The following is a 54,333-nucleotide window of genomic DNA, read 5'->3' on the forward strand; positions in this document are numbered from 1 at the left end:
GACGTGCGGCGCTATGAGGGCATCATCGAAGGCGTGCTCAGCCGCGTCGCCGAGCTCGGCTTCGCGCTCGGACTGACGCATCATCCCGGCATCGCGCATGAAGTGGTGCACACCGGCGAGATGGTCTGCGTCCTGCCGCCGCAGCATCCGCTCGCAGGCAAGCCGGTGATCTCGGCCGCCGATCTCTCCGGCCTGCCCTTCATCGGGCTCGAACGCGGCACGCGGCTCGGCGAGGCCGTGCGCGACAGTTTTGCCCGGGCCGGCGCGCCGTTCCGGCCGACCGTCGAGGTGCGCTACTGCAACACGGCCTGCGTGCTCGCCGCGGCCGGCGTTGGCGCCGCGGTGGTCGATCCGTTCTCGCCAAGGCAGAACGGCGGCAGCGGGCTCGTCGTCCGGCCGTTCACGCCGACCACGCACGCAGTCGCCTACATGCTATGGTCGGAAGCTGAGCCGTTGTCGCGCCTCGCCAAGGCTTTCCTCAACGAGGTCCGCAAGGAGAGCGCGATGCTGGAGCGCACAGCGCCACACCAGCGACATGGGGCAGAAAGCGACTGAGCTTCGCAACCTTTTGACATTGGGGGGCACATGGCACGCATCACCATCATCGAGACCGGACAGGTCCCGCAAAAGTACCGCGAGCAGCATGGCTCGTTCCCGGACATGTTCGAACGCATGGTCCGCGCCGAGGACCCGACCGCCACGGTGGACGTGGTCAGCATCCCCAATGGCGACGCGCTGCCCGATCCGGGCAAGCTCGAGGCCGTGCTCATCACCGGTGCGGCCGCCGGCGTCTATGACGGGCTCGACTGGATTGCGCCGCTGGAAGATTTCGTGCGCACCGCCTACGCCAACAAGACGCCCATGGTCGGCATTTGCTTTGGCCATCAGCTGATCGCGCAGGCGCTCGGCGGCACCGTGCGCAAATCCGACAAGGGCTGGGGCATCGGCCGGCATGTTTATCAAGTGCTGCCGGAGAACGGCGTCGTCGACGGCGAAGCCGTCGCGATCGCCTGCTCGCATCAGGACCAGGTGATCGAGGCGCCGAACGATGCGCTGACGATCCTCTCGTCCGAGTTCACCCCGCATGCCGGCCTGCTCTACGCCAACGGCACCACGCTGACCGTGCAACCGCATCCGGAGTTCGACGTGGAGTTTGCGGAAGTGTGCTGCGAGCTGCGCGACGGCAAGGCGCCGGAGGATGTCGTGGCCACGGCGCGCGCATCGCTGGCGGAGCCGATGGACAGCGCGAAGCTCGGTGGTGCGATCACGCGGTTTTTGGCGAAGCGGACGGCCCCTTAGCCGCAGCGCTCGCGGCATAGACTCTTCCCTTCTCCCCTTGTGGGAGAAGGTGGCGCGAAGCGCCGGATGAGGGGTGTCTATCGACGAACTCAAATGAGAGTGAACTCGCGGAGAGAACCCCTCACCCGTCTCGCCGCTACGCGGCGAGCCACCCTCTCCCACAAGGGGAGAGGGTAAAGTGCGCTCGCCGCTTCATCTCTCACTGCAACTCAAAACGGATCCGTTCCCAGTCCCGGCACATCGGCCGGCCGCGGCCCCGGCGCCGCCCAGTGAAACCGGCGATCCTTCTCGGCAATCGCAATGTCGTTGATCGACGCCTCGCGACGCTTCATCAGCCCGTGCTCGTCGAACTCCCACTGCTCGTTGCCGTAGGAGCGATACCACTGCCCGCTCGCATCGTGCCATTCGTACTGAAAGCGCACCGCGATGCGGTTCTCGTCGAAGGCCCAAAGATCCTTGATCAGACGGTAGTCCTGCTCCTTCTCCCATTTGCGGGTGAGGAACGCCACGATGGCTTCACGGCCCTGGAACACTTCCGAGCGATTGCGCCAGCGGCTGTCCTCGGTATAGGCGAGCGACACTTTCACCGGATCGCGAGAATTCCAGGCGTCCTCGGCCATGCGGGCTTTTTGCGCGGCGGTCTCACGGGTGAAGGGCGGAAGCGGCGGGCGCGACATGGTGGCCTCATCGGTTGATCGGGGCCGCAAATCTATCGTCGCGGGCGATGGAGTCGAGAGGCCATCACAAATCGGTCGATCACTTATCGGGCGATCACGAAATCAAATCGGCCTTCATCAGTGTGCGGATCGATTTCGGGATCGGCTGCGCGCGGCCGCCGCTGATGAAGGCGACGCGCACTTCGGCCTTCACCAGCACGTCCTCACCGCGCCGCACCTCCTGTGCCAGCATGATGGATGCGCCCTTCACGGCGACCGGCCAGGTCACGACGTCGAGCACGTCATCCATCCGCGCGGGCCTGAGGAAATCCAGATGCATCGAACGCACCACGAAGGCGAAGCCCGCACCTTCCGTCTCGGGCTGGTCGAACAGCGCCTGCTGCTCGGCCCCCATCAACCGCAGATGATTGGTCCGCCCGCGCTCCATGTAGCGCAGATAATTGGCGTGGTAGACGATGCCTGAAAAATCCGTGTCCTCGTAGTAGACGCGGACCTGCATGTGGTGGCGGCCGTCGCGGATCTCGCCGTCGAGATGGGCTGTCATTTCGAAAACTCTCGCTTTATGTCCCGACGCCCATCCAAGATCCGCACGATGACAATGCGATCAGTCTAAACGAGGTAAAAGGCAATATATCCATCGATCGACAATCCGCGAAGCGACGCCCCTAGCTCGCTCCGATCTGGTCCCAAAAACGGGAATTGTCGCAACTCATCGAACCGCTCCGAGAATCTCGCAGCCAATCGATCCGCTGCCGTTAGGCTACGCTCGGCGAGATGTGAATGGATATCAAAAAGGTCTGTGCGAGCGCGCAAGGACAGAACGACCTGCACGCCCCCCTACCGCTTTGCTCGAGTTTGCTTGAGAAACTCGTCGAGGTCCCACGGGACCACACGATCAGCGTCTACGTCCGCCATCCCTTCGTCGATCGCGTCCTTGAGCGCTCGAAACTTCTTGGCTTGGGACAACAGATAATCTGCCGCTGATTCCTGCATTTCCTCAGGCAGCAGCTCAAGAGCTTCGACAGCTTTCTCGATGGCAGAACTCATCCGATGAATATAGCGCAACCCCGGACCCGTGCCCAGATGCTGGCCCGAAATTTGACGGCTACACGACCAAGGGTCCCTGTCCCAGCGTCACCTCGACGATCTCCGGCGGCACGCCGAAGCGCACGGGCACGAGGCTGCAGCCGAGGCCGCCGGACACGATGAGGTCGCATTTCAGCCGGAAGTGACCATAGGCGAGCCGGATGCCGTGCTTGGTCGACACGGCCGGCGACCAGCCGAGCAGGCGGACCTGGCCGCCATGAGTGTGGCCGGACAGCTGCAGCGCGACCCGCCCGGGCACGCGCAGTGCGATGTCGGGCTCGTGGGCGAGCAGGATGACGGGCGCGTCGTCGGTAACCTTCGCCAGCGTACCCGCAAGATCGTCGGCACCGAAGCGCACCATGCGGCGATAGCGTTGCGCCGGAAAATAGGCGAGCTGATCGCCGAGGCCGGCGAGCCAGAACGGACGACCGTCCTTGGTCAGGCGCACCGCGTCGTTCTCGTAAACGGGAATGCCGGCCGCCTCCAGCGCGCGATGGGCCACCGTCGGCCCGTGCCCGATCTGCTGCACGGTCCTGTCGTCCCAATAATCATGGTTGCCCATCACGGCATGGACGCCGAGCGGCGCCTTGAGGCCGGCCAGCACCTTGGCCCATTCGCTCGACGGAATGATGCGCGTGACCCGGCGGACGCCGGCGACGTAATCGCCGAGCAGCACGATGATATCGGCCTTCAGCGCGTTGGTGCGATCGACGATGGCCTCGATCCGCTCCAGCGACATCCAGGGATCGCAGGCATGGATGTCGGCGATCACGGCGATCTTGAGCGGGAAATTCGCCGGCCATTGCCGGGGTGTTGGATGATAGCGGGTGACGCGAAGCCGCAGCACCGGCTCGACGCCAACGCCATAGGCCGCGGTCGAGACGCCGAAGGCGGACAGGGCGCCGATGGAACGGATAAGATGACGACGCGTGATCATGGAAGCCCGATGGTGATGCGGCCTCTTGATGCTGTCCGATTGGAGCGGAATTGGGGTGCGTTCGTGCAGACCGTCTGCAGCCGCGTGCAGAATTCCGCATAAAGGTTACCGGCGACGCTCGCCGACCAGCGCATCCAGCCGCGCCTTCAATTCGTCGGGCGCGCGGTAGTACAAGACGCCGCCGAGCAGATCGCGAAAACGTGCATCGGCGCGCGCCTCGCGCTCGATACGGTCGATCGTCCCGGTGCTGATCACATCTTCGAGCGGACCTGCGGCCAGTAGCGACAGCAGCACCGGATTGGACTCGATCTTCAGGATCTCGAGGATCAGGTCGATCATCCTGTCAGGATCGTCCTCGCGCAAATCGCGCTCGAAATCCATGATCATGAACAGATTGTCATCCTGATCGCGTTCGGACTTCGAATATTGCTCGACCCAGGCGCGCGCGAGTTCGGCGATCGGCATGCCGGCGCAATCGAGCGGCGCGCGCGGCGTACGCTGGGCCAGATGGTCGGCACGCCAGGCCTCGCTGTCGGCAAGCCCTGCGAGGCGCGACATCAGGGGATCGTCAGCGGCGACATGCACGCCGCCAAGCAGCCAGCGCAGCCGGTTATTGTGCGCGGCTTCCTGCTCGACGCGCGCCATCACGTCCTTGCCATGCGCATAGAACAGCGCCAGCAGGAATTTGTCGTTGAGCTGCATCACCGTCGGCTTGTCGGCCTCGGTCCTGAGCACTTCGAGCACGAGATCGAGCGCGGCTTGCGGCCGGCGATGCGGCAGATGCTCGAAATAGAGTTTGAGGGCCCAGAGGCTGCCGACCTGGTCGCGGCGGCTGACGCGCTGAAGCGCGCACCACATCGACGCCAATTCGGCGAGCGGCATCGGATCCAGAAACGCCTCGGTCTCGTCGGGCGTACGCAGTTGCGGCGCGGCCGCGATCGTCTCCAGCAGCGTCGCGTCAGTCTGCCCGATGTCTTGCTGCCCCATCTCTTCCCACTCCGGTCCATGTGCGTGAGCAGCAATCCCGATCGCTGCTCGTTCGCATTAGTGACGGGTGGAACTCGTGGGTTCACCAATTGTGACAGTCAGTCGTCGTCGGCCTGATCAGTGCCGAACAGGCCAAACTGTGCCGCCGCATCGCGTGAGGGCTCGGCGATGCCGAGATGACGGAAGGCGTGCGAGGTGAGCAGCCGGCCGCGCGGGGTGCGCTGAAGATAGCCGCACTGGATGAGATAGGGCTCGATGATGTCCTCGATCGCATCGCGCGGCTCGGAGAGCGCCGCGGCCATCGTCTCGACACCGACCGGGCCGCCGCCATAGTTGAGCGCGATGGTCGAGAGGTAGCGGCGGTCCATGGCGTCGAGGCCGGCGGCGTCGACCTCGAGCGCACTGAGTGCGTGGTCGGCGATCTTGCGATCGATCGTGTCGGCATTCGCCGCCGAGGCAAAATCGCGCACGCGCCTGAGCAGGCGCCCGGCGATGCGCGGCGTGCCGCGGGCGCGGCGCGCGATCTCGTTGGCGCCATCGGCGCTCATGCCGACCTTGAGCACGCGCGCGCCGCGGCTGACGATGCTCTCGAGCTCCTCGATGGTGTAGAAGTTGAGCCGCACCGGAATGCCGAAGCGGTCGCGCAAGGGATTGGTGAGGAGGCCGGCGCGCGTGGTGGCCCCGACGAGGGTGAACTTCGACAGCTCTATCTTCACCGAGCGCGCCGCCGGGCCTTCGCCGATGATGAGGTCGAGCTGGAAATCCTCCATCGCGGGATAGAGCACCTCTTCGACCGCGGGGTTGAGGCGATGGATCTCGTCGATGAAGAGCACGTCGCGCTCTTCGAGATTGGTCAGCAGCGCGGCGAGATCGCCGGCCTTGGCGATCACGGGACCCGACGTTGCGCGAAAACCGACGCCGAGCTCCTTGGCCACGATCTGCGCCAGCGTGGTCTTGCCGAGGCCGGGGGGACCGACGAACAGCACGTGATCCAGCGCCTCGCCACGCTTGCGCGCGGCTTCGATGAAGATCGAGAGATTCTTGCGTGCCTGCTGCTGGCCGACGAAGTCGGACAGCGATTGCGGGCGCAACGCGGTGTCGCCGACATCGTCGCTGCGGCGCTCGGGCGAGACCATGCGGTTGGCCTTGGGATCGCTCACTTGGCGAGCTCCTTCAGGCCGAGGCGGATGAGCTGCGCCGTTTCAGCACCTTCACCTGCGCTGCGCGATGCCGATGCAATGGCTGCGGCGGCCTGCGGCTGACCGTAACCGAGATTGACCAGCGCGGAGATCGCATCCGCCACGGGCCGCGGTGCGCGCTGATCGTCGACGGCGCCGGCGAGATGCACGACGGCGGGATCGACATTGGCGAAAGCTGGCGCCTTGTCCTTCAGCTCGGTGACGATGCGCTCGGCGACCTTGGGCCCGACGCCGGGCGTGCGCGACACCGCGGCCTTGTCACGCAGCGCAATGGCGTTGGCGAGATCGGAAGGCGCCAGCGTACCGAGCACCGCGAGCGCGACCTTGGCGCCGACGCCCTGCACGGTCTGGAGCAGGCGAAACCATTCCCGCTCCTGATCGGTGCGGAAGCCGAACAGCTTGATCTGGTCCTCACGGACATAGGTCTCGATCGACAGCACGGCCGCCCCGCCCGGAGACGGCAGATGCTGCAGCGTGCGCGTCGAGCAATGCACCTGGTAGCCGACGCCGCCGACGTCGAGGATGACAAAATCCTCGCCGTAGGAATCGATCAGGCCCTTGAGCTTGCCGATCATAGTCCGGCCACCTTCAGCCTGAGCGCCGTGCTCTGGCGGTGATGGGCATGGGTGATGGCGATGGCGAGCGCGTCGGCGGCGTCCGCGGACGGCGGTTCGGCCTTCGGCAGTAATATCTTCAGCATCATTCCGATCTGCTGCTTGTCGGCATGGCCGGCCCCGACCACGGTCTTCTTCACCTGGTTCGGCGCGTATTCGGCAACAGAGATGCCGAACATTGCGGGCGCCAGCATGGCGACGCCGCGGGCCTGGCCCAGCTTCAGCGTCGCGGCGCCGTCCTTGTTGATGAACGTCTGCTCGACCGCCGCTTCCATCGGCTTGTGATCGGACAGGACCGAAGCGAGCCCCTCGTGGATCGCGAGCAGCCGGCTCGACAGCGGCAGATCGTCCGGTGGTTCCACCGAACCGCAGGCGACGTAGATCAATCGGTTGCCGTCGGCCTCGATCACGCCCCAGCCGGTGCGGCGCAGGCCGGGGTCGATGCCGATGATGCGAACGGGGACGCGAATCGGGAGCGCGGTCATGGGCCAGTGATAGCGGCTGGCCGCCGCAGGGGAAACAGAAACAGAACGGAAGTAACAGGGGAAGTGGGGAGTGGCTGTGCCCCGGGCGCGACGCAGCACGAAGTGATGCGTCGCAGAACCGGGGCCCATATCGCCGCCTACATATGACGCACCATGGGTCCCGGCTCTGCGCAGCAGCGTTTCACGGTGCAGCGCGTCCGGGACACGAGAACCCCTATCCGCCCATCTTCGCGACCAGCGCGTCCGACACCTCGAAATTGGCGTAGACGTTCTGCACGTCGTCGTGCTCGTTAAGCAGATCCATCAGCTTGAGCAGCTTCTCGCCGGTCTCGTCGTCCACCGCCACCGTGTTCTGCGGCTTCCAGATCAGCGCGGCCTTGCGCGGCTCGCCGAACTTGGCTTCCAGCGCTTTGGCGACGTCGCGATAGCTTTCGGTCGAGGCGTAGATCTCGTGGCCGCTTTCGCTGGACACCACGTCGTCGGCGCCGGCCTCGATCGCGGCATCGAGCACGGCGTCGTCATCGGCGACGCTGCGATCGTATTCGATGATGCCGGTGCGGTCGAACATGAACGACACCGAGCCGGTTTCGCCGAGATTGCCGCCCGATTTGGTGAAGAAGGAGCGGATGTCGGAGGCGGCACGGTTGCGGTTGTCGGTCAGCGCCTCGACGATGACGGCGACACCGCCCGGGCCATAGCCCTCGTAGCGGATCTCGTCATAGTTCTCGCCCTCGTTGCCGAGCGCTTTCTTGACCGCGCGCTCGATATTGTCCTTCGGCATGTTCTCCTGCCGAGCCGCGATGATGGCCGCGCGCAGGCGGGGGTTCATGGCGGGGTCGGGCGTGCCCAGCTTGGCGGCGACGGTGATTTCCCGCGCCAGCTTTCCGAACAGTTTCGACTTCTGCGCATCCTGCCGCCCCTTGCGGTGCATGATGTTCTTGAATTGGGAATGTCCGGCCATGCGTGATCTTCTCTAGGGAATCGTGCGCCAAAAGTGAGCGAGGGAAGCGCGGCGTTATAGGCCGCCAACCCACCGGAATGAAAGAGGCTCTACGACTTTAAGGTAATAACGTAGTGGCCCGTGCCCAGAAGTCAGGCACCGTTAACCCTGATTTCATTCCGGCTTGCGAAAATAGCGTCCGCCCGTCTCCCGACAAGAGTTGACCTGATGGCGTTCGCATTATTTCGGAAGCGTCTGCCGGATACGCCTGCGCTTGCCGCAGTGCCGCAAGTCTCGCAGTCGCCGGTCGATGCCGCCCCCGCCCCGGCCACCGAGGGTGATTCCGCCAGGGAAATCCTGGAACTGCTGGAACTCGAGCTCGGGGCCATGATCCGCCAGCTCGAGCGCGCCGCCAATTCGGTCGCCGGCGGCGCCGAGGCGACTGCCGTAACGCTGGCCACGATCCGCGACCGCACCGACGCCCTGACCGGCCGCAGCAACGCCGCGCAATCGACTGCGTCCACCTTCGCCCACGCCGCCGACAAGTTCACCCAGTCCGCGCAGGGCATCGGGGCGCAGGTCCGCGCCGCCGGCAAGCTCGCCGACGAGGCCAGCGCCGCGGCGCAGGAAGCCCGCGCCAATGTCGACCGCTTGCGCGAATCCTCCGCGGCCATCGGCAACGTCGTCAATCTGATCGCGCAGATCGCACGGCAGACGACGCTGCTCGCGCTCAATTCGACCATCGAGGCCGCACGCGCCGGCGCCGCCGGTAAGGGCTTTGCGGTGGTCGCGACCGAGGTCAAGGCACTCGCGGTGCAGACGCAAGGCGCCACGGAAGAGATTTCCCGGAAGATCGACGCCTTGCAGCGCGACGCCGCCGGCTCGGCCGATGCCGTGCACCGCATCTCGCAGGCGATCGAGGCGATCCGCCCGGTGTTCGACACCGTCAACGGCGCCGTCGCCGAGCAGAACGCCACCACCAGCGAAGTCTCCGGCAATGCCGCCAGCGCCTCCGACTTCATCATCTCGGTCGGCGAGAGCGCGGCCGAGATCGATGCCGCGACCAAAGCCGCCGAGAGCCATGGCGAGAACGTCGCCAGCGCCGGCAAGGCTGTCACCACCTTCGCCCAGAAACTGAAATCGCGCTGCGCGGTGCTGCTGCGCCAGAGCGAGCACGACGACCGCCGCAAGACCGAGCGGCTGCCCTGCCACCTCAAATTCGAGACCACGCGCGGCGCGATGCCGGTCTATGAGATCTCGATGGACGGCGTGCTGATCGGTGGCGCAGAGGCGGGCCGGCTTGCGCCGCAGGCGATCGTCGAAGGCGCGCTCGAAGATGTCGGCGCCTGCCGCTTGCGCGTGACCGAGCAATCCAAGGCCGGCGCCCGCGCGCAGTTCGTCAGCCCCAAGCCTGATCTCAGCGAGAAGATCGAAGACAAGCTCTGGTCGATCCACGAGGAGAATACCGAGTTCGTCACCCGTGCCATGGAAGCGGGCAACGCACTGACCGCGATCTTCGAGCAGGCGGTTGCGCGCGGCGAGGTGAAGATCGACGATCTCTTCGACGCCGCTTATGCGGAGATCGCCGGGACCAATCCGCAGCAATATCGCACGAAATATCTTGCCTGGGCCGACCGCGCGCTGCCGCCGTTCCAGGAAGCCTTCCTCGCCAAGGACCCGCGCATGGCGTTCTGCGCCATGGTCGATCGCAACGGCTTCCTGCCGGTGCACAACAAGATCTATTCGCACCCGCAGCGGCCGGGCGATGTCGCCTGGAACACCGCCAATAGCCGCAACCGCCGGATCTTCAACGATCCGGCGGGGCTGGCCGCCGCGCACAACCAGCGCTCGTACCTGGTCCAGAGCTATGCGCGCGACATGGGCAATGGGAATACGGTGATGATGCGCGAGATCGACGTCCCGATCCGCGTGCAGGGCCGGCACTGGGGTGGATTCCGCACCGCTTATAAACTGTAGCGCACGCTCCAGTGCACTCTCGGGCAAGACGCCGGGCGCGAATCATCCTTTAAACTTGGAATTGGAATGGGAATGCCCGCGGTGAGCCGATGAACGGCTCCGCCTGGAGAACGCCCGTAAATGTCCCTCGCACAACTTGCAGTCATGGACACCGGCTCCAACCGGACGCTGGCCGAACGTCTGATCGACCAGCTCGCCGACCGCATCGGCGGTCTCGGCGTCGAGCTCGCCGACATCGCCGGCAATGTCCAGGAAGTCGCAAACCGCGTCGCCAACCAGTCGGAGCGGTTCCACCACCTGCAGAAGACCGCCGAGACGATGGTCACGGCCAACCACGACATCGCCAATGCCTCGCAGGCGGTGCAGACGACCACGTCGGCCGCGGTCGGCGAGATCGCCCAGTCACGCAGTGCGGTCGATAACGCCGTCAGCCACATCTCCGAGCTCGTCGCGGCCGTGGAGCGGATCGAAGCGCGCCTCAGTGCCGTCGGCTCGGCGCTGGCACAGGTGGCGAAGGTGTCCGGCTCGATCGAGGCGATCGCGAAGCAGACCAATCTGCTGGCGCTGAACGCCACCATCGAAGCGGCGCGTGCCGGCAATGCCGGGCGCGGTTTTGCGGTGGTCGCGAGCGAGGTGAAGAATCTCGCGGAAGCCACCCGCCAGGCCACGCATCAGATCTCCGACACCGTGCGCGATCTCGACGGCCAGATCGAAGGCCTGATCGGCGAGAGCAGCGATGCCTCGCAGCGCGCCAAGACTGCCGGCGAAGGCGCCCAGCAGATCTCCGGCATCATCTCGCGCGTCCAGCAGGGCTTTGCGTCGGTCGAGGCGGAGATCGACAGCGTCACACGGGCGGCGACCTCCAATCTCGGACACTGCGACACCGTCATCAACGAGCTCAACGAGCTCGCCAAGGGCGTCGATCTGTCCTCGCACGACCTTGGGAATGCCGACCGGCGGATCGCAAAGCTGCTCGACACCTCCGAGGGCCTGATCGCCATGATCGCCGACAGCGGCGTGGAGACGTCGGATGCGCCGCTGATCCGTGTCGTCGTCGAGACCGCCAGGCAGATCTCGGCCGAGTTCGAGGCCGCGATCGGGCGCGGCGAGATCACGCTCGACCAGCTCATGGACGAGAACTACCGCGAAATCCCCGGCACCGATCCGAAGCAGTACAGCACCGCTTATGTCGACTTCACCGACCGCGTATTGCCTGCCATCCAGGACCCGATCCAGAAGTCTGACCCCCGCATCGTGTTCTGCGTCGCTTGGGCCAAGGGCGGCTACCTGCCGACCCACAATCCGAACTACCGCCTGCCGCAGGGCAAGGACCCGGTCTGGAACAATGCCAATTGCCGCAACCGCCGCCTGTTCACCGATCGCGCGGTGAAGAAGGTCGCGGCCAACACGAAGCCGTTCCTGCTCCAGACCTACCGCCGCGACATGGGCGGCGGACAGTTCGTGCTGATGAAGGACCTGTCCTCCCCGATCGTGATTCGCGGCAGGCACTGGGGTGCGTTCCGGATGGGTTTTCGGCAGAGCTGACGGCCGTCGCTGCGGCCCTTGAATCAAAAACCTGAAAAACAACCCCATGCACAGTAGCCGGGGCGAGGGAAATCAATGGCTTGGGCGCCCGGGGATTGAGGCTCGTCGAGCGCCCCAGGGAATGGAGACAGCCGTTGGCCGAGCTCGAGCCGATTTCAACGCATCACGCCTCAGGCGCGGAACGGTGCCGTTGACCCGTCGGGCAAAACAGGGATATAATGCTAATATTCCGAAACTGCCGCATACGCCTCTCCCTTCTCCCCTTGCGGGAAGCTGTCCGGCCTAAAAGTCTATGGCAATTAAGGGGATAGCTTGTTGGTGTCCCCCGTTGTGTCCCAAAGAGATTTTGGAATGCCGGGACCCGGACTGGGCATGGCTGCGAGGCCTGCCTGACGCCCTTGTAGCCGCCGGCCGGGGCCGCTGGAAGGCTCTTCCCGTGCCCTTGGCGGGCGGCCTGATGCGCCGCCCGTTCGACGGTGCCCCCCGCCTGCGGTGCCCTGTTGCCTGCCATCGTGATTCAGGCCGCCGTTGCGCGCGCGACGCTGGCGCACTGCATGCGGCAGCGTTCAAGGGTGGTCCAGTTCTCGAAGGATTTAATCGCGGTGCGAAATGAACTGCGCTTGCGTGCAGAGGAATGTTTCCAAGAGTGCGCGGGCCAAAGCTGCGTCATAGCCACGATGTTCAAGGTAGTCGATGCATCGCGCCTGATCAGAGACGCTCTGTTCGCCACACAAGAGGTGGCGCTCGGCTTGCTCTAAATGCTGGAGTTGCCTTGACCGATCCATCTTGGCTCCTCGCTATAGGCGGAGCGCAATCGGTCTCTCTGCCACCGGCGCCTATGGACTGTGCCTCGGCCGGTGATGGGCGCAGCCTAACAGAAAGCGGGACTTCCGGCGCGCTCGTTTTACGGAAAAGTTTTGGTGGAACCAACCTGATCAGTCCGAGTTCGCCGTGATCATGCACACGCCGGTCAGACGAGGCGCCTTGCTCGATCAGGCGGACAACGCTATCGCGACGGCGCGCCGTCTTGAAAGCGAATTGACCGAAACCGTCGCTGCGGCTCACGCGCCATGCCGACGCATGGAGCACTGGCAAACTCCGCAATCGGGCTTGGCCCCGGCCATAGCTCTCTCGCTCAGGGTTCGCGCGTGTTGGCGATCAAGCGGCAGACCCGCCGTCGTCGTGACGCTGGCGCACAGCGACTGACCTGATGCAGCGCCTGTGATCGGAACGCTCAGCCCTCGAAGACGGGCGACGCAGCCGAATGAGAGCGGCCAACCAGCGACACGTCAAAGGCCATCATCGGCCTCTTCGATGGCTCTGATGATCAGTTCGCGGTGCTCACACATTACCTGCAGGTTGGCCTCGAAGATCCTCATGGTTTCCTCGGCGAGCTTGGTGTTCTGACCGTCGTAACGCAGGCTCTCGATCAAAGCCGCTTGCTCCCTGATCACGTGTTCAGCCTTCGCGACGTGTTCATTCGCAGCAGATAGATGTTTCCGCTCAAGAAATCGCCGCTCTCCGTTCGCCTTCCTCTTTCTATCGATGGCTGCCTGTATCCGAAAGCCGTCAGATGGTTGAGGTAATGGCCCCTTGATCTTGTGCTGCGCAATTTTTGGAATGTTGGGTCGAGGATTATCCGCAAGCACTTTGCGGCCGAGCGCAATGGCAGCCCGTCCTAACTCCAGACGATGAGCCTCCTGCTCTTTGTCGAGAGGTGACAGACGGAAAATGCGGAAAGCGGGCAACAACATTTCCGAAGCTCCCGGTCCTGCAGGCGGGAACCTGTCTTTGAGCATTCTACCGAAATTGATATCTGAATTACAGAGCCATCCGCCTTTCGACCCGGACCGCGCGACGGAACAGAAGCGCCCCCCGTTTATGAGGAGCGCAGGAAGGCGGCTTGAGCACGTGCGAACAGCGTCTCCAAGTCTTGTGCCATGGATCAGATCGCTGGCATCACCTCGCTGCCCTCTCCCGCATCCGCCTTCGCCAAGGCTTCGGCGGACATGAGGGGAGCGGGCACAGCAATGAGCCTTTGCAATCGATCGCACCAGAAGTGCCCGTGCTCGCCGCCCAACTTTCTCAATCGCACGACTTTCGTCATCGCATGATTTTGCGCATTCGCACGGCCATCTGCGATGGCAGATGCGCGCGTGACGAAAAAGCGTCAGAAAATGACGCTTATCATATCAAATAGCCCAAAACGCTTGCTGCGATCGCCGCACAAATTCGTGAACGTCATGGCCTGACGCGTCGGTCGTGCAAATATGCATCGCCAGAAATTTCGACGCTTCATCGTATCGCATCAGTATGATTATGGTCGCGCGGAAATTCGCCGACCCGATCGCCGTAAGCGATCCAGCGAGCAAGGGGATGCATATGGCAACAACACTCACCATCAACGGCGAAACGAAATCGTTCGACGCGCCACCCGAAATGCCCTTGCTGTGGGTGCTGCGCGACATCCTGGGAATGACGGGCACGAAGTTCGGCTGCGGCATCGCACAATGCGGCGCCTGCACCGTGCATGTCGACGGCAAGGCGGTGCGTTCCTGCGTGCTGCCGGTGAGCGCGGTCGCGAATCGCGCCGTCACCACCATCGAGCATGTCGGCAGCACGCCGGCCGGTGCGAAGGTGCAGAACGCCTGGTTAGAGGCCGAGGTGATCCAGTGCGGCTACTGCCAGTCCGGCCAGATCATGGCGGCCGCTGCGCTGCTGGCGGCAACGCCCCATCCTGATGATTCCGACATCGACGCCGCCATGGCCGGCAACATCTGCCGCTGCGGCACCTATGTCCGCATCCGCGAGGCCATCAAGCAGGCCGCCAACGGCCGTCAGTCCTGAGGTTCGCCATGAATGCACACAACAGCGTCTCCCGCCGCACGCTTCTGACCGGCGGCCTCGCCACCGGCTTCCTGCTCGCCTTCCATCTGCCGCTGCGCGCCGCCGGCAACGAGCCGGTGCAACGCGATGTGACCGACGGCAAATTCGCGCCCAACGCCTTCATCCGCATCGATGCGACCGGCCGCACCGTGCTGATGATGCCGCAGGTGGAGATGGGCCAGGGCACCTACACCTCGATCTCGGCCGTGATCGCCGAAGAACTGGACGCCGACTGGAGCAAGGTCGAGGTTCAGCACGCCCCGCCCAACGACAAGCTCTACGGCAACCCGACCTTCGGTCTCCAGGTCACCGGCAACTCGAACTCGATCCGCGCCTGGTGGTTGCCGCTACGCAAAGCCGGCGCCACCGCGCGGGCGATGCTGGTGCAGGCCGCGGCCAGCCAATGGGGCGTTGATCCCTCGAGCTGCACGGCGTCGAAGGGCGAGGTCTCCCATGCCGCCAGCAGCCACAAACTGGGCTATGGCGAGCTGGCGCTTGCCGCACAGGGCCAGACGCCGCCTAAGGACGTCGCCATCAAGGATCCCAAGGATTTCGTCCTCATCGGCCAGCCGCTGAAGCGGCTGGACACGCCGGACAAGGTCAACGGCAAGGCGCTCTATGGCATCGACGCGATCCTGCCCGGCATGAAGATCGCCGCGATCGCCAATTGCCCGGTGTTCGGCGGCAAGGTCGGCAAGGTCGACGACAGCGCTGCGGTGAAGCTGCCCGGCGTACGCAAGGTCGTCGTGCTCGACGATGCTGTCGCGGTGATCGGCGATCACATGTGGGCGGCGAAGAAAGGCCTCGAAGCGCTCAAGATCGAGTGGAACGAGGGCCCGAACGCCGGGATCTCCACCAAGGACATCTGGGACGATTTGCGCAAGGCCAGCACGAAGGATGGCGCGATCGCGAAATCCGACGGCGACATCGCCAAGGCGCTCGCCAGCGGCGACAAGTTCGAGGCCGCCTACGAGCTGCCGTTCCTCGCGCACGCCTCGATGGAGCCGATCAACGCCACCGTCCATGTCAGGCCGGATGCCTGCGAGATCTGGACCGGCACGCAGATCATGACGCGCGTGCAGTCCGAGGCGGCGAAGGCCGCCGGCGTTCCCGTCGACAAGGTGATCGTCAACCAGCACCTGCTCGGCGGCGGCTTCGGCCGCAAGCTCGAGCCCGACATGGTGGTCGCGGCGGTGAAGATCGCCAAGCAGGTCGACTATCCCGTCAAGGTGATCTGGACCCGCGAGGAGGACATCCAGCACGACGTCTATCGTCCGGTCTATCGCGACCAGATCACGGCATCGCTGGTCGACGGCAAGGTCGCAGGCTGGAAGTACAAGGTCGCCGGCTCCGCCATTCTGGCGCGCTGGCTGCCGCCGGCCTTCCAGAAGGGCATCGACATCGACGCGATCGACGCCGCGGTGGATGCGCCCTACGACTTCGCCAACTTCCATGTCGAATATGTCCGCGCCGAACCGCCGGCGGTACCGACCGGCTTCTGGCGCGGCGTCGGCCCGAACAACAACGTGTTCGCGGTCGAATGCGCGATGGACGAGCTTGCGCGCAAGGCCGGCAAGGACCCGATCGCATTCCGCAAGTCCATGCTGACGAAGAATCCGCGCATGCTCGCGGTGCTCGACCAGGTCGCCGAAAGATCCGGCTGGGGCCAACCGCTGCCCCCGCGTGTCGGCCGCGGCGTCTGCGTGCAGCCATCATTCGCGAGCTTCATCGCCACCGTGGTGGAGGCCGAGATCGACGAATTCGGCGAGATCGCGCTCCGCCGCGTCACCTCGGTGGTCGACACCGGCATCGCGGTGAACCCCGATACCGTGAAGGCGCAGATCGAGGGCGGCCTGATCTTCGGCCTCACCGCCGCGCTCTATGGCGAGATCACCATCGACAAGGGCCGCGTGCAGCAGTCGAACTTCCACGACTACCGCATGATGCGCATCAACGAGACCCCGAAGGTCGAGGTCATCGTGGTCAAGAGCGGCGAGGCGCCCGGCGGCATCGGTGAAGCCGGTGTCAACGCCGGACCGCCGGCGCTGCGCAACGCGATTTACGCCGCAACCGGCGTGGCGCTGCGGCGGCTGCCGATCGATCGAAAACTGCTGGCTGCGGGGAAGAAGGCATGAGCGGCAAGATGCGTATCCTCACAAGCCTCGTTGTGATCGCAATCATCGCCGCAGGGCTCGGCGTCTGGATCATCCGCGGGCCGGGCCCGCTCGATTTCGCCGGCGGCACCAGGGTGGCGCTGGCGGATTACCGCGCCGGCAAGCCGACCGGCGTGCCCGCCAAGCTCGAAAAAGCAAGTCTGGTCGAGCGCGGCGAGTATCTCGCCAAGGCGGCCGATTGCATGGTCTGCCACACCAAGCCCGGCGAGAAGGACTATTCCGGCGGGCTCGGCTTCAAGCTGCCGTTCGGCACGCTCTATTCGACCAACATCACGCCGGACAAGGACACCGGTATCGGCAATTACAGCGACCAGGATTTTCTCAACGCAGTCCAGCACGGCAAGCGCCGCGACGGTGCCCGGCTCTATCCGGCGATGCCCTACACGTCCTACACGTTCATGACGGACGACGACGTGCTGGCGGTGAAGGCCTATCTGTTCAGCCTGCCGGCGGTGCGCGCCAAGGCGCCCGACAACACGCTGTCGTTCCCGTTCAACCAGCGCTGGGCGATGATTGTCTGGTCGGCCGTGTTCAATCCGGACACGCGCTTTACGCCGGACACCTCGAAGAGCCCGGAGTGGAACAGAGGTGCGTATCTCGCTGAGGCGCTGGCGCATTGCGGCGAGTGCCACACCCCGCGCAATCTCGGCTTCGCGCTGGATAACCGCAACAAGTTCGGCGGCGCGATCACCGCCGGCTGGCGCGCCTTCAACATTTCCTCGGACAAGGCGACAGGTCTCGGCAACTGGAGCGACGCGGATCTGATCTCGTATCTGTCGCTCGGTCACGCGCCGGGTCACGGCTCGGCCTCGGGGCCGATGGGTGAAGCGGTCGACCACAGCTTCAGCCAGTTCGCGCCCGAGGACATCCGCTCCATCGTTGCGTATCTGCGCAGCGTGCCGCCGGTCTCCTCGCCCGATCTGCCCGCGACCACGGCGCCGGTCGCGCCCACCTCGCACAAGGAGGGCGTCACGGCGGATGCGCGCGGCAAGAAGGTCTTCGCCAGCGCCTGCGCCAGCTGCCACGGCTGGAGCGGCGAAAGCCCGGTCTCGCCGATGGCGACGCTGACCGGCACCTGGGCCGTCAACGACCCCGCCGCCACCAACGTCGCGCAGATCGTGCTGTCAGGCACCAAGCGCCACACGCCCGACGGCGCGCTGTCGATGCCGGCGTTCGGCAATGCCTACACCGACGACGAGATCGCGGCGGTCGCGAATTACGTGACGGCGCGGTTTGGAACGAAGGGCTCGAAGCTGACGGCAAAGGATGTCGCGGAGCTACGGGAGCAGACGGCGGAGTAGTGTGATGGCGGGATTGACGCGCGATCGCGCGTCGATCTCCTCTGTCGTCCCGGCGAACGCCGGGACCCATACGCCGCCGCAATAGTTTGGCGAAGACTCGGAGTTACCGACCTCGCGTCACAACTTCTCCCTGGGATTATGCGTCCCTGCGTTCGCAGGGTTGACATCCGTGTTGTGGAGCTAGGACGTGTACTCATAATTCCGGCGCGAGTCTGTTTCACCTCCGAAAGCAGACATCACGGTGTCGAAGTCCGAGGACCGCTAAGCGCCAGAAGCGGACTCTCTGGTCACCTCATCAGCGCTGCGAGCAACGAGCGCACCGCGAAGAACTCCCCGAGGCCTGTTGGCGGGACTCGAGTTGGGAATTGGGAAAGCTGCGAGCCCTGCAGTTATTGGCCGCTGCCGGTCTTGCAATTGGCTCGATGTCGGTTTCGATCGGGTCAGGGGCAGGAATGTTACCCCCTTCTCGGCGCAATCACCTGATCTTGCTGTCTCGATCAAGTGCGTCAGCATCAGCGTCGTATTGTTTGGAAAGCGCCCGAAGCTTCCGGGCATCGTCCTCGCTGCTGATGGAGGATGCCAATCGCTCGGCTCTCCGAGCTTGCTCGCGAAGATCATCGGATTGCCTGCTCATGATGGTCCTTCTCAACAACGGCAAACAGCCCGCGCACGGTCTTGTTCCTAATCTTATTTTTCTTATTTTTGCGCTGCCTCTACATAACGATCGGCAGACCTGCTAATTGATCAGATATCACCGGCTGAGGGTCTGCCCGTAGGCGTCGGTGGCTGAGAGACACGCCATGCTCCCGCCTGCTGGACAGGGAGTGCGGCCATGCCGGGCGATCGTCATATCAATTACCCCTTGGCAAGCGATACCGCGCACGTCGAACAGATGCGCAAGCTTATCCGTGAAGCGATCGAAGTGTTGAAGCTACCAGAAACCGACACCTTCCTTGGCCGGAAGACTCATGAGCCGTTCCCGCCGGAAGAGCCCAAGGATTAACTTGGGTAATGGTGAATAACGCAGACTGTGGCAGACTTCCTGGATGAACGATTCATTGTTCGCGCGAGCTCGGCTCGCCATCGAAGAAAGCGCGGCTCTGCGCGAGCAGCGACGCTCGCTGCAGGAGATGTTCGATCGTCAAAGGGAGGAGTTGCGCCGGAGCGTCCTTGAGAGCGCGATGTCCCGAAGCGAAAGCAGCGCTTACCGACAGAACCGCGAGGACTAGCGCGGCCCGCCCCTTGCTTTGTTCGAACCTGCAGCACTCATTCCGTTCCCGACCAAGGCGCCATTCAACAATCAGAAGCCGCCAGCTTTCGCTGACGGCCTCTCCGGGTCTTCAAAGGATACGAAATGAAAAGGGATTGCCAGCCCCGGTCTCTCCATCCTCCACCGCGAAGGCTCGATCGCGCCCTAACATAGATGAATCTTTGAAAGACAATTTTTTACCCCCGCCAACCGCCTTTGAATTTGGCCTGCGCCCGCTATGGGTCAAAGGCTGCCCTCGTCAGGTATCGTTACCTTGGTCGGCTTACCGGTCGGAAGCGGACGTAGCTGCGCTCTGGCCCAAGGTCAGCCTCGGGCCATGAGCTGACTTAATGGTCTGCAAACCCTAATCGTCAGAGAGCTGCCAGCTAAGAGCGTCCTCGTGCTACTTTAGCGGGCATGTCGCCCTTCAGCATTCGTTCCACCCTTATGCTCGTCCTCGTCGTCGGGGGCACGTCAAGCGCCTACATTTTCCTCGGCCTCAGCCTCATCGTGGTATTGATAGCGTTGGGCCTAGCCTGCCTTGTGTACGTTCCGTTCGCTAAGCGCTACGGATGGGGCAATGAGGGGCGTCTCACGAGACATCTCAGTCGTCCGCCATTCGAAGACGAAAGCCGCAGAGCCAGCTAGGCGCGAGAGCGCACGTACCCTGAAGGAACAGGGATGACTGTTTCAGAGGAAGTCCGAGTTTGGCGGTTTCGAGTGCGAGGCTTTGCGGTTGCTGGAGCTCTATGTCTTGCCCTGATTTTGTCTTGCCCTGATTTCCTTGCTGAAGATTCTTGATCCAACCGAGTTCGTGACAAGCTTCATTCGTCCGCTTGTTGTGCTTCTCGTCTTCCTTTGGCTGTGCGGGCTATATTGCACTTACCGGTACTGGAAAGATTTTAGAGAAGATGAAATACGGCACGGCGGATCAGCAGAAACCGCGCGCGCAAAATGGCATAAACTGCACCCGCCCCCTGGCTAGATGCTGGTGGGCCGCTTTGGGTCACTATCAGGCAACCCGGACTTGCCTACGCTTGGCCCCCTCATGGGCGAAAAGCAGACGCTCGGATTATGAGTACACGCCCTAGCTCAACCAAAACTTCGGCGTCGCCGGCTCCAGCCTTCCACCGACACGCACCGGCGCAACCTTGAGCGCGAGGCCCGTCGCGTCATCCGTCTCCACCGCGACGCCGCTCAACGTCGCGACGCCCGCGGCCGGCTCGAACCGCCCCGACGGAATCCCCGACGTGAACCGCCGCAGCGGCTCTTCCTTCTGCATGCCGATGATGGAGTCGTAATCGCCGGTCATGCCGGCGTCGGTCATGTAGGCGGTGCCGCCTGACAGGATCTGGTGGTCGGCGGTCGGCACGTGGGTGTGCGTGCCGACGACGAGGCTGGCGCGGCCGTCGCAGAAGAAGCCGATGCCCTGCTTCTCGCTGGTCGCCTCGCAGTGGAAGTCGACGACGATGGCGTCCGCCGCGACGCCGAGCGGACAGGCGCCGAGCTCGCGCTCGAGCGCGGCGAAGGGATCGTCGAACGGGGTCATGAAGACGCGACCGAGCGCGTTGACGACGAGGGCATGCTTGCCGTTCTTGGTCTCGACCAGCGCCGCGCCGCGGCCGGGCGTGCCGCGCGGATAGTTTGTGGGACGTACCAGGCGCTCGGCGCGTTCGATGAAGACGAGCGCCTCGCGCTGGTCCCAGGAATGATTGCCAAGCGTCACCGCATCGGCGCCGGCATCGAGAAACTCCTGATAGATCGCCTCGGTGATGCCGAAGCCGCCGGCCGAGTTCTCGCCGTTGACGACGACGAAATCGAGCGACCAGTCCTTGACCATGCCGGGAAGATAGTCGGCGATGGCCGTGCGTCCTGCACGGCCGACGACGTCACCCACGAAGAGAATGCGCAACTTCAGAACTCCGGAAATCGAACGCGTCGGATTCCGTTAGCACATAATCCAGCGCGACGTCGTGCGATAGTGCCGGAACGGCCTCGATCTCCTGCGCGGCAAAAGCCAGCCCAATGCCGACGATATTCTTGGCCTTGCGCAGATGCGCGAAGGTGAAGTCGTAATGCCCCGCGCCATAGCCGATGCGATGGCCGAGGCGGTCGAACGCCGCGAGCGGCGTCAGCATGATGTCGGGGATGACTTCCGCCGCTGCCGGCGACGGCTCGGGAATGCCGAGCGGGCCGAGCATGAGGCGATCATTCGGATGGAAGATGCGGAAGATCAGCGACTGGCCGCGCGCTGTAACGCAAGGCAGCGCCAGCCTGGCGCCCTTCTCGGCGAGCTTCTTCATCAGCGGGAGCGGATCGATCTCGCTGCGGATCGGCGAGTAGCCGGAGACGATGCTGCCGGGAAGGAGCTCGAACGGCAGCCCGCGCTTGGCGAGCTTTGCCGCGGCCGTGGCGCGCTTCTTCTCGCTGAGCGCGTCGCGCTTGGCGAGGGCTTTGGCGCGGAGTTCGGATTTGGAGTTCGGCACGTGCGTTCTCCCCCATGTCATCACCCGCCTTGTGCGCCCTTGCGCACTGGGGCGGGTGATCCAGTATCCCAGAGGTGGTCGTGATTCACACAAAGGCCGCGGCGTACTGGATGCCCCGGTCCTCCGTGCGCAATTGCGCACTAGGCGGGGCATGAAACCTGTTGAACTGGCCGCAGTCGTTTCAATAAGCACAAGCCAAGCAAACAGAAGTGCGAAGCCGCGTACGCCGTTGAAGCACTCGATCCCGGAGTTCCCTACGAAAGTAGGTGGGCACCATATGTCCGGGCCCACGGGCCCGGCCAGGGACAGTTCCCTAAAGGATCGATAAGGCCCCGGGGATATATGGCTCCTGACGCGCGTCGCAGCCTCGCTCGCGCAATGTAACAACGATACTGACGAATCGCCAGCCCAACCGCACGGCCGTCCAAAATCAGCCGATCGCGATCCCGTTGCCGACGGTCCGGTTCAGGACCTGGGTCGACTTCTCGATGCGTTCGGCGGCGGCGTTCAGCGCGTTGACCACGGCGGTCTGCGTCATCCTGGCGCGCTCGACGGCGGCATTGCGGAAATCCCGTAGCTCGGTCAGCTCCTGCTCCATGGTGCGGATGCGGTTGCCCGAATCGACCAGCTCGTCGCAGACCGTCAGCGCGGCCATCACCGTGAGGCGCGCATCGCCGATCTCGCCGAATTTTCCGCGCAGCGATTGAATTCGTGTTTCCAGGCTTTCGGCGAGCTTCAAGAGCCGCACCTCCTGGCCTTCCTCGCAGGCCATCCGGTATTGCCGGCCATTGATGGTGACGTTGATGTGGCTCATCCGTCCTCTCCGGTATCGAGCACCGAGCGTATCGTGACGATTGCGGAATCCAGCCGGTCGGAGATCTCGCGATTGGTGCGCTCGAGCTTGCGCGCCTTCACCAGCGCGCCGTCGAGCTCGTCGGCAAGCCGCGAGCGATCGGCGCCCAGCGCCTGGATTCTTGCCGCAAGCTCGTTCTCGTCGCGATCGGCATCGCGCCGCCGCTCCACCGCGCTTTCGAGCGAGTCGAGCGCCGCCATGAGTCTGCGCGTCGCGATCTCGATCTCGACGGCGGAGGACTCCGTCATGGCAGAGCTGTTGGAAACGCGATCGTTCATGCAGTCAGCGGCGGAACCTTTGGCCTATCCAGCGGCCTTTACCCTGGAGCTTGCCGTCCGGCAAAAGACTCGGTTCGGCAAGCGGTTAGAAGCAGAAATTTACGTGGCAAGCTAGGGAAGCGCAACGTCGCCGCGAAACTATGCACCGATAAGCAACTTTTGGCGCCGGCACGGCGTTTGATTGCCTTGGACTCCCGGAACCGAGATGCTATCCAGCCTCAGCTCCCGTGGCCGCCAGGCTCGACCCCGCGCGGCGTGCACGGCCATCAAGCACCTCATTTCAGACGGATTTTCATCATGATGCAGCTCGATGCCACCCGTATGGCGAATACGCAGGTCGATCACACCCGTATGGCCAACGCGATCCGCGGCCTCGCGATGGACGCCGTCGAGAAGGCGAAATCGGGTCACCCCGGTCTGCCGATGGGCGCCGCCGACATCGCCACCGTGCTGTTTACGCAGTTCCTGAAATTTGATGCCGCTGCGACCGACTGGCCCGACCGCGACCGCTTCGTGCTCTCGGCCGGTCACGGCTCGATGCTGCTCTATTCGCTGCTGTATCTAACCGGCAATGCCGACATGACGCTGGACCAGATCAAGCAGTTTCGCCAGCTCGGCGGGCTGACCCCGGGCCACCCCGAGAACTTCCACACCAAGGGCATCGAGACCACCACCGGTCCGCTCGGCCAGGGCATCTCGACCGCGGTCGGTATGGCGCTCGCCGAGAAGATGCTCGCCGCCGAGTTCGGCAAGAAGATCGTCGACCACCACACCTACGTGCTCGCCTCCGACGGCGACCTGATGGAAGGCGTATCGCAGGAAGCGATCGCGATGGCCGGCCACTGGAAGCTCGGCAAGCTGATCGTGCTCTACGACGACAACGGCATCTCGATCGACGGCCCGACCTCGATCTCTGATTCCGTCGACCAGGTGAAGCGCTTCAAGTCGGCCGGCTGGGCCGCCGAGAAGATCGACGGCCACGACCAGGCCGCCATCGCCGCGGCGATCACGCGCGCGCAGAAATCCAACAAGCCGACGCTGATTGCCTGCCGCACCACCATCGGCTTCGGCGCGCCGCATAAGGCCGGCACGTCGAAGGCGCATGGCGAAGCGCTCGGCGCCGACGAGCTCAAGGCCGCCAAGGAAAATCTCGGCATCTCGCTCGAGCCGTTCTCGGTGCCCGATGACGTGCTGAAGGCCTGGCGCGCAGCCGGCAGCCGCGGCGCTGCGGCCCGTCAGGAATGGGAAGGACGGCTCGGTGAGCTCGGCAGCCGCAAGCGCGCCGAGCTCGAGCGCCGCCTGCGCCACGAGCGTCCGGCTTCGCTCGCGAAGGCTATTCGCGCGTACAAGAAGGATCTGCTGGAAAAACCGATGAATGCGGCGACCCGCAAGTCGTCGGAAGCCGTGATCGAGGTGATCGCCGGCGCGATGCCGATGGAATTCCTCGCAGGCTCCGCCGACCTCACCGGATCCAACAACAACAAGGCGAAGTCGGCGACCGCGTTCTCCGCCAAGACGCCGAAGGGCCGCTTCATCCATTACGGCATCCGCGAGCACGGCATGGCGGCTGCGATGAACGGCATCTTCCTGCACGGCGGCTTCGCGCCGAACGGCGCGACCTTCCTTGTGTTCACCGACTATGCGCGTCCGGCGATGCGCCTCGCCGCGCTGATGGGCACCGGCGTCGTCTACGTGATGACGCACGACTCCATCGGTCTCGGCGAAGACGGCCCGACCCATCAGCCGGTCGAGCATCTCGCCGCGCTTCGCGCCATCCCGAACATGCGCGTGTTCCGTCCCTGCGATGCCGTCGAGGTCGCCGAATGCTGGGAGCTCGCGCTCAACCGCATCGACGGTCCGACCACGCTGGCGCTGACGCGGCAGAACCTGCCGCAGCTCCGCACCACTGCGCCGAACGACAATCCCTGCGCGGCCGGCGCCTACGAGCTGGTCGCCGCCCAGGGCGAAGCCAAGGCGACGCTGTTCGCCTCCGGCTCCGAGGTCGAGATCGCGGTGGCCGCCCAGAAGCAGCTCGCCGAGCGCGGCATCGCGTCACGGGTGGTCTCGGTGCCCTCGCTGGAGCTTTTGTTAGCGCAACCAGAAGCCAAGCGTGCCGAGATCATCGGCAACGCGCCGGTGAAGGTCGCGATCGAGGCCGCGGTGCGCTGGGGCTGGGATGCCGTGATCGGCCAGGATGGCGAATTTATCGGCATGCATTCGTTCGGCGCGAGCGCGCCGGCGAAGGATCTTTACAAGCATTTCGGCATTACCGCCGAGGCTGCGGTTAACGCTGTGCTGAAGCGCGTTAGCTGAGAGTTGAGCTTGCCAAAAAAAAGGACTACGTAATCTCTCATATGATCAAGCACCGCCCGGCCGAACCGGGCGTCCGCCCCTAAAAAACCCTCGCAGGCGCGTAAGTAGCGCGTTGTGCGGGGAGAATTAGGCGTTATCGAACCCGTCATTGAACGGTCATAAGGAGATGAAACATGGCAGTCCGCGTCGGAATTAACGGTTTTGGCCGCATCGGCCGCAACGTGTTGCGCGCTATCGCCGAGTCCGGCCGCAAGGACATCGAGGTCGTCGGCATCAACGACCTCGGCCCGGTCGAGACCAACGCCCATCTCCTTCGCTTCGACAGCGTCCATGGCCGCTTCCCCGGCACCGTCACCGTCGACGGCGACTCGATCAGCCTCGGTGCCAACAAGATCAAGGTGACCGCCGAGCGCGATCCCTCGAAGCTGCCCTGGAAGGATCTCGGCGTCGACATCGCGCTGGAATGCACCGGCATCTTCACCTCGAAGGACAAGGCCTCCGCGCATCTGACCGCCGGCGCCAAGCGCGTGCTGGTCTCCGCCCCCGCTGACGGCGCCGACGCCACCATCGTCTACGGCGTCAACCACGAGACCCTGACCAAGGATCATCTGGTCGTCTCCAACGGCTCCTGCACCACCAACTGCCTCGCGCCGGTCGCCAAGGTGCTGAACGACCTCGTCGGCATCGAGACCGGCTTCATGACCACGATCCATGCCTATACCGGCGACCAGCCGACGCTGGACACGCTGCACAAGGATCTCTACCGCGGCCGTGCGGCTGCGATGTCGATGATCCCGACCTCGACCGGCGCCGCCAAGGCCATTGGCCTCGTGCTGCCCGAGCTGAAGGGCAAGCTCGACGGCGTCGCGATCCGCGTGCCGACCCCGAACGTCTCGGTCGTCGACCTCAAGATCGTCGCCAAGCGCGCCACCGACGCCAAGGAAATCAACGCGGCGATGAAGCGCGCCAGCGAGCAGCAGCTCAAGGGCATCCTCGGCTACACCTCCGCGCCGAACGTCTCGATCGACTTCAACCACGACCCGCACTCCTCGACCTTCCACGAGGACCAGACCAAGGTGCAGAACGGCACGCTGGTGCGCGTGATGTCCTGGTACGACAACGAGTGGGGCTTCTCGAACCGCATGGCCGACACCGCCGTCGCGCTGGCGAAGGTCATCTAGCAAGGTCTCGTGTCCCGGACGCGGTGCAGCGCGCTTGCGCTGCTCCGCAGAGCCGGGATCCATCTCCCCGCGTAGGTCCCGGTTCAGCAGCGCACCGCTTCGCGGCTCGCGCAGCGCCCGGGACAAGAGAGAGTGTCCGATGGCTAACAAGTTCCGCACCCTCGACGACGTCGACGTGAAGGGCAAACGCGTGCTGCTGCGCGTCGATCTCAACGTGCCCATGGACGACGGGCGCGTCAGCGATGCGACCCGGCTCGAGCGCGTCGCGCCGACCATCACCGAAATCTCGGACAAGGGCGGCAAGGTCATCCTGCTCGCGCATTTCGGCCGGCCGAAGGGGCGCGATGCCAAGGAGTCGCTCAAGCCCGTTGCGGAAGCGCTCGCAAAGGTCGTGAAGAAGCCGGTCGCCTTCGCCGACGATTGCATCGGCGAGCCCGCAGCCTCGGCTGTCGCGGCGCTGACGGATGGCGACATCCTTTGCCTGGAGAACACCCGCTTCCACAAAGAGGAAGAGAAGAACGATCCCGCCTTCGTCGCGGAATTGGCAAAACTCGGCGACATCTGGGTCAATGACGCGTTCTCGGCTGCGCACCGCGCCCACGCCTCGACCGAGGGCCTCGGCCACAAGCTGCCGGCCTATGCCGGCCGCACCATGCAGGCCGAGCTCGACGCGCTGGAGAAGGCGCTGGGCTCGCCGACCAAGCCTGTTATCGCCATCATCGGCGGCGCAAAAGTCTCGACCAAAATCGACCTGCTCGAAAACCTCGTCAGCAAGGTCGATGCGCTGGTGATCGGCGGCGGCATGGCCAACACCTTCCTGCACGCCCAGGGCGTCGCGGTCGGCAAGTCGCTGGCCGAGAAGGATCTCGCCCCGACCGCACTGCGCATCATGGAGAAGGCGGAAGCCGCCAACTGCGCGATCATCCTGCCGGTCGATGCCACCGTCGCCTATCATTTCGCCGCCAACGCGCCGTCGCATGCCTATGGGCTCGATGCGATCCCGGCCGACGGCATGATCCTCGACGTCGGTCCGCAGTCGATCGCGCGCGTCCACGCCGCCATCGACGATGCGGCAACCCTGGTCTGGAACGGACCGCTCGGCGCCTTCGAGATGCAGCCGTTCGATCGCGGCACGGTTGCGGCTGCCAAGCATGCGGCCGAGCGCACCAAGGCCAAGAAGCTGATCTCGATCGCGGGCGGCGGCGACACCGTCGCAGCCCTCAACCAGGCCCATGTGGCCGGTCAATTCACCTATGTCTCGACTGCCGGTGGCGCATTTCTTGAATGGATGGAAGGCAAGCCCCTGCCCGGCGTCGAAGTTCTGCGCACCAAGTAATTCGTCAGAAAAAAGCACGCGGCCCTTAGGCCCAAACGGAGAAAAAGACACATGGCTCGGATCACGTTGCGTCAATTGCTCGACCATGCGGCTGAGAACGATTACGGCGTACCGGCCTTCAACATCAACAACATGGAGCAGGCGCTGGCGATCATGGACGCCGCCAACCAGGTGGACGCTCCCGTCATCATCCAGGCCTCGCGCGGTGCGCGCTCCTACGCCAACGACGTCATGCTCAAGCACATGATGGACGCGGTCACCGAGATCTACCCACACATTCCGGTCTGCGTGCATCTCGACCACGGCAACGAGGCCGCGACCTGCATGACCGCGATCCAGGCCGGCTTCACCTCGGTGATGATGGACGGCTCGCTCAAGGCCGACGGCAAGACCCCCGGCGACTGGACCTACAATGTCGGCGTCACCAAGACCGTGACCGACATGGCCCATCTCGGCGGGATCTCGGTCGAGGGTGAGCTCGGCGTGCTCGGCTCGCTCGAGACCGGCATGGGTGACAAGGAAGACGGCCACGGCGCCGAAGGCAAGCTCAGCCACGACCAGCTGCTGACCAATCCGGACGAGGCCGTGAAGTTCGTCCAGGAGACCAAGGTCGACGCGCTGGCGATCGCGATGGGCACCTCGCATGGCGCCTACAAGTTCACCCGCAAGCCCGACGGCGACATCCTCGCCATGAACGTGATCGAGGAGATTCACCGCAAGCTGCCGAACACGCATCTGGTCATGCACGGCTCCTCGTCGGTGCCGCAGGACCTCCAGGACATCATCAACGCCTATGGCGGCAAGATGAAGCCGACCTGGGGCGTGCCTGTTACCGAGATCCAGCGCGGCATCAAGAACGGCGTCCGCAAGATCAACATCGACACCGACAACCGCATGGCCATGACCGGCCAGATCCGCAAGGTCCTCAAGGACAATCCGGAAGAGTTCGACCCGCGCAAGTACCTGAAGCCGGCGATGGAAGCCATGACCAAGCTGTGCAAGCAGCGGCTCCAGGAGTTCAACACCGCCGGCCAGGCCGCCAAGTTCAAGAAGATCCTGACCCCCGCCGACATGGCCAAGCGCTACGCCAAGGGCGAGCTGGACCCGAAGGTCGCTTAAGGCCGGATCCCGCCCTGTCCTCTCCCTCGCCCCGCTCTTCGCGGGGAGAGGGTTGGGGTGAGGGGCTCTCTCCGCGAGTTGTGCCCTATCGACAGACCTGTACCCCCTCACCCGGATCGCGCCGGACGATGCTGTGCATCGCCGGGGGCGATCCGACCTCTCCCCGCAAGCGGGGAGAGGTGAACAAGACCTCCCCCCTTTACCCTGCGACCAACGTTAACTCGGCAATTGCCCGAGAACGGTCTATTTTCACAGGCAAGGGCAGAATCGTTTTGGGAGGAACTCTCGATGAATCTGACTGAGCTCAACAGGATCGCGACCGCCATGGTCGTATCAGGCAAGGGCATCCTTGCCGCCGACGAATCCTCCGGCACCATCAAGAAGCGGTTCGACGCGATCGGCGTGGAATCGACCGAAGGCAATCGCCGTGACTATCGCGAGATGCTGTTCCGGTCGAAGGAGGCCATGAGCCAGTACATCTCCGGCGTGATCCTCTATGACGAGACGATCTGGCAGGACGCCAAGGACGGCACGCCGCTGGTCAAGCTGATCGAACAGAGCGGCGCCATTCCCGGCATCAAGGTCGACGAGGGCACGCAAGCCTTGCCGATGTGCCCGGGTGAAACAGTCACCGTCGGGCTCGACAAGCTTGCCGAGCGGCTGAAGAAATATTACGAGCGCGGCGCGCGTTTCGCCAAATGGCGCGCGGTGATCGACATCGGCAGCGGCATTCCCTCCATGACCGCGATCGGCGTCAATGCCCACGCGCTGGCGCGTTATGCCGCGCTGTGCCAGGCCGCGCAGATCGTGCCGATCGTCGAGCCGGAAGTGCTGATGGACGGTGATCACGACATCGACCGCTGCTATGAGGTCACCCAGCGGGTGCTCAACAAGACGTTCCAGGAATTGCGCGGGCAGCGCGTCGCACTCGAAGGCATGGTGCTGAAGCCGAACATGGCGATATCAGGCAAGAAATGCGCAAAACAGGCTTCCGTCGAGGAGGTCGCGGAGAAGACGATCCGGCTGCTCAAGGCCTGCGTACCCGCGGCCGTGCCCGGCATCGCCTTCCTCTCCGGCGGCCAGTCGGACGAAGAGGCGACCGCGCATCTCAACGCCATGCACAAGTTGGGGCGGCTGCCCTGGGGCCTGACCTTCTCCTACGGCCGTGCGCTGCAGGCCGCCCCACAAAAGGCCTGGTCCGGCAAGGCCGAGAATGTCGCCGCCGGTCAAACCGCATTCAGCCATCGCGCTCGCATGAATGGCCTTGCCTCCAAGGGCGAATGGCAAAGCAGCCTGGAAAAGAAGGCAGCCTAGATCTTGTCGAACAAACCGCCTCCGCCGCGCCCGGCGCCGCGTCTCTATCTCGCGACGCCCGTCGTCGATGATCCCGCTGCGCTCGTCGCCGAGCTGCCGGCGCTGCTGGCCGCCGCCGACGTCGCGGCCGTGCTGCTGCGGCTGAAGGAAACCGACCAGCGCACCATGATCACGCGCATCAAGGCGCTGGCGCCGCCAGTGCAGAAGGCGGGCGCCGCACTGCTGGTCGACGGCTACCCCGAGCTCGTCGCACGCGGCGGCGCCGACGGCGCGCACCTCCCCGGCATCGCCGCGCTGAAAGAGGCGCTGCCATCGCTCAAGCCCGATCGCATCGCCGGCGTCGGCGGGCTGACGACGCGGCACCATTCCATGGATGCGGGCGAGATCGGCGCGGACTATTTGCTGTTCGGCGAGCCCGACGCGAAGGGACAGCGCCCCTCGGCGCAGGCGATCGCCGAGCGGCTGGACTGGTGGGCTGAGCTGTTCGAGCCACCCTGCGTCGGCTTTGCGACCTCGCTGGAGGAGGCCTACGACTTCGCCGCCAGCGGCGCCGATTTCGTGCTGGTCGGCGATTTCATCTGGGCCGATCCGCGCGGACCCAAGGCTGCGCTGATCGAGGCCGACGCCGCAATCAAGAAGGCCCATGCGGCTGCGCTTGAAGGCCAGGGTTCTGCTGCTAGCCAGGAGCACGGCTAGCGCCCGACATGAAGCTCCCGCGCATCACCATTCTGGCTACGCTGCTGATGACGGCGCCTGCGGCCGCGCAGCTCCAGATCACGCCACCGGCCGCAACGCCGCCTCCTCCGGCCGAGAAGCAGAAGCCCAAGCCACCGGCGCCTCCCAAGAAGAAGGAGGCCGCGCCGGCGCCAAAACCTTCGGCCTCGCCCAAGCCGGCCGCGTCCCCGAAGCCGGCGCTGCCGGCAACCGTGATCCCCGCGCCGGAAGCCGATACGCCCGGTGTCGATCTGGTGTTCGGCGCCTATCAGCGCGGCCAGTACAAGACAGCGTTCGAGCTCGCCAAGGCCCGCGCGGCGAACGGCGATCCCAAGGCGATGACCATGCTCGGCGAGCTCTATTCCAACGCCATGGGCATCCGCCGCGACTACGCCAAGGCGCTGGAATGGTACAAGCGCGCTGCCGATGCCGGCGACCGCGAGGCGATGTTCGCGCTGGCGATGCTGCGCATGTCCGGGCGCGGCGGCCCGGTCGACAAGGGCGAGGCGGTCAAGCTGATGGCCTCCGCTGCCAAGCTCGGCGAGCCCAAGGCCGCCTACAATCTCGCGCTGCTCTATCTCGACGGCCAGACCCTGCCGCAGGACGTCAAGCGTTCCGCCGAGTTGCTGCGCCAGGCGGCCGATGCCGGCCTGCCCGAGGCGCAATACGCGCTTGCGACCTTCTACAAGGAAGGCACCGGCGTGCCGAAGGATCCCGAAAAGGCCGCGCGGCTGCTCCAGGCCGCCTCGCTCGCCGACAATGTCGATGCCGAGGTCGAATACGCCATCGCGCTGTTCAACGGCACCGGCACGCCGAAGAACCATCCGGCGGCTGTCGCATTGCTCCGCAAGGCCGCCCGCCAGGGCAGCGCGATCGCGCAGAACCGCCTGGCCTGGGTGCTGATCAACGGCATGGGCACGTCCGTGGACAAGGTCGAGGGCTTCAAATGGCACCTGGTGGCCAAGACCTCCGGCAAGGGCGATCCGGAGCTCGACAAGCAGCTCTCCGACCTGCCGGCCGAGGACCGGTCCAAGGCCGAGGCCGCCGCCAGGAAGTGGCTCGGGACCAAATGACTTGACCTCAAGCCCCTCGCAGGGCACCCAATTCCCTCAAATGGCGCGGTTTTGCGCCCCTTCCCCCGATCAAGACCAGAGCTCATGCTGTATTCCGCAACTATCAACGTCATGGTCAAGGCCGCGCGCCGTGCCGGCCGCAGCCTCAAGCGCGATCTCGGCGAGATCGAGCACCTCCAGGTCTCGCTGAAGGGGCCGGCCAATTTCGTCTCGCTCGCCGACAAGCGCGCCGAGGAGATCCTCTACCAGGACCTCGCCAAGGCCCGGCCCGGCTACGGCTTCATCGGCGAGGAAGGCGGCACGCGCGAAGGCACCGACAAGAGCCACACCTGGATCGTCGATCCGCTCGACGGCACCACCAACTTCCTGCACGGCATCCCGCAATTCGCGATCTCGATCGGCCTCGCCCGCGAGGGCACGGTGATCGCCGGCGTGATCTACAACCCCGCCAATGACGAGCTCTACATCGCCGAGCGCGGCAAGGGCGTCTTCCTCAACGACCAGCGCCTGCGTGTCGCCGGCCGCCGCCAGCTCAACGAATGCGTGGTGGCCTGCGGCCTGCCCCATATCGGCCGCGGCGACCACGAGGAATTCCGCCGCGAGATGACCGCGATCCAGGACCGCGTCGCAGGGCTGCGCCGCTTCGGCGCCGCCTCGCTCGACCTCGCCTTCGTCGCCGCCGGCCGCCTCGACGGCTATTGGGAGCGCAATTTGCAATCCTGGGACATCGCCGCCGGCATGCTGATGGTGCGCGAAGCGGGTGGCACGGTGTCGGGCGTCCAGGGCAATGACGACCCCCTGCAGACCGGCGACGTGGTGTGCGGCAACGAGTTCGTGCACGGCGAGCTGATCAAGATACTGAAGCGGCCGGCGTAGTAACGCGACCTCTCGGTCTGCCACGGCTAGGAGTCGTCGTCGGCCGATTCCTCGTCGCGATACTCGCCTCCGAGGGTCAGGCCCTCGATCGTCGTGGCGCCTTTCGACTTGATCACCCGGCGAAGCGGAACCGAACTCTCGTTTCGCAAGGCCTCCATCAACTGCTCCGAGTGGGTGACGATCCAGATGTCGGCGCGGCGTGATGCCTTGACGATCAGCCGGGCCAATGGCGCCAGCAGCGACGGATGCAGGCTGGTCTCGGGTTCGTTCAGCGCGATAAACGGCGGAAGCCGGTAACCCATGAACACCGCGAGCAGGCAGATGTATTTCAGCGTCCCATCGGATAATTCGTGAGCCCTGAACGGCCGCGGCATATCCGTCAGTTGCAGATCAAAATCACACAAGCCGTTTTCTTCCCATGCGCGGAGCTCGGCGCCCGGGAATGCATCTTCAATTGCGTCCTGCAGGTCGGCCGCGTCTCCCCGAATGGTGTAGAGCGTCGCCAGGGCCGCGGCCAAATCGGTGCCATCGGCACTGAGCGAGGGCGTCGTGATCGCGAGACAAGGCTTTCGTATCGGTGACGCCGGATCGGTGCGGAAGTCGTGATAGAACCGCCAGCCCAGCATCGCGTTTCTGACCAAATCGATTTCAGGGCATTCCTGGTTATCGGAAAAACCCGCAAGCGCGGTCTCGGACGGCAGCACCGCGTCCTTGTGGTTGATCCATGCTCCGCTGTCGCCACGGACGCTGACGAGCGAATTCTTCCGCTCCATCATTTGAACCGTTCGTTTGCCTCGCGTCGTCTCGATGCTCTCGGTCTTGATCATCGGTTCGCCGGAAAACGCCGCCTCGAGCGGGCCGGGATATCCGAGCTCAATGGAATATCTGATGCCGTCGAATCTGGCGGACAACCGCAGCCGCCCATCCTCGCCGCGTTTGCGAAGGCCGGACCAGCAGACCGAATTCAATCCGCCTTCATCGGCGATCGTGCGCGTGATCCGCCCGGCCGCCGCGTCACGCAGCAGCGACAAGGACTTGTAGAGATTGGATTTGCCGACACCATTCTCGCCTATGAACACGGACAAGGGGTGGATCGGTATGGAGAGCCGCCGAATGGAACGATAGTTCGAGATCGCAATTTCGGTCGGACGCATCACATGCTCTCAGTCGGCGGGCTGTGTGCATTCGCGGCGCAGTACGAATACAACCCCCCTCAATCCAGGGATGCAGTCTGGATTGACTGATCTGGGAAGGCAAGCTCTCTGCCCGTCATTCCGGGGCGCGCCTCTTGGCGCGAGCCCCGGAATGACAGGAAGAAGTGTCAGTGATTGACACTTGCCGGGGCCGGCGGTCCGTACACTTCGCCTTCCTGCGTTGCCTTCGGCTCCCTGTCTCCCGCCAGCACGCGCTGCACCGAGACGAAGAACACCGGCACCATCAGCAGGGCCAGGATCACCACCGCGATCATGCCGCCCATCACGATGCTGCCGAGCGCCTGCTGGCTGGCGCCGCCGGCGCCGTGGGCGATGGCCATCGGCAGCACACCGCAGATGAAGGCGAGACCCGTCATCAGGATCGGGCGGAAGCGCAGGCGGCAGGCTTCGATGGTGGCTTCCACCAGCGGCTTGCCCTCCTTGCGCAGATCCTTGGCGAACTCGATGATCAGGATCGCGTCCTTTGCGGCTAGACCAATGATCGTGATCAGGCCGACGGTGAAATAGACGTCGTTCGGCAAGCCGCGCAGCATCGCCGCGATCACGGCGCCGACGATGCCGAGCGGCACGGTGAGCAGCACCGCGAGCGGAATGGTCCAGCTCTCATAGAGCGCGGCCAGACACAGGAACACCACGAAGATCGAGAGCGCGAGCAGGAACGGCGCCTGCGAGCCCGACAGCTTTTCCTGCAGCGACTGGCCGGTCCATTCATAGCCGAAGCCGCGCGGCAGCTTGCCGGCGAGCCGTTCCATCTCGGCGATGGCATCGCCCGAGGTGAAGCCGGGCCGGGCTTCGCCGGAGATGCGCACCGCCGGATAGTAATTGAAGCCGGCGATCTGCGTCGGGCCACGCGCCCATTCGACGGTGGCGAACGACGAGAACGGCACCAGCTGGCCGCGGCTGTTCTTGACGTTGTAGTTGAGGATGTCCTCGGTCCGCATGCGGTCGCGGGCATCGGCCTGCACCACGACGCGCTGCATGCGGCCGCGATTCGGGAAGTCGTTGATGTAGTTCGAGCCGAGATTGGTCGAAATCGTGTTGTTGATGTCCTCGAAGGTGACGCCGAAGGCGCCGGCCTTCTCGCGGTCGATCACGAGATTGACCACGCCGGCCTCGGGCAGGCCTTCGATATAGACCTTCTGCAGCACCGGGCTCGCATTGGCTTCCGCGATCAGCCGGTCGGCGGCGCGCATGAGGGCCGGATAGCCCTTCTGGCCGCGGTCCTGGAGGCGGAACGAGAAGCCGGAGGAATTGCCGAGGTTGTCGATCGGCGGCGGCTGCAGCGCGGAGATTTTTGCGTCGCGGATCGACGACGACAGATCGCGGTTGATGTCATTGACGATCGCTGCGGCTGACTCGTTCGGGCCACGCTCCGACCAGTCCTTCAGCGTGATGAAGGCCTGCGCGGTGTTCATGCCCTGGCCGGAGAAGCTGAAGCCGGTGAGGAAGGTGACGTTGTCGACGCCCGGCCGCTGCGCCAGATATTTCTCGACCTTCTCGATCACGGCCTCGGTGCGGGCGTAGGACGAATCCGACGGCGTCTGCACGTCGGTGGTGACGAAGCCCTGGTCGTCGATGGGCAGGAAGCCGCCGGGCAGGCTGACGAAGGCCCAGGACAGGCCGACCAGCAGCGCGACATAGACCATCATCAGGCGGCCGGTGCGCTTCAGCGAGAAGCCGACGGTGCGCGCGTATTGGAAGCGGCAGGACTCGAGCAGATGATTGAACCGGCTGAACACGATGTTGCTCGAATGGCGGTGCCCCTTCGCAACGGGCTTGAGCAGCGTGGCGCACAGCGCCGGCGTCAGCGACAGCGCGAGGAAGGCCGAGAAGCCGATCGCCGCGACCATGGTCACCGAGAACTGGCGATAGATGATGCCGACCGAGCCCGGGAAGAACGCCATCGGCACGAACACCGCCATCAGCACCAGCGTGATGCCGATGATGGCGCCTGATATCTGCGACATGGCTTTTCGCGTCGCTTCCTTGGGCGACAGGCCCTCCTCGGCCATGATGCGCTCGACGTTCTCGACCACGACGATGGCGTCGTCGACGAGGATGCCGACCGCGAGCACCATGCCGAACATCGACAGCATGTTGATGGAATAGCCGGCGAGCAGCAGCGTGGTACAAGCGCCCAGCAGCGCCACCGGCACCACGATGGTCGGAATGATGGTGTAGCGGATGTTCTGCAGGAACAGGAACATCACCGCGAACACCAGCACCACGGCCTCTAACAGCGTCGTCAGCACTTTCTTGATCGAGGCTTCGACCACGGGCGTGATGTTGTAGGGGATCTCGTAGGAGATGTTGGCCGGGAAGAAGCGCGACAGCTCCTTCATCTTCTCCTCGACCGCGCTCGCGGTTGCCAGCGCGTTGCCGGTCGGCGACATCAGCACGGAGAGACCGGCGGTCGGCTTGCCGTCGAGACGGGTGTTGAACTGATAGCTGAGGCCGCCGACCTCGACGCGCGCGACGTCGCGCAGGCGTACGGTCGAGCCGTCGGCATTGGCGCGCAGGATGATGGCGCCGAATTCATCGGGGGACGAGAGCTGGCCCTTGACCAGCACCAGCGCGGAGGTGCGCTGGTTCGAGGTCGACGGTTCGGCGCCGATGCTGCCCGAGGCAACCTGCGCGTTCTGCGCGGCGATCGCCTTGTTGACGTCATCAGCGGTCAGCCCATAGCCGACGAGTTTTGCGGGATCGACCCAGACGCGCAAGCTGCGCTCGGTGGAATAGAGCGTGGCGCGGCCGACGCCGGGGATGCGGCGGATTTCGCCGAGCACGTTGCGGATCATGAAGTCGCCGAGGCCGACCTCATCCAGGCTGCCGTCGGTCGAGTTCAACGTGATGATCTGCAGCACCGCGCTGGAGGCTTCCTCGATCAGGATGCCCTGCTGGATCACCGCGCGCGGCAGGCGTGCCTCGACGCGCTTGATGCGGTTCTGCACCTCGACCGAGGCCGCGCTGGTGTCGGTGCCCGGCTGGAAATTGGCGATGATCTCGACCTGGCCGAGCGAGTCGCTGGTCGATTCGAAATTGAGGATGCCGGAGGCGCCGTTGAGCTCCTCCTCGATCAGGCGCGTGACGCTGTTGTAGAGGTTTTCGGGCGAAGCGCCGGGATAGCTGGTCGAGATCGAGATCGAGGGCGGCGCGATGATCGGATATTGCGCGATCGGCAGCAGCGGCACCGCGATCGCGCCGATCAAGCAGATGAACAGCGCGACCACCCAGGCGAAGATCGGCCTGTCGATGAAGAAGCTCGGCATGGCGCGTTACCGCGTGACCTGCTGGGCGTGCCGGTTGTCCGCGGTCGCATCCGCTTCCGACCAGGATTGCGGCTTGACCTTGTCGCCGGCGGCGAATTTCTGGAAGCCTTCGACCACGACCTTGTCGCCGGCCTTCAGACCCTCGGTGACGAACCAGACGCCGTCCTGTACCGAGCCGGTGCGCACGGGCTGCACCGCGATGTGGTTGTCGTCCTTGACCACGAACACCTCGCTGCCGCCGCCGCCATTGCGCTGGATCGCCTGCTGCGGCACGGCGATGGCGTCGCTATCGAGACCCTGGTCGATGCGGACGCGGACATACATGCCCGGCAGCAGCTCGCGCTTGGGATTGCGGAACTCACCGCGCAGCGTCACCTGGCCGGTATGGGCATCGACCTTGGCATCGGAGAACAGCAGCTTGCCCTCGAGCGAGTAGAGGGTGTTGTCGTCGAGCACGAGGTGCACCTTGGCCGCATCGGCCGCGATGCGCTCGAGGTCGCCGCTCTCGAAGGCGCGGCGCAGCTGGTTGAGCTCGGTCACCGACTGGGTGAAGTCGGCATAAATAGGATCGAGCTGCTGAATGGTGGCGAGATTGGTCTCGTTCTGCACGGCGAGCGCGCCCTCGCTGACGAGCGCCGCACCGACGGTGCCGTCGATCGGCGCGCGCACGGTGGCGTAGTCGAGATTGAGCTTTGCGCGGGCGAGCTCGGCCTTGCGGCCCTCGACCTCGGCGTGAGCCTGACGCTCGGCCGCAACGGCCTTCTCGTTCTCGGCTTCGGGCGCGGCACGCTGGCTGGTCAGCGTGGCGATACGATGCGCCTGCTGCTTGGCCTGCATCAGCGCGGCCTCGGCCTTGGCGAGCGCGGCCTCGTTGGCCATCACCTCGACCTCGAACGGGCGCGGATCGATACGATAGAGCGGATCGCCGGCCTTCACCTCGCTGCCCTGGCGGAACAGGCGCTCGACCACGATGCCGGAGATGCGCGGCCGCACGTCGGAGACGCGGGTCGGCGCGATGCGGCCCGGCAGCTCGCGCACCACGGCGCGCGGTTGGGGCTTCACGACGATAACGCTGACATCAGGATCGGTGGGCGGAGCAGCAGAGACGGCCGAGCTCGATTCGTCGCAACCCGCGAGCAGCGGCGCAAGGGCCGCGAGCATCATTGCAACGCATGCCGATCGCGCGCGAAGTCCTGACATGAAATTAAGTGCCCCGATATTGTTGAAACTGGTCACGCGACGCGAAGCCCGTTCTGGGCGATTCCGCGCGGCTGATGCCGTCAAAATAGAATGGTCTTGCTGCGACGCAACGGATGGCGCGGGCGGCTCAATGTCACACGGCCTATCGTGCTGAGTTCCGGAGGCTTTTTGGGGCTCACTCGATTGTGAGTCCGGTTCCAACAGCGCGAGCTGCCACCGAACATCGCAATCACTCGGCAGCCTTCATCCGGTAGCGGCTGACGCCCCATTCGGTTCCATCGGCGTAGCCGAACAGGCCGGATGTCGCGAGCAGGAACCGGCGCCAGCGTCGCATCCACATCGCGGTCTCCTCGCCATAGACCTGGCGCAAGGCGGCTTCGACCGCGCCACGATGCGCATCGAACCTGGCGAGCCAGTCGTTGGCGGTGCGCTGATAATGCGTGCCGCTCCAGCACCATTCCTTCTCGATCGCGAAGATGTCGCCGAACTGCCTGATGAGGTGATGGCTCGGCATCAGCCCTTCGGTGAAGATGCGCTGCGCGATCCAGTCCTCGCGATCGGTCTGGTCGCACAGATGCGAGCCGGAGCGATGGGTGACGATGTGCATGAAGAAGCGCCCCTCCGGCGCCAGCCATGACCGCACGCGCGTCATCAGCTTGCGCCAGTTCATGATCTGCTCGAACGTCTCGATCGAGACGATACGGTCGAGCTGGCCCTCGGGCGCGAACACGTTCATGTCCGCTGTGATCACGCGCAAGTTCAACAACCCACGCTGCTGCGCCTGCGCCTCGACATAGGCGCGCTGGGCCTGCGAGTTCGACACCGCCGTGATCTTCGCATGCGGAAACTGCCGCGCCATCGACAGCGACAGCGAGCCCCAGCCGCAGCCCAGCTCGAGGACGGTCTGGCCGTCGGCGATGCCGGCATGCTCGACCGACTGGCGCAGCGCCTCCTCCTCCGCCTCCTGCAGGGTGGTCGCATCGGTTTTGTAGAAGCAGGACGAGTATTTGAGGTTGGGGCCGAGCACCTGCGCGAAGAACGAAGCGGGCATCTCGTGATGCCCGTCATCCGCCTCCCCGGCAATCGGCCGCAACATCATCCGCCCGGCGAAGGCGGCATCGTCGGCCGCCCCCAGCGCAGCGAGTCGGCCTGCGGTTCGGGAGCAGAGGCGCTGGATCGCGGCGCGGATCACGACGTCAGGCAGCGGCACGCGATCGGCGGTGCCGATGATCGTGGACACGAAGCTCATGCGACCACTCCGTCTCTAGGCGGCAGGGGCGAATGACGACCTAAACCCGTGGAATGCCGACGTTTTGCGGCACACGTCGCTATCAAAGCGCGGTCCGGGCTTTGGGTTCCGGGAGCTGTCCACGAAATCGGCTCACCCGGCGCTTTTTTTGGGCTGGCGCTGTGCCATAGTGCGCACTGCAAGCAAGTTCGTAACGGATGATACCGGCCATGCCGCCTGGCGCCCCGCCCCGCTCTTCCATCGATATCGAGTACACGAAACTCTCCTCACCCAGCGTCTTCCTGGTGCGGATGCTGGTCTTCCTGGTGCTGTGCACCCTGGTCGGCGTGGTACTCTACAAGCAGATCATCCAGGCCTTCTTCGCCAATCCGGGCCTCAACGCCCTGATCGGGGCGGTGCTGTTCATCGGCATCGTGCTGGCCTTCCGCCAGGTCATCCGGCTCTACCCGGAAGTGTCCTGGGTCAACAATTTCCGCATCGCCGATCCCGGCCTGGCGCCGGCTCGGCACCCCAAACTGCTGGCGCCGATGGCGATGATCCTGGGCGGCGAGCGCACCGGGCGGATGTCGATCACCCAGACAACGATGCGGCATCTGCTCGATTCGATCGCGACCCGCCTCGATGAAGCCCGCGACATCTCCCGCTACATGACCGGCCTGCTCGTCTTCCTCGGCCTGCTCGGCACCTTCTGGGGCCTGATCGAGACGGTCGGCTCGGTCGGCAAGGTGATCGACGGACTCAAGGTCGGCGGCGATTCCGGCGCGCTGTTCGACACGCTGAAGGAAGGCCTCGCCGCCCCGCTCGGCGGCATGGGCATTTCGTTCTCGAGCTCGCTGTTCGGCCTCGCGGGCTCGCTGATCCTCGGCTTCCTCGATCTGCAATCGAGCCAGGCCCAGAACCGCTTCTACACCGACCTCGAAGACTGGCTCGCCACCACCGTGCGCGAATACGGACATGGCGAGGTCGCGGTCGCAGCCGGCGGCGGCAGCAGCGTGGCCAGCGGCGAGCTCCAGGCAGCAGTCGAGCGGCTGCGCTCGGTGCTCGAGGAAGGCAGTGCCAGCCGCGGCACCACCGCAGCGATGGCAAGCCTCGCCGAAGCCATCCAGGCGCTGGTCTCGCACATGCGCACCGAGCAGCAGATGATCCGCGAATGGGCCGACGGCCAGGGCGAGCAGAACCGCGAGATCCGGCGCCTCTTGGAACGGATCGCGCGGCAACCCGAGAAGGGATAGCACATGGCTCTAGCGCGCGGCCGCCGCAGCGAAGGCGCCTTTAACTACTGGCCGGGCTTCGTCGACGCGCTGTCGACGCTGGTGCTGTCGATCGTGTTCCTGTTGTCGGTCTTCCTGGTCGTGCAGTTCTTCCTGTCGCAGGAGGTCACCGGCAAGGACAAGGCGCTGGAGCAGCTCAACGCCAAGATCGCCCAGCTCAACGAGCTGCTCTCGCTGGAGAAGCTCGGCAAGCTCACGCTCGACGACCAGGTCTCGCAGCTCAGGGCTGGTCTTGCCTCGGCTGAGACCGAGCGCGATCGCATCAAGGGCCTCTATGAGGGCCTCGCCGCCGCCGGCAACGACGCGCAGGGCAAGACCTCCGAGCTCGGCAAGGCACTCGATTCGGAGAAGGCGGTCTCGGCGCGGGCGCTGGCGCAGATCGAGGTGCTGAACCAGCAGATCAGTGCACTGCGCCGGCAACTGGCCGCGCTCGAAGAAGCGTTAGACGCCTCCGAGAAGCGCGACAAGGAATCGCAGAACCGCATCGCCGATCTCGGCTCGCGTTTGAACGTCGCTTTGGCGCAGCGCGTGCAGGAATTGTCGCGCTACCGCTCCGAGTTCTTCGGCCGCCTGCGCGCCATCCTCGGCAACCGCCCCGACATCCGCATCGTCGGCGACCGCTTCGTGTTCCAGTCCGAAGTGTTCTTCGACACCGGACAAGCGACGCTGCTGCCCGAGGGCCGCGCCGAGCTCGACACGCTCGCGACCGCGCTGATCGATCTCGACAAGAAGATCCCCGCCGAAATTCCCTGGGTACTGCGCGTCGACGGCCATACCGACGTGCGCCCGGTGAGCGGCGCGAATTTCAAGTCGAATTGGGACCTGTCCGCGGCGCGCTCGATCTCGGTCGTGCAGTACCTGATCTCGCTCGGCGTGCCCGCCCAGCGCCTGGTTGCCGCCGGCTTCGGCGAATTCCAGCCGCTCGACACCGCCAACACGGAAGAGGCCTACAAGCGCAATCGCCGCATCGAGCTGAAGCTGACGGAGCGGTAGTGAGCGGCGCCATCCACCTCCGCCCCTACCGGCCCGAGGACGAGGCGGCCTCGATCGACCTCTGGCATCGCACCTGGCAGCAGGCCTATCCGCAGATCGACTTCGCCGCGCGGCTGGACTGGTGGCGCGAGCGCTGGCGCAGGGATCTGGTGCCGAAGGCCTCGATCGTCGTCGCCGAACAGGACGGCGCCCTCACCGGCTTCGTCACCATCGACGGCGAGGGCTATCTCGACCAGCTCGTGGTCGATCCCGATCACTGGGGCTCGGATGCGGCGCGGCTGCTGGTCGATGAAGCCAAGCGACTGTCGCCGTCAGGCGTCACGCTGCTCGTCAACAGGGACAATGCCCGCGCCATCCGCTTCTACGAGCGCAACGGTTTTGCCCATGCCGGCGACGACGTGAACCCGACCTCGGGCCGGCCGGTGCTGAAGATGATGTGGCGGGCGTGACGCCTGTCACTTAAGGGCGCCAGCCACGTCTGCTAAAGCATGATCCGGAAAAGTGCGCAGCGGTTTTCCGAAAAGATCATGCTCAAACAACAACCTAAAGCGCGATGACGATCTATCCTAATCTCATCGCGCTTTAGTCGTGGCGGCGATGGCAAAGCAACGGAGACGATCGATGAAGCTGGCTGACCTCGCCAAGGGGTCTACGGTCCTGCTCGGCGTCATCGTCGCCGGAGTTGTGTCGACGAGTTATGTCGACCAGCGCTTCGCCGCGCAGCTCAAGGCCGCGAGCGAGCCTGCTCCGGCGGGCAGCCCCGCGCCGACGAGCCCTCCTGCTTCAACGAACACCCCAGCCTCGACAAACAGCCCAGCGCCATCGGCCTGCATCGGCGAGGACGGCCAATGGAAGAACTGGCCGTGGCCGAACGTGCCGATGGGCTCGCCGAAGTGCAAGTGAGATCAGCGCGCCCAAAAGACGGTGAGGCGCAAAGCTGTTTCCTCACGTCATTGCGAGGAGCTCTTGCGACGAAGCAATCCAGAATCCTTCCGCAGAGACAGTCTGGATTGCTTCGCTACGCTCGCAATGACGAGATTGTGGGACGCGCTCGCAACACACTCGCTGTCATGCCCTGGTTGCGCGGGCGATGACACGGTCAGTGAGGTGAGAACCTCACGCCCCCTCGAACTGCAGCCTCGCGAGCCTCGCATAGAGACCGTTCGCGGCGACGAGCTCGGCATGCGTCCCCTGCTCGACGATCTTGCCCTGGTCCATCACCAGGATGCGGTCGCAGGAGAGGACGGTGGCGAGGCGGTGCGCAATGACGAGCGTGGTGCGGTGGCGCATCAGCTCTTCGAGCGCGGTCTGCACCAAGGTCTCGCTTTCGGCATCGAGCGCGGAGGTGGCTTCATCGAGCAGCAGCAGCGGCGCATCGCGCAGGATGGCGCGGGCGATGGCGATGCGCTGGCGCTGGCCGCCGGACAGGGTCACGCCACGCTCGCCGAGCGGGGTCTCATAACCTTCGGGCAGGCGGCGAATGAATTCGGCGGCGTGCGCGAGCTCGGCGGCGCGCTCGACCTCGGCGTCGGTCGCATCGGGGCGGCCGAAGCGGATGTTCTCGCGGGCGCTCGCGGCGAACACGTTGGATTCCTGCGGCACCAGCGCGATGCGCGAACGGAAGTCGCGCGGATCGGCCGACTTGACCGGCACGCCGTCGAGCGAGAGCGCGCCATTGCGGGGATCGTAGAAGCGCAGCAGCAGATGGAAGATCGTGCTCTTGCCCGCGCCGGAGGGACCGACGATCGCGACCTTCTCGCCGGGACGCACGGTGAACGACACGGTATCGAGCACGTTGACGTCGGGCCGCGCGGGATAGGCGAAGCTGACGTGATCGAAGCCGACCTCGCCGCGCGCCGGCACCGGCAGCGCGCGCGGCGATGCAGGCGCGGCGATCTCGGGCTTCACATGCAGGATCTCGAACAGGCGCTCGGCCGCGCCTGACGCCGCCGACACCTCGCCCCAGACCTCGCTGAGCTGGCCGAGGCCCGCCGCGGCAAATGCTGCATAGAGCACGAACTGGCCGAGGCGACCGGGCGAGATCGTGCCGATCAAGACGTCATGCGAGCCGATCCAGAGGATCCCGACCACGCTTGCGAACACGATGAAGATGACGATGGCGGTGAGCACCGCGCGGGCCTGGGTCGAGGTGCGCGCGGCCTCATAGGCCTGCTCGACCTCGCCGCCGAAACGCTTCGCAGCCAGTCCTTCGCTGGTATAGGCCTGCACGGTGCGGATCGCGCCGACCAGCTCGCCCGCATAGGCGGAGGCTTCGGCCAGCGTGTCCTGCGCATTGCGCGAGAGCCGCCGCACCCAGCGCCCGAAGGCGACCAGCGGCAGCACGATCAGAGGAATGGCGAGCAGAACGAAGCCTGATAGCCGCGGGCTGGTGATCACCATCATCGCGGCCGCGCCGAAAAACATCATCAGATTGCGCAGCGCGATCGAGACGGAAGCGCCGACCGCGGATTTGATCTGCGTGGTGTCGGCGGTGAGGCGCGACACCAGTTCGCCGCTGCGGGCGGAATCGAAGAAGGCGGGCGAGAGCGAGAGCAGATGGGCGAAGACGTCGCGGCGGAGATCAGCGACGATGCGCTCGCCGATCGTCATCACGAGGTAGTAGCGCGCGGCGCTCGCCAGTGCGAGCACGGCGACGACCGCGATCATCACCGAGAAGTAGCTGTTGATCAGCGCGATGCCTTCCGGCGTCAGGCCGAAATCGATCATCCGGCGTACCGCGACCGGCACCAGCAGCGTGGTCAGCGCAGCGACCGTCAGCGCCACGAAGGCGAGCGCGGCCCGGCCGCGGTAACGGTTCACATAGGGCGCGAGCGCGAGCAGCGGCCGCAGCTTGGCGCGGCCCTTGGCGGGCTGCTCGACCAGCTCGGCTTCGATGGACGGGGCTTCCGCCGGCGCGCTGTCGCGCGCGTCGCGATACTGGTCGTCAAGCCGTTCCACAGCGCTCATGAGATCGGACCCAGGAAGACAGAATTAACTCCACATAGGCCGCGGCTGGGGGCGAGGCAAATCCGGGATGTCCCTTAGGGGACGGCCAGGTTCTCAAGTGCCCACAATGGCTTGTTTTAGGGGCTCCCGTGGGGTATAGACCCGGCCAAATCCGTCATTCGATAGTCACTCAAGCAAGGCGCCGGGCGCCCTAGGAATTGCCATGAAAGCCGAAATTCATCCGGATTATCATACGATTAAGGTCGTCATGACCGACGGAACCGAGTACCTGACCCGCTCCACCTGGGGCAAGGAAGGCGACACGCTGAACCTCGACATCGACCCGAAGTCGCACCCGGCCTGGACCGGCGGAAACGCCCAGCTGATGGATCGCGGCGGCCGCGTCTCGCGCTTCCAGAAGAAGTTTTCGGGCTTTCTCAAAAAGGATTGATCCGGCCGCATGGCTGGAGACGAAAAACGCCCCCGGAGCACCGGGGGCGTTTTTGTTTTGGGGGCCGTCGTTACGGCCGCGCCGCGACCGGACCCGTCATCCTGAGGCGCGAGTGGCGCGATGCGAAGCATTGCGCCGGGAGCCTCGAAGGATGAGCGGCCGAGATGCTGCCCGGGCCGTCGCCCTTCGAGGCCCGCTGCGCGGGCGCCTCAGGGTGACGGTGTGTTGGTTTGGGAGGGCCGTCATTCCGGGGCGCGGCGAAGTCGCGAGCTACGATGCGCAATTGCGCATCGGAGAATCCATAACCACGATCGGGAGTATGGATTCCGGGCCCGCGCCAAGAGGCGCGTCCCGGAATGACGACCGAGATTGTTGATAGGCCTTACCGCTCGAACGCGGCCTTGAGCGCGTTGAGGTGCGGCACCAGCGGGTTGCCGATGGCGACGTGCTCGGCCGGCGGGGTGTGGATCGAGGTGTCGAGGCGGCGGACGCGGGCCTGCAGGCTCATCGAGCGGTGGATCAGGTCCTGGAGCTGCGTCGGAAGCTTGTCGATGGTGTCGGAGGGGCCGGGATCGGCGGCGCTGAGCTTGACCTTGGTCTTCTCGCGGTTGGCCTGGACCAGCGTCATCTCGCCTTCCTTCACCGCGCGGTGCAGCAGCAGCCAGGAGGCGAGTTGCATCAGGCGCGTGGTGAGGCGCATGCTTTCGGTCGCGTAGGTGAGGCTGACGGCGCGATCGAGCGCCTTGGCCTCGGTGCGGCCGGCGCCGTCGAGATAGGCGGCGGTTTCTTCGACGAGGTCCATGCCCTCGCGGAACAGCGTGCCGAACGCCGCAGAATTGGTGAACCGCTCGCTGAGTTGAACGAGAGCGCCGTCGGCCTGCAAACGTTCCATGGTTAACGCCCCTTACGCAACTGTTTACCCACCCGGCTTAGGCGCCGGCTTATGATGAACAAATCATTGCGCGGGCGAGACGCCGAGTCCAGCGACAAGCGCGGATATGGTTTCCGCGGGTCATGCCTCGGAATTCAACCGAAGAGAGACTCTTGTTTTGACGCGTTTTCTTGACGCGAACCGGTGTCCACTTCGCTCGAAAACGCTTTGGACCAAAAAAGAGCCGCCGGAAGACCGGCGGCTTTGAAAGTTGATAACAGGGAGGCGTCAAACAGAGTGGACAGGAGCCACTCGGTGTCCAAACGAGGACAGTTCCAGTCATAAAGTGAAAAGCTTAATCGACCGTAAACGAACGAATTTTTTGAGAGTTCGTTAGCCATGTCGGCCAGAGGCCGAGCCGCTCTTGCGCCCCGGACGCAGTGCGGCACGAAGTGCTGCACTGCTGAGCCGGGGCCTAGCTCTTTGGCTGAGGAGTTTGGAGAGGCGTGGGTCCCGGGTCTGCGCAGCAGCGCTTGCGCGCTGCGGCGCGCCCGGGACACGAGAGTGAGGTGCCGTCCCCTACGACTTGAAGAAACTGTTCGCCGCATCGCGCGAGGCGCGCTTCTTGGTGGCGGCTTCTTCGAGCCTGGCGATCTCGGTCTTGAGCAGGGTAACGCGCTCGGTCAGTTCCTCCACTGACAAGAGTGAGAGGTCCTGTCCGATTTCATGCGTGATCTTCTTGCGCGGGCGGTCGTCGTCTTCGATTGGCATCCTCGTTCCTCCTGCGTTCGCGTCACCACACGGCTGAGGCGGTTGCCAGCTTGAACCGCGCTGGCTAAGCAATGGCCTCGTTCTTCCCGCACCTTTGCTCAAGGACACATCATGGACAAGCTGCCCGCGCAAATGACCGTGGTCGCCATCTCAACTCCCGGCGGACCGGAGGTGCTGGTGCCGGAACAACGCAGCCTTCCGCAGCCCGGCCCCGACGAGATCCTCGTCAAGGTCGAGGCCGCGGGCGTCAACCGGCCCGACGTCGCGCAGCGCTCCGGCGCTTATCCGCCGCCGCCCGGCGCCAGCGACCTGCCCGGCCTCGAAATCGCCGGTGAAGTGGTCGCCGTCGGCAGCAACGCCAAGCGGCACAAGATCGGCGACAAGGTGATGTCGCTGGTGGCCGGCGGCGGCTATGCCCAGTACTGCATCGCCCAGGACGCCCAAGCCATGAGCGTGCCCCCGGCGCTGTCGATCAAGGAGGCCGGCGCGCTGCCGGAGACCCTGATGACGGTCTGGCACAACGTGTTCGAGCGCGGCGGCCTGAAGGCCGGCGAGACGCTGCTGATCCATGGCGGCTCCTCCGGCATCGGCACCATGGCGATCCAGCTCGCCAAGGCGTTCGGCGCAAAAGTTTTCGTGACCGTCGGATCGCAGGACAAGGTCGATGCCTGCCTCAAATTAGGCGCCGACCGCGCCATCAACTACAAGACCGAAGACTTCGTCGCCGTGATCAAGGAAGAAACCAACAAGGTCGGCGTCAACCTGATCCTCGACATGGTCGCCGGCGAGTATGTCGACCGCAACTACGATGCCGCCGCGGTCGACGGCCGCATCGTCCAGATCGCGACCCTCAACGGCCCCAAGATTACCGCCAACATTGCCAAGGTGATGGTCAAGCGCCTGACGCATACCGGCTCGACGCTGCGCCCCCGTAGTAATGCGGACAAGGCGGCGATGGTGGCCGCGATCGAAGCGAAAGTGATGCCGCTTTTGCGCGAAGGCCGCGTCAAACCGCTGATGGACAGCTCTTTCCCGCTGGAAAAGGCATCCGACGCGCACCGGCGCATGGAGACCTCAGCACATATTGGCAAAATTGTGTTGGAGGTCTAGGCCAGCGGCCTACGGGGGACGCCGGAAACCCTTTGATTTTCCTCGCTTTCGTGGCATCTATCGCGACGCACCGAACCAATTCTGTCCGGTGTGAAATCGTCTTCCACCGAAGAGTTGCGTCGAACGCGGAGAACTGACCTTGCGTCTGATCAGGTGCCTCGCGCCCATCGCGCTGGGCCTCATGATTCTCGTCGCCGCGTATCCTGCGCGCGCGCTCGACGCCGTCAGCGTCCGCAGTGACGCGCCCGCGATCGATCTCACCGGCGTGCTCGAGCATCAGCGCAGCGATGCCGACCGCATCCAGGTCTCGACCGCGCCCGGCACCGACGGCATCGTCCGCCGCATCGAGGTGCGCGCCCGCGAAGGCGGCCAGAACTGGATCGTGTTCGCGCTCGCCAACAATACCGACGACCAGCTCGACCGCCTGATCGTCGCCCCGCATTACCGCATCGTCTCCTCGGGCCTGCTCTGGCCCGATCTTGGTCTTTCGCGCATCGCGACCATCACGCCCTCCACCGGCGACCGGCCGGAACGGCAGGAAAGCCCGACCGCCGACGTGTTCCGCGTCACGCTCGATCCGGGCGCCGTCATCACCTTCGTCGCGGAACTGCGCACCGACAAGCTGCCGCAGCTCTATCTGTGGGAGCCGGAAGCCTACAAGGACAAAGTCAACTCGTTCACGCTGTACCAGGGCATCGTGATCGGCATCTCCGGCCTGCTGGCGCTGGTGCTGACCATTCTGTTCGTCGTCAAGGGCAGCATCATGTTCCCGGCCGCTGCGGCGCTGGCCTGGGCGGTGCTGGTCTATATCGGCGTCGATTTCGGCTTCTGGGGCAAGGTGCTCGACATGTCGAACAACGCCGAGCGCATCTGGCGCGCGGCGGGTGAAGCGATATTGGCGGCGACGCTGCTGGTGTTCCTGTTCGCCTATCTCAACCTCAGTCGATGGCATGTGCGCTACTCCCACATCACGGTGGGCTGGCTGGCGTTCCTCGGCTCCCTCGTCGCGCTCGCTTTGTTCGATCCGGCCGTCGCCTCCGGCATCGCGCGCATCTCGCTGGTGCTGATCGCCTTCGCCGGTTTCGCGCTGATCGTCTATCTCTCCACCCACGGCTTCGACCGCGCGGTGCTGCTGATCCCGACCTGGTTCCTGCTGGTGGTCTGGGTGGTCGCGGCAGGCATGACGGTCGCGGGTTCCGTCACCAACGACATCGTCGGCCCTGCTTTGCTCGGCGGCCTCGTGCTGATCGTGATGCTGATCGGCTTCACGGTGATGCAGCACGCCTTCGCCGGCGGCGGCGCCACCACCGGCGTCGTCTCCGACATCGAGCGCCGGGCCTTGGCGCTGGCCGGTTCCGGCGACCTGATCTGGGACTGGGACGTCTCCGCCGACAAGGTCTTCACCAGCCCGGAGACCGAGGCCCTGCTCGGCCTCAAGCGCGGCACGCTGGAAGGCCCGGCGGCCTCCTGGCTCGAAGTGCTGCACCCGCTCGATCAGGACCGCTTCCGCGCCGCGCTCGACAGTGTGCTCGACCAGCGCCGCGGCCGCCTCGTGCAGGATTTCCGCCTGCGCACCCCCGACGGTCACTTCATGTGGTTCGCGCTGAAGGCGCGCCCGGTGGTCGGCTCGGACGGCGAGGTCTCGCGCGTGGTCGGCACGCTCACCGACGTCACCGAGCTGCGCAACGCCGAGGAGCGCCTGCTGCACGATTCCGTGCATGACAACCTCACCGGCCTGCCCAACCGCAAGCTGTTCATGGACCGGCTCGGCGCGGTCGCGCATTTCGCCAAGAGCATGCCGACGCTGCGGCCGACGCTGATGGTGATCGACCTCGACCGCTTCAAGCAGGTCAACGATTCCGTCGGCATCGCGGTCGGCGATTCCATCCTGCTGACGCTGGCCCGCCGCCTCACCCGCATCCTGAAGCCGCAGGACACGCTGGCCCGGCTCGCCGGCGACCAGTTCGGCCTGATCCTGCTGTCGGAACAGGATCCGGCCCGCATCACCGCCTTCGCCGAGACCATCCGCAAGACCATCCGCGCGCCGATCGCCTTCAACGACCGCGAGATATTCCTCACGGCTTCGATCGGTCTCGCCCTGTCTGATCCGCAGACGCAGCTCACGGACGAGATCATCAAGGACGCCGAGCTCGCGATGTATCACTCCAAGCGCATCGGCGGCGACCGCATCGACGTCTACAAGCCGGCGATGCGCGCGCGGAAGACCGACCGCCTGACGCTGGAGAGCGAGCTGCGCCGCGCCATCGAGCGGCAGGAGATCACGATCCTGTACCAGCCGATCGTGCGGCTGGAGGACCGCTCGGTCGCCGGCTTCGAGGCGCTGGCGCGCTGGGATCATCCAAAGCTCGGGCGCATGGCGCCGTCGGAATTCATCTCGATCGCGGAAGAGACCGGCCTGATCGTCGACCTCGGCATGTTCGTGCTCGACCAGACCGCCAAGCAGCTCTCGGTGTGGCAGCGCGCGATGCGCTCGCGCGAGCCGATCTTCGCCTCGGTCAACGTCTCGTCGCGGCAGCTGTTGCGCCACGACCTGATCCACGACGTCCGCACCGTGCTGTCTCGCTCCTCGGTCGCGCGCGGCACGCTCAAGCTGGAATTGACGGAATCGCTGGTGATGGAGAATCCGGAGCACGCGGCGCAAATGCTGACGCGCATCCGCGAGCTCGGCACCGGCCTGTCGCTCGACGATTTCGGCACCGGCCATTCCTCGCTGGCCTATCTGCAGCGCTTCCCGTTCGACACCATCAAGATCGACCAATCGTTCGTGCGCACCACCAGCCGCGGTACGCGGCCGGTGATCCTGAAGTCGATCATCGCGCTCGCGCATGATCTCGGCATGGACGTGGTCGCCGAAGGCGCCGAGACCGATTCCGATGCCGTCGAGCTCTACCAGATGGGCTGCGAATACGCGCAAGGCTTCGCCTTCGGCGAGCCGATGGACGCGGATGCGGCGATGCGGTTGCTGACGGAAGTGCGGCTGGAGGCGGCGAGCTAGTCGCTTTCCTCTCCCCCGCTTGAGAGTCCGTCCGCGAAGCGAGCACGTGCTGCATCGGCGCGCTGATGCCGGGCTTGATCCAGATCAATGGGCCCTCCCCGACCGCCACGGAAGATGGCACACTGCATTCGATGCGGAACGGCGTCGTCATCGAGGTCACTGGGCTCGCCGCCGTCGTTCCCGGAATGAGCGAACCACACGCCGTCTCTCTCGGGAGTTACGGATGACCCGGCACCTGTTCTTCGCGATCACCCTCATCAGCACCGGAATGTTCCTTGCCGCATCAGCCGAAGCCGCAACGGTGACAGCCGCTCAATGCGAGGATCGAGGCGCAAATTGCCTCGGCACGTGTGCTGACTACGCCGGTGGGGCCGGTGACGTTCGGGGGCGCCAGAACATATGCGTGCGCGCCTGCGACCGGCAGACGACCAGATGCCTGATACGAACACATGCCGCTGACGACCGCTGGCCCCATAATCGCCAATGAAGGGCGTGGTTTTGCACGTCGGCTGACCGGCCCTTCTCGCGCTTGCGGCGTACCGCATCCAGCTGGCCTACCCTGGCCTCCGCCGCAAACCCATCACGAGCCCAACCCCCGCCAACAACGAGATCGCGGCGAGACCTCCCCAAACCATTCCCGCCTGCTCGAGATACACATCCTGCGAGACCGGATCGAAGCAGCGGCCGAGCTCGTTGAAGCAGTCGCGCCAGCGCCAGTAGCGGGCCTCGAAGGCCAATGCGAACAGGATGCCCAAGCCGATCAGCGCTGCGCCAACAATCCCTCGCAGCCAGCGCAGGATCATGCGGGGCGCATTCACCTGCGCTGCTTCTTTTTCGTGAACCGCACGCTCGTCCCATCTGGCATCCGCGTCGCCACGAACCCGGCGGCGAGGCAGGCTTCGCGCTGCGGCATCTGGATGTCGGGGCTGCGCAAACTGTCCCACCAAGAAGCCCGGTTCGCCGCGCGCGGCAGGGCTGCGCCGATGATCTCCTCGATCTGCTCGAAGGTCAGCACGAACTCCGCCTGCTTCTGCCGCATCAGATAGTCGCGCAATGCATCGTAGTCGTTCACAATCGTCCTCTCGTCCAGAGCCGGATCAGGCCTGCCGGAAATCGTCAGCCGGATAAACCGTTTCTTAACTCATTGCGACAGCGGCGTCGCGGCTTAAACACTACTCAAGAATTCGGGCGCATCCATCAGGGTCGGGAGCAAACGATGCTGTCTGGATGGCGCGAAGTCATGGGCCGCCGGCCGTGGCGGATTTCGGCGAAACTGCTGATCATCTCGTCCCTCGTGACGGTGATCGGCTTCTCCGCCATTTGCGTCAACGTCATGCTCGACATGCGCCGCGGCGAGGAAGCGCTGGCCCGCCAGACGCTGGAGAACCTCGCCACCTCCATCGAATCCGACATCAGCCGCAACATCGAGATCTACGATCTGTCGCTGAAGGCGGTCGCGAGCAACATGCTGCTGCCCGAGCTCGCCACGGTCTCGAAAGCGGTCCGTCACCTCATCCTGTTCGACCATGCGACCACGGCGCGGCATTTCGGTGCCATCCAGGTCTACGATGCCGAGGGCAGGCTGACCATCGACGCCTCCACGCTCGATCCGCGCGCCGACAATCGCGCCGACGAGGACTATTTTAGAGTTCACCGCGACGATCCCGGCGAGGGCCTCTACATCAGCCGGCCGATGCTGTTCCGCGGCGCCTATTCGATCGTGCTGAGCCGGCGCATCAGCGACACCGACGGCGGCTTCCTCGGCGTCGTCGCCGGCTCGATCCGCTTCAGCTATTTCCACGAATTGTTCGAGCGGCTGAACCTCGATCCCGAAGACACCATCACCGTGCTCAAGCGCGACCGCACCATCATGATGCGGCGGCCGTTCGATCTCGACGTGATCGGCAAGAACCTCGCCGACCGCCAGGCCTGGAAGGCCGACAATCTGCGTGTCGGCGCATCCTATTCGGGCCGGGGCCCGGTGGACCCGACGCCGCGGCTCTATGCGCGCAGCGGCGACAGCGGACCGCTGTTCGTCGTCGCCGGCAAGCCCCTGAGCGCCGTGTTCGATCTCTGGTGGAAGGAAGCCATTCGCATCGGTGCCGTGGTGCTGCTGCTCGCGCTGTTCCTGCTGGGCTCCTCGATCGTGCTCGCGCGCGAGATCGGCCGGCGCGCCGAAGCCGAAAGCAAGCTCGAGGAGATGGCGACGACGGATGCGCTCACCGGACTGAAGAACCGCCGCAAGTTCGATACCGTGATCGACAGCGAGTGGCGGCGCGCGATGCGCCAGAAGGCTCCCATCGCACTGCTCATGATCGATGCCGATCACTTCAAGGCGTACAACGACACGTTCGGCCACCAGGCCGGCGACCAGGTGCTGGTCGGCATCGCCATCTGCATTTCCGATTCGGTGAGCCGCGCCGGCGATTGCGCCGCCCGCTATGGCGGCGAGGAATTTGCGGTGCTGCTGCCGAACACGTCGGCCACCGACGCCTTCAAAGTCGCCGAGGCGATCCGCGGCAAGGTGCAGGGCTGGTCCGACGATCAGGCGGCCTCGACCGTGTCGTGCGGCATCGCCAGCCTCGTTCCCTCGGTCGGCATGGACTGGACCGTGCTGGTCGCCGCTGCCGACAAGGCGCTCTATGCGGCCAAGGCCGGTGGACGCAACCAGTCGGTGGTGGCGAGCCTGCCGAAGCTGTCGCTGGTAGCGTGAGGCGGGCTACACGCCGCCGTCATTGCGAGCGAAGCGAAGCAATCCAGAGTCTCTCCGCGGAAGCAGTCTGGATTGCTCACATGGGGATTTGGTGTGTCAAGGTTTATGGTCAGCTCTTTGTTCGATTGCAGGCCAGCTCTTCGTCCCGACCGTGGAAGCGTGGAGATGGCGCGCGCAGCTCTAGTCAAGGTCGGCCCGTAGGGCCGCCGCGAAGCGGCTTGACCTTGACTTGGGCGAGCACGCCTTCAGGCTCGTTAGGTTGGGAAGAGCGGCGTGAACTACTCCTATGGTTGGCGATCCAAGGGTCGAGCCGGTTTTGGCAATCTGGTTTGCATGCCAGATCAAACTCACATTCGGTCG

Annotated in this window: 51 protein-coding genes and 1 other RNA gene (1 of these 52 cut by a window edge); 27 read left to right on the forward strand and 25 right to left on the reverse strand. The window is 64.9% G+C overall.

Translation table 11 applies throughout. The annotated features are described in order from the left end of the window. Positions 1–555: the 3' portion of a LysR family transcriptional regulator gene (locus RAD16_RS26075; RefSeq protein ID WP_458160697.1), read on the forward strand. It extends 372 nt beyond the left edge of the window; 555 of the gene's 927 nt are visible here — the last part of the coding sequence; its start codon lies beyond the left edge, outside the window; the stop codon is at positions 553–555. A 30-nt stretch (positions 556–585) separates the two neighbouring features. After that, the gene (locus tag RAD16_RS26080; RefSeq protein WP_458160698.1) at positions 586–1,299 is read left to right on the forward strand and encodes a type 1 glutamine amidotransferase; all 714 of its coding nucleotides are present in this window, start codon (positions 586–588) and stop codon (positions 1,297–1,299) included. A 209-nt stretch (positions 1,300–1,508) separates the two neighbouring features. Here RAD16_RS26080 and RAD16_RS26085 read toward each other — a convergent pair whose 3' ends face one another. The 10 genes from RAD16_RS26085 to RAD16_RS26130 all read right to left on the reverse strand — a co-directional run bounded on the left by RAD16_RS26085 (position 1,509) and on the right by RAD16_RS26130 (position 8,245). Continuing rightward, positions 1,509–1,976 carry a nuclear transport factor 2 family protein gene (locus tag RAD16_RS26085; protein WP_458160699.1) on the reverse strand — a complete coding sequence of 156 codons (468 nt, stop codon included), beginning with the start codon at positions 1,974–1,976 and terminating at the stop codon, positions 1,509–1,511. A 94-nt stretch (positions 1,977–2,070) separates the two neighbouring features. Beyond that, positions 2,071–2,520 carry a tol-pal system-associated acyl-CoA thioesterase gene (gene ybgC / locus RAD16_RS26090; RefSeq protein ID WP_458160700.1) on the reverse strand — a complete coding sequence of 150 codons (450 nt, stop codon included), beginning with the start codon at positions 2,518–2,520 and terminating at the stop codon, positions 2,071–2,073. A 65-nt stretch (positions 2,521–2,585) separates the two neighbouring features. Continuing rightward, positions 2,586–2,807 carry a type II toxin-antitoxin system RelE/ParE family toxin gene (locus tag RAD16_RS26095; RefSeq protein ID WP_458160701.1) on the reverse strand — a complete coding sequence of 74 codons (222 nt, stop codon included), beginning with the start codon at positions 2,805–2,807 and terminating at the stop codon, positions 2,586–2,588. A 6-nt stretch (positions 2,808–2,813) separates the two neighbouring features. Continuing rightward, positions 2,814–3,023 (reverse strand): hypothetical protein, encoded by a 210-nt coding sequence (locus RAD16_RS26100; RefSeq protein ID WP_458160702.1) that lies wholly within the window; start codon positions 3,021–3,023, stop codon positions 2,814–2,816. Positions 3,024–3,081: 58 nt separating this feature from the next. After that, a complete protein-coding gene (locus RAD16_RS26105; RefSeq protein WP_458160703.1) occupies positions 3,082–3,999 on the reverse strand; it encodes a metallophosphoesterase in 918 nt (305 codons plus the stop codon). Positions 4,000–4,104: 105 nt separating this feature from the next. Further along, complete coding sequence (locus tag RAD16_RS26110; RefSeq protein ID WP_458160704.1) at positions 4,105–4,986, reverse strand: DUF6869 domain-containing protein; 882 nt, start codon at positions 4,984–4,986, stop codon at positions 4,105–4,107. Positions 4,987–5,084: 98 nt separating this feature from the next. Next, a complete protein-coding gene (gene ruvB, locus RAD16_RS26115) occupies positions 5,085–6,146 on the reverse strand; it encodes a Holliday junction branch migration DNA helicase RuvB (protein WP_458160705.1) in 1,062 nt (353 codons plus the stop codon). Then, entirely contained in the window at positions 6,143–6,760 is a 618-nt protein-coding gene (gene ruvA, locus RAD16_RS26120) for a Holliday junction branch migration protein RuvA (RefSeq protein WP_458160706.1), read from the reverse strand. Before ruvA ends, ruvB begins: the two co-directional genes overlap by 4 nt. Beyond that, positions 6,757–7,284: a crossover junction endodeoxyribonuclease RuvC gene (gene ruvC, locus RAD16_RS26125; protein WP_458160707.1), complete on the reverse strand. Its 528-nt coding sequence runs from the start codon at positions 7,282–7,284 to the stop codon at positions 6,757–6,759. Before ruvC ends, ruvA begins: the two co-directional genes overlap by 4 nt. A gap of 214 nt (positions 7,285–7,498) precedes the next feature. Further along, on the reverse strand, positions 7,499–8,245 hold the full coding sequence (locus tag RAD16_RS26130) for a YebC/PmpR family DNA-binding transcriptional regulator (RefSeq protein WP_458160708.1): 747 nt from the start codon (positions 8,243–8,245) through the stop codon (positions 7,499–7,501). Positions 8,246–8,452: 207 nt separating this feature from the next. Between RAD16_RS26130 and RAD16_RS26135 the strand changes: the two genes are divergently transcribed. The 3 genes from RAD16_RS26135 (at position 8,453) to RAD16_RS26145 (ending at position 12,504) form a co-directional block, all read left to right on the forward strand. Beyond that, positions 8,453–10,201 (forward strand): methyl-accepting chemotaxis protein, encoded by a 1,749-nt coding sequence (locus tag RAD16_RS26135; RefSeq protein WP_458160709.1) that lies wholly within the window; start codon positions 8,453–8,455, stop codon positions 10,199–10,201. Positions 10,202–10,321: 120 nt separating this feature from the next. Further along, a complete protein-coding gene (locus tag RAD16_RS26140) occupies positions 10,322–11,746 on the forward strand; it encodes a methyl-accepting chemotaxis protein (RefSeq protein ID WP_458160710.1) in 1,425 nt (474 codons plus the stop codon). A 500-nt stretch (positions 11,747–12,246) separates the two neighbouring features. Then, a complete protein-coding gene (locus RAD16_RS26145) occupies positions 12,247–12,504 on the forward strand; it encodes a hypothetical protein (protein ID WP_458160711.1) in 258 nt (85 codons plus the stop codon). Between the two features lie 531 nt (positions 12,505–13,035). Here RAD16_RS26145 and RAD16_RS26150 read toward each other — a convergent pair. Beyond that, the gene (locus RAD16_RS26150; protein WP_458160712.1) at positions 13,036–13,500 is read right to left on the reverse strand and encodes a hypothetical protein; all 465 of its coding nucleotides are present in this window, start codon (positions 13,498–13,500) and stop codon (positions 13,036–13,038) included. 628 nt (positions 13,501–14,128) lie between these two features. Here RAD16_RS26150 and RAD16_RS26155 point away from each other — a divergent pair. The 5 genes from RAD16_RS26155 to RAD16_RS26175 all read left to right on the forward strand — a co-directional run bounded on the left by RAD16_RS26155 (position 14,129) and on the right by RAD16_RS26175 (position 19,336). Beyond that, positions 14,129–14,593 (forward strand): (2Fe-2S)-binding protein, encoded by a 465-nt coding sequence (locus tag RAD16_RS26155; RefSeq protein ID WP_458160713.1) that lies wholly within the window; start codon positions 14,129–14,131, stop codon positions 14,591–14,593. A gap of 8 nt (positions 14,594–14,601) precedes the next feature. Then, a complete protein-coding gene (locus RAD16_RS26160) occupies positions 14,602–16,767 on the forward strand; it encodes a molybdopterin cofactor-binding domain-containing protein (protein ID WP_458160714.1) in 2,166 nt (721 codons plus the stop codon). Then, positions 16,764–18,107 (forward strand): c-type cytochrome, encoded by a 1,344-nt coding sequence (locus RAD16_RS26165; RefSeq protein ID WP_458160715.1) that lies wholly within the window; start codon positions 16,764–16,766, stop codon positions 18,105–18,107. The genes RAD16_RS26160 and RAD16_RS26165 overlap by 4 nt, the downstream gene beginning before the upstream one ends. 832 nt (positions 18,108–18,939) lie before the next feature. Further along, entirely contained in the window at positions 18,940–19,110 is a 171-nt protein-coding gene (locus RAD16_RS26170; RefSeq protein ID WP_458160716.1) for a hypothetical protein, read from the forward strand. 43 nt (positions 19,111–19,153) lie between these two features. Further along, entirely contained in the window at positions 19,154–19,336 is a 183-nt protein-coding gene (locus RAD16_RS26175; protein WP_458160717.1) for a hypothetical protein, read from the forward strand. Positions 19,337–20,443: 1,107 nt separating this feature from the next. Here RAD16_RS26175 and RAD16_RS26180 read toward each other — a convergent pair. The 5 genes from RAD16_RS26180 to RAD16_RS26200 form a co-directional block, all read right to left on the reverse strand. Then, positions 20,444–21,268, reverse strand: coding sequence for a TIGR00282 family metallophosphoesterase (locus RAD16_RS26180; protein ID WP_458160718.1), 825 nt, complete (start codon positions 21,266–21,268; stop codon positions 20,444–20,446). Then, positions 21,246–21,842, reverse strand: a complete 597-nt coding sequence (locus tag RAD16_RS26185; RefSeq protein WP_458160719.1) for a 5-formyltetrahydrofolate cyclo-ligase — start codon at positions 21,840–21,842, stop codon at positions 21,246–21,248. The genes RAD16_RS26180 and RAD16_RS26185 overlap by 23 nt, the downstream gene beginning before the upstream one ends. A 210-nt stretch (positions 21,843–22,052) precedes the next feature. Continuing rightward, a non-coding RNA gene (gene ssrS / locus RAD16_RS26190) (6S RNA) lies at positions 22,053–22,213 on the reverse strand. 59 nt (positions 22,214–22,272) lie between these two features. Continuing rightward, on the reverse strand, positions 22,273–22,656 hold the full coding sequence (locus tag RAD16_RS26195) for a cell division protein ZapA (protein ID WP_211382142.1): 384 nt from the start codon (positions 22,654–22,656) through the stop codon (positions 22,273–22,275). Beyond that, on the reverse strand, positions 22,653–22,973 hold the full coding sequence (locus tag RAD16_RS26200; protein ID WP_063694167.1) for a DUF4164 domain-containing protein: 321 nt from the start codon (positions 22,971–22,973) through the stop codon (positions 22,653–22,655). Before RAD16_RS26200 ends, RAD16_RS26195 begins: the two co-directional genes overlap by 4 nt. On the opposite strand from RAD16_RS26200, the gene RAD16_RS26205 reads away from it, so the two are divergent. The 9 genes from RAD16_RS26205 to RAD16_RS26245 all read left to right on the forward strand — a co-directional run bounded on the left by RAD16_RS26205 (position 22,942) and on the right by RAD16_RS26245 (position 32,899). Further along, positions 22,942–23,088 carry a hypothetical protein gene (locus RAD16_RS26205; protein ID WP_458160748.1) on the forward strand — a complete coding sequence of 49 codons (147 nt, stop codon included), beginning with the start codon at positions 22,942–22,944 and terminating at the stop codon, positions 23,086–23,088. The genes RAD16_RS26200 and RAD16_RS26205 overlap by 32 nt on opposite strands. Before the next feature lie 182 nt (positions 23,089–23,270). Further along, entirely contained in the window at positions 23,271–25,286 is a 2,016-nt protein-coding gene (gene tkt / locus RAD16_RS26210) for a transketolase (protein WP_458160720.1), read from the forward strand. A 173-nt stretch (positions 25,287–25,459) separates the two neighbouring features. Next, positions 25,460–26,467 carry a type I glyceraldehyde-3-phosphate dehydrogenase gene (gene gap, locus RAD16_RS26215; RefSeq protein ID WP_458160721.1) on the forward strand — a complete coding sequence of 336 codons (1,008 nt, stop codon included), beginning with the start codon at positions 25,460–25,462 and terminating at the stop codon, positions 26,465–26,467. A gap of 139 nt (positions 26,468–26,606) precedes the next feature. Beyond that, positions 26,607–27,803, forward strand: a complete 1,197-nt coding sequence (locus RAD16_RS26220; RefSeq protein ID WP_458160722.1) for a phosphoglycerate kinase — start codon at positions 26,607–26,609, stop codon at positions 27,801–27,803. Between the two features lie 51 nt (positions 27,804–27,854). Beyond that, a complete protein-coding gene (gene fba, locus RAD16_RS26225) occupies positions 27,855–28,922 on the forward strand; it encodes a class II fructose-bisphosphate aldolase (RefSeq protein WP_458160723.1) in 1,068 nt (355 codons plus the stop codon). A gap of 288 nt (positions 28,923–29,210) precedes the next feature. Then, positions 29,211–30,236 carry a class I fructose-bisphosphate aldolase gene (locus RAD16_RS26230; RefSeq protein WP_458160724.1) on the forward strand — a complete coding sequence of 342 codons (1,026 nt, stop codon included), beginning with the start codon at positions 29,211–29,213 and terminating at the stop codon, positions 30,234–30,236. 3 nt (positions 30,237–30,239) lie between these two features. Continuing rightward, positions 30,240–30,932 (forward strand): thiamine phosphate synthase, encoded by a 693-nt coding sequence (locus RAD16_RS26235; protein ID WP_458160725.1) that lies wholly within the window; start codon positions 30,240–30,242, stop codon positions 30,930–30,932. A gap of 8 nt (positions 30,933–30,940) precedes the next feature. Next, positions 30,941–32,023, forward strand: coding sequence for a tetratricopeptide repeat protein (locus RAD16_RS26240; protein ID WP_458160726.1), 1,083 nt, complete (start codon positions 30,941–30,943; stop codon positions 32,021–32,023). Between the two features lie 84 nt (positions 32,024–32,107). After that, complete coding sequence (locus tag RAD16_RS26245) at positions 32,108–32,899, forward strand: inositol monophosphatase family protein (protein WP_458160727.1); 792 nt, start codon at positions 32,108–32,110, stop codon at positions 32,897–32,899. Positions 32,900–32,925: 26 nt separating this feature from the next. On the opposite strand, the gene RAD16_RS26250 is transcribed toward RAD16_RS26245, so the two are convergent. From RAD16_RS26250 to RAD16_RS26265, 4 genes are all read right to left on the reverse strand, one after another. After that, positions 32,926–34,053, reverse strand: a complete 1,128-nt coding sequence (locus RAD16_RS26250; protein ID WP_458160728.1) for an AAA family ATPase — start codon at positions 34,051–34,053, stop codon at positions 32,926–32,928. Between the two features lie 167 nt (positions 34,054–34,220). Beyond that, positions 34,221–37,382 (reverse strand): multidrug efflux RND transporter permease subunit, encoded by a 3,162-nt coding sequence (locus RAD16_RS26255; protein WP_458160729.1) that lies wholly within the window; start codon positions 37,380–37,382, stop codon positions 34,221–34,223. 6 nt (positions 37,383–37,388) lie between these two features. Beyond that, positions 37,389–38,582, reverse strand: coding sequence for an efflux RND transporter periplasmic adaptor subunit (locus tag RAD16_RS26260; protein ID WP_458160730.1), 1,194 nt, complete (start codon positions 38,580–38,582; stop codon positions 37,389–37,391). Between the two features lie 229 nt (positions 38,583–38,811). After that, a complete protein-coding gene (locus tag RAD16_RS26265) occupies positions 38,812–39,831 on the reverse strand; it encodes an SAM-dependent methyltransferase (RefSeq protein ID WP_458160731.1) in 1,020 nt (339 codons plus the stop codon). 209 nt (positions 39,832–40,040) lie between these two features. Here RAD16_RS26265 and RAD16_RS26270 point away from each other — a divergent pair, with 209 nt between their 5' ends. The 4 genes from RAD16_RS26270 to RAD16_RS26285 all read left to right on the forward strand — a co-directional run bounded on the left by RAD16_RS26270 (position 40,041) and on the right by RAD16_RS26285 (position 42,998). Continuing rightward, positions 40,041–41,063, forward strand: a complete 1,023-nt coding sequence (locus tag RAD16_RS26270; RefSeq protein WP_458160732.1) for a flagellar motor protein MotA — start codon at positions 40,041–40,043, stop codon at positions 41,061–41,063. 3 nt (positions 41,064–41,066) lie between these two features. Beyond that, entirely contained in the window at positions 41,067–42,095 is a 1,029-nt protein-coding gene (locus RAD16_RS26275) for a peptidoglycan -binding protein (RefSeq protein ID WP_458160733.1), read from the forward strand. Beyond that, complete coding sequence (locus RAD16_RS26280) at positions 42,095–42,544, forward strand: GNAT family N-acetyltransferase (protein ID WP_458160734.1); 450 nt, start codon at positions 42,095–42,097, stop codon at positions 42,542–42,544. The genes RAD16_RS26275 and RAD16_RS26280 overlap by 1 nt, the downstream gene beginning before the upstream one ends. A gap of 172 nt (positions 42,545–42,716) precedes the next feature. Beyond that, positions 42,717–42,998 (forward strand): hypothetical protein, encoded by a 282-nt coding sequence (locus RAD16_RS26285; protein ID WP_458160735.1) that lies wholly within the window; start codon positions 42,717–42,719, stop codon positions 42,996–42,998. Between the two features lie 213 nt (positions 42,999–43,211). On the opposite strand, the gene RAD16_RS26290 is transcribed toward RAD16_RS26285, so the two are convergent. Beyond that, the gene (locus tag RAD16_RS26290; protein ID WP_458160736.1) at positions 43,212–45,062 is read right to left on the reverse strand and encodes an ABC transporter ATP-binding protein/permease; all 1,851 of its coding nucleotides are present in this window, start codon (positions 45,060–45,062) and stop codon (positions 43,212–43,214) included. 202 nt (positions 45,063–45,264) lie between these two features. Between RAD16_RS26290 and rpmE the strand changes: the two genes are divergently transcribed. Beyond that, positions 45,265–45,492, forward strand: coding sequence for a 50S ribosomal protein L31 (gene rpmE, locus RAD16_RS26295; protein WP_027530154.1), 228 nt, complete (start codon positions 45,265–45,267; stop codon positions 45,490–45,492). A 382-nt stretch (positions 45,493–45,874) separates the two neighbouring features. On the opposite strand, the gene rcdA is transcribed toward rpmE, so the two are convergent. Then, the gene (rcdA, locus tag RAD16_RS26300; RefSeq protein WP_458160737.1) at positions 45,875–46,384 is read right to left on the reverse strand and encodes a protease adaptor protein RcdA; all 510 of its coding nucleotides are present in this window, start codon (positions 46,382–46,384) and stop codon (positions 45,875–45,877) included. Between the two features lie 558 nt (positions 46,385–46,942). Next, positions 46,943–47,134 (reverse strand): DUF1192 domain-containing protein, encoded by a 192-nt coding sequence (locus tag RAD16_RS26305; RefSeq protein ID WP_326901065.1) that lies wholly within the window; start codon positions 47,132–47,134, stop codon positions 46,943–46,945. Between the two features lie 111 nt (positions 47,135–47,245). Between RAD16_RS26305 and RAD16_RS26310 the strand changes: the two genes are divergently transcribed. Together RAD16_RS26310 and RAD16_RS26315 are read left to right on the forward strand one after the other, a co-directional pair. Beyond that, complete coding sequence (locus tag RAD16_RS26310; RefSeq protein WP_458160738.1) at positions 47,246–48,244, forward strand: NAD(P)H-quinone oxidoreductase; 999 nt, start codon at positions 47,246–47,248, stop codon at positions 48,242–48,244. A gap of 139 nt (positions 48,245–48,383) precedes the next feature. After that, entirely contained in the window at positions 48,384–51,260 is a 2,877-nt protein-coding gene (locus RAD16_RS26315) for an EAL domain-containing protein (RefSeq protein WP_458160739.1), read from the forward strand. A gap of 554 nt (positions 51,261–51,814) precedes the next feature. On the opposite strand, the gene RAD16_RS26320 is transcribed toward RAD16_RS26315, so the two are convergent. Both RAD16_RS26320 and RAD16_RS26325 read right to left on the reverse strand, forming a co-directional pair. Beyond that, entirely contained in the window at positions 51,815–52,063 is a 249-nt protein-coding gene (locus RAD16_RS26320) for a hypothetical protein (protein ID WP_458160740.1), read from the reverse strand. An 11-nt stretch (positions 52,064–52,074) separates the two neighbouring features. After that, positions 52,075–52,332, reverse strand: a complete 258-nt coding sequence (locus tag RAD16_RS26325; protein ID WP_458160741.1) for a DUF7662 domain-containing protein — start codon at positions 52,330–52,332, stop codon at positions 52,075–52,077. 144 nt (positions 52,333–52,476) lie between these two features. Between RAD16_RS26325 and RAD16_RS26330 the strand changes: the two genes are divergently transcribed. Next, entirely contained in the window at positions 52,477–53,973 is a 1,497-nt protein-coding gene (locus tag RAD16_RS26330; RefSeq protein WP_458160742.1) for a sensor domain-containing diguanylate cyclase, read from the forward strand. The last annotated feature ends 360 nt before the right edge of the window (positions 53,974–54,333 follow it).

The organism is Bradyrhizobium sp. 18BD (genome assembly GCF_054185225.1).

What these genes read in the sequence shown, in the direction of transcription:
- RAD16_RS26080 (WP_458160698.1), top strand. Translation starts at nt 586, where the DNA reads ATGGCACGCATCACCATCATCGAGACCGGACAGGTCCCGCAAAAGTAC.
- RAD16_RS26085 (WP_458160699.1), bottom strand. Translation starts at nt 1,976, where the DNA reads ATGTCGCGCCCGCCGCTTCCGCCCTTCACCCGTGAGACCGCCGCGCAA.
- ybgC (WP_458160700.1), bottom strand. Translation starts at nt 2,520, where the DNA reads ATGACAGCCCATCTCGACGGCGAGATCCGCGACGGCCGCCACCACATG.
- RAD16_RS26100 (WP_458160702.1), bottom strand. Translation starts at nt 3,023, where the DNA reads ATGAGTTCTGCCATCGAGAAAGCTGTCGAAGCTCTTGAGCTGCTGCCT.
- RAD16_RS26105 (WP_458160703.1), bottom strand. Translation starts at nt 3,999, where the DNA reads ATGATCACGCGTCGTCATCTTATCCGTTCCATCGGCGCCCTGTCCGCC.
- RAD16_RS26110 (WP_458160704.1), bottom strand. Translation starts at nt 4,986, where the DNA reads ATGGGGCAGCAAGACATCGGGCAGACTGACGCGACGCTGCTGGAGACG.
- ruvA (WP_458160706.1), bottom strand. Translation starts at nt 6,760, where the DNA reads ATGATCGGCAAGCTCAAGGGCCTGATCGATTCCTACGGCGAGGATTTT.
- ruvC (WP_458160707.1), bottom strand. Translation starts at nt 7,284, where the DNA reads ATGACCGCGCTCCCGATTCGCGTCCCCGTTCGCATCATCGGCATCGAC.
- RAD16_RS26130 (WP_458160708.1), bottom strand. Translation starts at nt 8,245, where the DNA reads ATGGCCGGACATTCCCAATTCAAGAACATCATGCACCGCAAGGGGCGG.
- RAD16_RS26135 (WP_458160709.1), top strand. Translation starts at nt 8,453, where the DNA reads ATGGCGTTCGCATTATTTCGGAAGCGTCTGCCGGATACGCCTGCGCTT.
- RAD16_RS26140 (WP_458160710.1), top strand. Translation starts at nt 10,322, where the DNA reads ATGTCCCTCGCACAACTTGCAGTCATGGACACCGGCTCCAACCGGACG.
- RAD16_RS26150 (WP_458160712.1), bottom strand. Translation starts at nt 13,500, where the DNA reads ATGTTGTTGCCCGCTTTCCGCATTTTCCGTCTGTCACCTCTCGACAAA.
- RAD16_RS26155 (WP_458160713.1), top strand. Translation starts at nt 14,129, where the DNA reads ATGGCAACAACACTCACCATCAACGGCGAAACGAAATCGTTCGACGCG.
- RAD16_RS26160 (WP_458160714.1), top strand. Translation starts at nt 14,602, where the DNA reads ATGAATGCACACAACAGCGTCTCCCGCCGCACGCTTCTGACCGGCGGC.
- RAD16_RS26165 (WP_458160715.1), top strand. Translation starts at nt 16,764, where the DNA reads ATGAGCGGCAAGATGCGTATCCTCACAAGCCTCGTTGTGATCGCAATC.
- RAD16_RS26170 (WP_458160716.1), top strand. Translation starts at nt 18,940, where the DNA reads ATGCCGGGCGATCGTCATATCAATTACCCCTTGGCAAGCGATACCGCG.
- RAD16_RS26175 (WP_458160717.1), top strand. Translation starts at nt 19,154, where the DNA reads ATGAACGATTCATTGTTCGCGCGAGCTCGGCTCGCCATCGAAGAAAGC.
- RAD16_RS26195 (WP_211382142.1), bottom strand. Translation starts at nt 22,656, where the DNA reads ATGAGCCACATCAACGTCACCATCAATGGCCGGCAATACCGGATGGCC.
- RAD16_RS26205 (WP_458160748.1), top strand. Translation starts at nt 22,942, where the DNA reads ATGGCAGAGCTGTTGGAAACGCGATCGTTCATGCAGTCAGCGGCGGAA.
- RAD16_RS26200 (WP_063694167.1), bottom strand. Translation starts at nt 22,973, where the DNA reads ATGAACGATCGCGTTTCCAACAGCTCTGCCATGACGGAGTCCTCCGCC.
- tkt (WP_458160720.1), top strand. Translation starts at nt 23,271, where the DNA reads ATGATGCAGCTCGATGCCACCCGTATGGCGAATACGCAGGTCGATCAC.
- gap (WP_458160721.1), top strand. Translation starts at nt 25,460, where the DNA reads ATGGCAGTCCGCGTCGGAATTAACGGTTTTGGCCGCATCGGCCGCAAC.
- RAD16_RS26220 (WP_458160722.1), top strand. Translation starts at nt 26,607, where the DNA reads ATGGCTAACAAGTTCCGCACCCTCGACGACGTCGACGTGAAGGGCAAA.
- fba (WP_458160723.1), top strand. Translation starts at nt 27,855, where the DNA reads ATGGCTCGGATCACGTTGCGTCAATTGCTCGACCATGCGGCTGAGAAC.
- RAD16_RS26230 (WP_458160724.1), top strand. Translation starts at nt 29,211, where the DNA reads ATGAATCTGACTGAGCTCAACAGGATCGCGACCGCCATGGTCGTATCA.
- RAD16_RS26240 (WP_458160726.1), top strand. Translation starts at nt 30,941, where the DNA reads ATGAAGCTCCCGCGCATCACCATTCTGGCTACGCTGCTGATGACGGCG.
- RAD16_RS26245 (WP_458160727.1), top strand. Translation starts at nt 32,108, where the DNA reads ATGCTGTATTCCGCAACTATCAACGTCATGGTCAAGGCCGCGCGCCGT.
- RAD16_RS26250 (WP_458160728.1), bottom strand. Translation starts at nt 34,053, where the DNA reads ATGCGTCCGACCGAAATTGCGATCTCGAACTATCGTTCCATTCGGCGG.
- RAD16_RS26255 (WP_458160729.1), bottom strand. Translation starts at nt 37,382, where the DNA reads ATGCCGAGCTTCTTCATCGACAGGCCGATCTTCGCCTGGGTGGTCGCG.
- RAD16_RS26260 (WP_458160730.1), bottom strand. Translation starts at nt 38,582, where the DNA reads ATGTCAGGACTTCGCGCGCGATCGGCATGCGTTGCAATGATGCTCGCG.
- RAD16_RS26265 (WP_458160731.1), bottom strand. Translation starts at nt 39,831, where the DNA reads ATGAGCTTCGTGTCCACGATCATCGGCACCGCCGATCGCGTGCCGCTG.
- RAD16_RS26270 (WP_458160732.1), top strand. Translation starts at nt 40,041, where the DNA reads ATGCCGCCTGGCGCCCCGCCCCGCTCTTCCATCGATATCGAGTACACG.
- RAD16_RS26275 (WP_458160733.1), top strand. Translation starts at nt 41,067, where the DNA reads ATGGCTCTAGCGCGCGGCCGCCGCAGCGAAGGCGCCTTTAACTACTGG.
- RAD16_RS26285 (WP_458160735.1), top strand. Translation starts at nt 42,717, where the DNA reads ATGAAGCTGGCTGACCTCGCCAAGGGGTCTACGGTCCTGCTCGGCGTC.
- RAD16_RS26290 (WP_458160736.1), bottom strand. Translation starts at nt 45,062, where the DNA reads ATGAGCGCTGTGGAACGGCTTGACGACCAGTATCGCGACGCGCGCGAC.
- rpmE (WP_027530154.1), top strand. Translation starts at nt 45,265, where the DNA reads ATGAAAGCCGAAATTCATCCGGATTATCATACGATTAAGGTCGTCATG.
- rcdA (WP_458160737.1), bottom strand. Translation starts at nt 46,384, where the DNA reads ATGGAACGTTTGCAGGCCGACGGCGCTCTCGTTCAACTCAGCGAGCGG.
- RAD16_RS26305 (WP_326901065.1), bottom strand. Translation starts at nt 47,134, where the DNA reads ATGCCAATCGAAGACGACGACCGCCCGCGCAAGAAGATCACGCATGAA.
- RAD16_RS26310 (WP_458160738.1), top strand. Translation starts at nt 47,246, where the DNA reads ATGGACAAGCTGCCCGCGCAAATGACCGTGGTCGCCATCTCAACTCCC.
- RAD16_RS26320 (WP_458160740.1), bottom strand. Translation starts at nt 52,063, where the DNA reads ATGATCCTGCGCTGGCTGCGAGGGATTGTTGGCGCAGCGCTGATCGGC.
- RAD16_RS26330 (WP_458160742.1), top strand. Translation starts at nt 52,477, where the DNA reads ATGCTGTCTGGATGGCGCGAAGTCATGGGCCGCCGGCCGTGGCGGATT.